General features: G+C 58.5%; 52 protein-coding genes and 4 pseudogenes (1 of these 56 cut by a window edge). 28 read left to right on the forward strand and 28 right to left on the reverse strand.

Annotated elements, in window-relative coordinates:
- The first annotated feature begins 344 nt into the window (after positions 1-344).
- The gene (locus AC5YUO_RS25375; protein ID WP_496156568.1) at positions 345-1292 is read left to right on the forward strand and encodes a hypothetical protein; all 948 of its coding nucleotides are present in this window, start codon (positions 345-347) and stop codon (positions 1290-1292) included.
- 150 nt (positions 1293-1442) lie between these two features.
- Here the strand turns inward: AC5YUO_RS25375 and AC5YUO_RS25380 are convergent.
- Positions 1443-1850: pseudogene (locus tag AC5YUO_RS25380) on the reverse strand (transposase); the annotation flags it as partial.
- Between the two features lie 421 nt (positions 1851-2271).
- Between AC5YUO_RS25380 and AC5YUO_RS25385 the strand changes: the two are divergent.
- Both AC5YUO_RS25385 and AC5YUO_RS25390 read left to right on the forward strand, forming a co-directional pair.
- Complete coding sequence (locus tag AC5YUO_RS25385; RefSeq protein ID WP_496156569.1) at positions 2272-3045, forward strand: cyclase family protein; 774 nt, start codon at positions 2272-2274, stop codon at positions 3043-3045.
- 198 nt (positions 3046-3243) lie between these two features.
- Entirely contained in the window at positions 3244-3750 is a 507-nt protein-coding gene (locus AC5YUO_RS25390; RefSeq protein ID WP_496156570.1) for a MarR family winged helix-turn-helix transcriptional regulator, read from the forward strand.
- 110 nt (positions 3751-3860) lie between these two features.
- Here the strand turns inward: AC5YUO_RS25390 and AC5YUO_RS25395 are convergent, their stop codons facing one another.
- Complete coding sequence (locus tag AC5YUO_RS25395; RefSeq protein WP_496156853.1) at positions 3861-4778, reverse strand: LysR substrate-binding domain-containing protein; 918 nt, start codon at positions 4776-4778, stop codon at positions 3861-3863.
- A 124-nt stretch (positions 4779-4902) separates the two neighbouring features.
- Here AC5YUO_RS25395 and AC5YUO_RS25400 point away from each other — a divergent pair, with 124 nt between their 5' ends.
- From AC5YUO_RS25400 to AC5YUO_RS25450, 11 genes are all read left to right on the forward strand, one after another.
- The gene (locus AC5YUO_RS25400) at positions 4903-5949 is read left to right on the forward strand and encodes an aromatic ring-hydroxylating dioxygenase subunit alpha (protein WP_496156571.1); all 1047 of its coding nucleotides are present in this window, start codon (positions 4903-4905) and stop codon (positions 5947-5949) included.
- An 11-nt stretch (positions 5950-5960) separates the two neighbouring features.
- Positions 5961-7061 carry a 2Fe-2S iron-sulfur cluster-binding protein gene (locus AC5YUO_RS25405; RefSeq protein ID WP_496156572.1) on the forward strand — a complete coding sequence of 367 codons (1101 nt, stop codon included), beginning with the start codon at positions 5961-5963 and terminating at the stop codon, positions 7059-7061.
- Between the two features lie 57 nt (positions 7062-7118).
- Entirely contained in the window at positions 7119-8228 is a 1110-nt protein-coding gene (locus AC5YUO_RS25410; RefSeq protein ID WP_496156573.1) for an aminotransferase class I/II-fold pyridoxal phosphate-dependent enzyme, read from the forward strand.
- Between the two features lie 109 nt (positions 8229-8337).
- Positions 8338-10302 (forward strand): DUF2817 domain-containing protein, encoded by a 1965-nt coding sequence (locus tag AC5YUO_RS25415; RefSeq protein WP_496156574.1) that lies wholly within the window; start codon positions 8338-8340, stop codon positions 10300-10302.
- Positions 10303-10352: 50 nt separating this feature from the next.
- On the forward strand, positions 10353-11153 hold the full coding sequence (locus tag AC5YUO_RS25420) for a transporter substrate-binding domain-containing protein (protein WP_496156575.1): 801 nt from the start codon (positions 10353-10355) through the stop codon (positions 11151-11153).
- 64 nt (positions 11154-11217) lie between these two features.
- On the forward strand, positions 11218-11922 hold the full coding sequence (locus AC5YUO_RS25425; RefSeq protein ID WP_496156854.1) for an ABC transporter permease: 705 nt from the start codon (positions 11218-11220) through the stop codon (positions 11920-11922).
- Between the two features lie 6 nt (positions 11923-11928).
- Positions 11929-12615 carry an ABC transporter permease gene (locus tag AC5YUO_RS25430; protein WP_496156576.1) on the forward strand — a complete coding sequence of 229 codons (687 nt, stop codon included), beginning with the start codon at positions 11929-11931 and terminating at the stop codon, positions 12613-12615.
- Positions 12616-12659: 44 nt separating this feature from the next.
- Positions 12660-13787 (forward strand): S-(hydroxymethyl)glutathione dehydrogenase/class III alcohol dehydrogenase, encoded by a 1128-nt coding sequence (locus tag AC5YUO_RS25435; protein WP_496156577.1) that lies wholly within the window; start codon positions 12660-12662, stop codon positions 13785-13787.
- 88 nt (positions 13788-13875) lie between these two features.
- Complete coding sequence (gfa, locus tag AC5YUO_RS25440; RefSeq protein ID WP_496156578.1) at positions 13876-14457, forward strand: S-(hydroxymethyl)glutathione synthase; 582 nt, start codon at positions 13876-13878, stop codon at positions 14455-14457.
- A gap of 51 nt (positions 14458-14508) precedes the next feature.
- Positions 14509-15144 (forward strand): FAD-binding oxidoreductase, encoded by a 636-nt coding sequence (locus tag AC5YUO_RS25445; RefSeq protein ID WP_496156579.1) that lies wholly within the window; start codon positions 14509-14511, stop codon positions 15142-15144.
- Positions 15145-15214: 70 nt separating this feature from the next.
- Complete coding sequence (locus tag AC5YUO_RS25450; protein ID WP_496156855.1) at positions 15215-15907, forward strand: FAD-binding oxidoreductase; 693 nt, start codon at positions 15215-15217, stop codon at positions 15905-15907.
- 642 nt (positions 15908-16549) lie between these two features.
- Here AC5YUO_RS25450 and AC5YUO_RS25455 read toward each other — a convergent pair.
- The 5 genes from AC5YUO_RS25455 to hutI are packed head-to-tail and all read right to left on the reverse strand — an operon-like array spanning position 16550 to position 22445.
- Positions 16550-17137: a HutD/Ves family protein gene (locus tag AC5YUO_RS25455; RefSeq protein WP_496156580.1), complete on the reverse strand. Its 588-nt coding sequence runs from the start codon at positions 17135-17137 to the stop codon at positions 16550-16552.
- Between the two features lie 3 nt (positions 17138-17140).
- Complete coding sequence (gene hutU / locus AC5YUO_RS25460; protein ID WP_496156581.1) at positions 17141-18826, reverse strand: urocanate hydratase; 1686 nt, start codon at positions 18824-18826, stop codon at positions 17141-17143.
- Between the two features lie 16 nt (positions 18827-18842).
- Positions 18843-19643 carry an N-formylglutamate deformylase gene (gene hutG, locus AC5YUO_RS25465; RefSeq protein ID WP_496156582.1) on the reverse strand — a complete coding sequence of 267 codons (801 nt, stop codon included), beginning with the start codon at positions 19641-19643 and terminating at the stop codon, positions 18843-18845.
- Position 19644: 1 nt separating this feature from the next.
- Positions 19645-21180, reverse strand: a complete 1536-nt coding sequence (gene hutH / locus AC5YUO_RS25470; RefSeq protein ID WP_496156583.1) for a histidine ammonia-lyase — start codon at positions 21178-21180, stop codon at positions 19645-19647.
- Complete coding sequence (gene hutI, locus AC5YUO_RS25475) at positions 21177-22445, reverse strand: imidazolonepropionase (protein WP_496156584.1); 1269 nt, start codon at positions 22443-22445, stop codon at positions 21177-21179. The genes hutH and hutI overlap by 4 nt, the downstream gene beginning before the upstream one ends.
- Before the next feature lie 106 nt (positions 22446-22551).
- Between hutI and AC5YUO_RS25480 the strand changes: the two genes are divergently transcribed.
- Positions 22552-23898, forward strand: a complete 1347-nt coding sequence (locus AC5YUO_RS25480) for a formimidoylglutamate deiminase (protein WP_496156585.1) — start codon at positions 22552-22554, stop codon at positions 23896-23898.
- Between the two features lie 31 nt (positions 23899-23929).
- Positions 23930-24723 (forward strand): annotated as a pseudogene (gene hutC, locus AC5YUO_RS25485) (histidine utilization transcriptional repressor HutC).
- Positions 24724-24936: 213 nt separating this feature from the next.
- On the opposite strand, the gene AC5YUO_RS25490 reads toward hutC, so the two are convergent.
- Positions 24937-27261 carry a methyl-accepting chemotaxis protein gene (locus AC5YUO_RS25490; protein ID WP_496156586.1) on the reverse strand — a complete coding sequence of 775 codons (2325 nt, stop codon included), beginning with the start codon at positions 27259-27261 and terminating at the stop codon, positions 24937-24939.
- Between the two features lie 887 nt (positions 27262-28148).
- On the opposite strand from AC5YUO_RS25490, the gene AC5YUO_RS25495 reads away from it, so the two are divergent.
- From AC5YUO_RS25495 to AC5YUO_RS25505, 3 genes are all read left to right on the forward strand, one after another.
- The gene (locus AC5YUO_RS25495) at positions 28149-28880 is read left to right on the forward strand and encodes a LuxR family transcriptional regulator (RefSeq protein WP_496156587.1); all 732 of its coding nucleotides are present in this window, start codon (positions 28149-28151) and stop codon (positions 28878-28880) included.
- A 74-nt stretch (positions 28881-28954) separates the two neighbouring features.
- Positions 28955-29620, forward strand: a complete 666-nt coding sequence (locus AC5YUO_RS25500; RefSeq protein WP_496156588.1) for an acyl-homoserine-lactone synthase — start codon at positions 28955-28957, stop codon at positions 29618-29620.
- Between the two features lie 78 nt (positions 29621-29698).
- The gene (locus AC5YUO_RS25505) at positions 29699-30355 is read left to right on the forward strand and encodes a hypothetical protein (RefSeq protein WP_496156589.1); all 657 of its coding nucleotides are present in this window, start codon (positions 29699-29701) and stop codon (positions 30353-30355) included.
- 11 nt (positions 30356-30366) lie between these two features.
- Here the strand turns inward: AC5YUO_RS25505 and AC5YUO_RS25510 are convergent, their stop codons facing one another.
- From AC5YUO_RS25510 to AC5YUO_RS25530, 5 genes are all read right to left on the reverse strand, one after another.
- Complete coding sequence (locus tag AC5YUO_RS25510; protein WP_496156590.1) at positions 30367-32388, reverse strand: relaxase/mobilization nuclease domain-containing protein; 2022 nt, start codon at positions 32386-32388, stop codon at positions 30367-30369.
- A complete protein-coding gene (locus AC5YUO_RS25515) occupies positions 32354-32746 on the reverse strand; it encodes a hypothetical protein (RefSeq protein ID WP_496156591.1) in 393 nt (130 codons plus the stop codon). Before AC5YUO_RS25515 ends, AC5YUO_RS25510 begins: the two co-directional genes overlap by 35 nt.
- Positions 32747-32751: 5 nt before the next feature.
- On the reverse strand, positions 32752-33057 hold the full coding sequence (locus AC5YUO_RS25520; RefSeq protein WP_496156592.1) for a hypothetical protein: 306 nt from the start codon (positions 33055-33057) through the stop codon (positions 32752-32754).
- 86 nt (positions 33058-33143) lie between these two features.
- On the reverse strand, positions 33144-33893 hold the full coding sequence (locus AC5YUO_RS25525; RefSeq protein ID WP_496156593.1) for a ParA family protein: 750 nt from the start codon (positions 33891-33893) through the stop codon (positions 33144-33146).
- A 143-nt stretch (positions 33894-34036) separates the two neighbouring features.
- Positions 34037-34438 carry a hypothetical protein gene (locus AC5YUO_RS25530; RefSeq protein ID WP_496156594.1) on the reverse strand — a complete coding sequence of 134 codons (402 nt, stop codon included), beginning with the start codon at positions 34436-34438 and terminating at the stop codon, positions 34037-34039.
- Positions 34439-34565: 127 nt separating this feature from the next.
- Here AC5YUO_RS25530 and AC5YUO_RS25535 point away from each other — a divergent pair, with 127 nt between their 5' ends.
- The 6 genes from AC5YUO_RS25535 to AC5YUO_RS25560 are packed head-to-tail and all read left to right on the forward strand — an operon-like array spanning position 34566 to position 37775.
- Positions 34566-35246: a thermonuclease family protein gene (locus AC5YUO_RS25535; RefSeq protein ID WP_496156595.1), complete on the forward strand. Its 681-nt coding sequence runs from the start codon at positions 34566-34568 to the stop codon at positions 35244-35246.
- Positions 35246-35899, forward strand: coding sequence for a thermonuclease family protein (locus AC5YUO_RS25540; protein ID WP_496156596.1), 654 nt, complete (start codon positions 35246-35248; stop codon positions 35897-35899). Before AC5YUO_RS25535 ends, AC5YUO_RS25540 begins: the two co-directional genes overlap by 1 nt.
- A complete protein-coding gene (locus AC5YUO_RS25545; RefSeq protein ID WP_142843474.1) occupies positions 35896-36519 on the forward strand; it encodes a thermonuclease family protein in 624 nt (207 codons plus the stop codon). Before AC5YUO_RS25540 ends, AC5YUO_RS25545 begins: the two co-directional genes overlap by 4 nt.
- A complete protein-coding gene (locus tag AC5YUO_RS25550; RefSeq protein WP_496156597.1) occupies positions 36520-36834 on the forward strand; it encodes a hypothetical protein in 315 nt (104 codons plus the stop codon).
- Positions 36835-36842: 8 nt separating this feature from the next.
- Complete coding sequence (locus AC5YUO_RS25555; RefSeq protein ID WP_496156598.1) at positions 36843-37214, forward strand: hypothetical protein; 372 nt, start codon at positions 36843-36845, stop codon at positions 37212-37214.
- A gap of 21 nt (positions 37215-37235) precedes the next feature.
- Positions 37236-37775 (forward strand): hypothetical protein, encoded by a 540-nt coding sequence (locus AC5YUO_RS25560; RefSeq protein WP_496156599.1) that lies wholly within the window; start codon positions 37236-37238, stop codon positions 37773-37775.
- Between the two features lie 34 nt (positions 37776-37809).
- Here AC5YUO_RS25560 and AC5YUO_RS25565 read toward each other — a convergent pair whose 3' ends face one another.
- A complete protein-coding gene (locus AC5YUO_RS25565; protein ID WP_052820928.1) occupies positions 37810-38151 on the reverse strand; it encodes a helix-turn-helix domain-containing protein in 342 nt (113 codons plus the stop codon).
- A gap of 303 nt (positions 38152-38454) precedes the next feature.
- Here AC5YUO_RS25565 and AC5YUO_RS25570 point away from each other — a divergent pair, with 303 nt between their 5' ends.
- The 3 genes and pseudogenes from AC5YUO_RS25570 to AC5YUO_RS25580 all read left to right on the forward strand — a co-directional run.
- The gene (locus AC5YUO_RS25570; protein WP_496156600.1) at positions 38455-39801 is read left to right on the forward strand and encodes a DUF8535 domain-containing protein; all 1347 of its coding nucleotides are present in this window, start codon (positions 38455-38457) and stop codon (positions 39799-39801) included.
- A gap of 182 nt (positions 39802-39983) precedes the next feature.
- Positions 39984-40431: pseudogene (locus AC5YUO_RS25575) on the forward strand (mobile mystery protein A).
- Positions 40428-40613 (forward strand): annotated as a pseudogene (locus tag AC5YUO_RS25580) (mobile mystery protein B); the annotation flags it as partial. The pseudogenes AC5YUO_RS25575 and AC5YUO_RS25580, both read left to right, overlap by 4 nt.
- On the opposite strand, the gene AC5YUO_RS25585 reads toward AC5YUO_RS25580, so the two are convergent.
- The 14 genes from AC5YUO_RS25585 to AC5YUO_RS25650 all read right to left on the reverse strand — a co-directional run.
- The gene (locus tag AC5YUO_RS25585) at positions 40606-40938 is read right to left on the reverse strand and encodes a hypothetical protein (RefSeq protein ID WP_496156601.1); all 333 of its coding nucleotides are present in this window, start codon (positions 40936-40938) and stop codon (positions 40606-40608) included. The pseudogene AC5YUO_RS25580 and the gene AC5YUO_RS25585 sit on opposite strands and share 8 nt — an antisense overlap.
- An 82-nt stretch (positions 40939-41020) precedes the next feature.
- Entirely contained in the window at positions 41021-43783 is a 2763-nt protein-coding gene (locus tag AC5YUO_RS25590) for a type IV secretory system conjugative DNA transfer family protein (RefSeq protein WP_496156602.1), read from the reverse strand.
- Positions 43752-44801, reverse strand: a complete 1050-nt coding sequence (gene virB11 / locus AC5YUO_RS25595; protein ID WP_496156603.1) for a P-type DNA transfer ATPase VirB11 — start codon at positions 44799-44801, stop codon at positions 43752-43754. The genes AC5YUO_RS25590 and virB11 overlap by 32 nt, the downstream gene beginning before the upstream one ends.
- Positions 44798-46132 carry a type IV secretion system protein VirB10 gene (gene virB10 / locus AC5YUO_RS25600; protein ID WP_496156604.1) on the reverse strand — a complete coding sequence of 445 codons (1335 nt, stop codon included), beginning with the start codon at positions 46130-46132 and terminating at the stop codon, positions 44798-44800. Before virB10 ends, virB11 begins: the two co-directional genes overlap by 4 nt.
- Before the next feature lie 9 nt (positions 46133-46141).
- Positions 46142-46975 carry a TrbG/VirB9 family P-type conjugative transfer protein gene (locus tag AC5YUO_RS25605; RefSeq protein WP_496156605.1) on the reverse strand — a complete coding sequence of 278 codons (834 nt, stop codon included), beginning with the start codon at positions 46973-46975 and terminating at the stop codon, positions 46142-46144.
- Positions 46972-47706 carry a VirB8 family type IV secretion system protein gene (locus tag AC5YUO_RS25610; protein ID WP_496156606.1) on the reverse strand — a complete coding sequence of 245 codons (735 nt, stop codon included), beginning with the start codon at positions 47704-47706 and terminating at the stop codon, positions 46972-46974. The genes AC5YUO_RS25605 and AC5YUO_RS25610 overlap by 4 nt, the downstream gene beginning before the upstream one ends.
- Before the next feature lie 105 nt (positions 47707-47811).
- Positions 47812-48885, reverse strand: a complete 1074-nt coding sequence (locus AC5YUO_RS25615) for a type IV secretion system protein (RefSeq protein WP_496156607.1) — start codon at positions 48883-48885, stop codon at positions 47812-47814.
- A 214-nt stretch (positions 48886-49099) separates the two neighbouring features.
- Positions 49100-49891 (reverse strand): conjugal transfer protein, encoded by a 792-nt coding sequence (locus AC5YUO_RS25620; RefSeq protein ID WP_496156608.1) that lies wholly within the window; start codon positions 49889-49891, stop codon positions 49100-49102.
- Between the two features lie 23 nt (positions 49892-49914).
- Positions 49915-51087 (reverse strand): lytic transglycosylase domain-containing protein, encoded by a 1173-nt coding sequence (locus AC5YUO_RS25625; protein ID WP_496156609.1) that lies wholly within the window; start codon positions 51085-51087, stop codon positions 49915-49917.
- Positions 51065-53584: a VirB4 family type IV secretion/conjugal transfer ATPase gene (locus tag AC5YUO_RS25630; RefSeq protein WP_496156610.1), complete on the reverse strand. Its 2520-nt coding sequence runs from the start codon at positions 53582-53584 to the stop codon at positions 51065-51067. The genes AC5YUO_RS25625 and AC5YUO_RS25630 overlap by 23 nt, the downstream gene beginning before the upstream one ends.
- Positions 53585-53587: 3 nt before the next feature.
- The gene (locus AC5YUO_RS25635; RefSeq protein ID WP_142843491.1) at positions 53588-53914 is read right to left on the reverse strand and encodes a VirB3 family type IV secretion system protein; all 327 of its coding nucleotides are present in this window, start codon (positions 53912-53914) and stop codon (positions 53588-53590) included.
- Positions 53915-53916: 2 nt separating this feature from the next.
- Positions 53917-54276 (reverse strand): TrbC/VirB2 family protein, encoded by a 360-nt coding sequence (locus AC5YUO_RS25640; RefSeq protein WP_496156611.1) that lies wholly within the window; start codon positions 54274-54276, stop codon positions 53917-53919.
- Positions 54273-55331, reverse strand: a complete 1059-nt coding sequence (locus AC5YUO_RS25645; RefSeq protein ID WP_496156612.1) for a lytic transglycosylase domain-containing protein — start codon at positions 55329-55331, stop codon at positions 54273-54275. Before AC5YUO_RS25645 ends, AC5YUO_RS25640 begins: the two co-directional genes overlap by 4 nt.
- 682 nt (positions 55332-56013) lie before the next feature.
- A protein-coding gene (locus tag AC5YUO_RS25650; RefSeq protein ID WP_496156613.1) for a hypothetical protein crosses the window boundary here: on the reverse strand, positions 56014-57118 show its 3' portion. It continues 95 nt past the right edge of the window; the window shows 1105 of its 1200 coding nt (coding positions 96-1200); the start codon falls outside the window, past its right edge — the gene reads right to left on this strand; the stop codon is at positions 56014-56016.

A 57118-nucleotide genomic window follows, 5' to 3' on the forward strand; every position in this document is an offset into this window, starting at 1 on the left:
CCTTTGAAGGGACCCGGTATTTTGGTCACTTCGGGATCACTGGTTCACAATGTAGCGGCGCGCTCAGGTGATTCTTCCGATGTTGATGTTCAACAGGAAGACGAAGACATGCCGAGAGCGATGGCATCGTGCCCGCAAGGTCAACCCTGCCACTGGTCTATTAATTGCGGGATGACCGCCGATTGCTTTTGTGTTCCCAGTGGTGGCCCATTTGGAAACGTTTGCTTGTTTTGAGTGCTGAATTGCAGGAGCGACCCGTGCAAGCTACCCGTCTTCTGCCGAAGGATCAGGCTCCTCCGCTAAGAGTAAGTGGCCCCGCAGCCACTCCAACAAGATTCGATCGATTGAGCTTCGTAGTTTTGTGGAATCTTGACTGCGGCGGATGCCTTCCTATCGTCCAGGAACTCGCTGAGATCGGTGCTGAACATAACGTGCCGTGTCACGGTGTCGCGGTAATGGTACGGGATACGAACGCTTGCGCTTTGGCTATCGAGCAAGGGCCGTCAAAAGCGATGCTTGCCTTGGAACAACCGGGCTCGCAGAGTTCGGCGTTATTCCGAGGGTTGATCACGAGGACGTGGCTGGAGGCGAGTGGACAAGCCGGCTTGCCTGCGGCTTTTGTGATCGACAACTCGAACTCAATTATCTGGATGGGAGACCCGAACGATCTAAAAGCGGATCTTCCATCCATCTTCGACGGAAGCTGGAATGTCGATGCCGCGCGGGAACGATGGGCGTCACGGGTCGCCATCAGCGATGTCCGCAAGCTCCAATTGGGCCGGGATGTGTTTGACAGACTTGCCTTCGGAGACTTTAACGAGGCGCTTGAAATCATCGGAATTATGGAACGTGAGTTGCCATCCGTCTCGGGTGAAACCGATTTTTGTATTTTCAAACTGACGGCATTGATCGGATTGGACCACGATACCGCAACAGAATTCTACGAGGATTGTTCGGCACAGCTTATCGGAAACGTCCAAGCTCAAGCCGGGTTGGCGAGTTGCATTTTCGCCCGGATGCCATCCAATAAAAAAGCCCTGTCCATTGCGATTTCGCGACTGAAGGCCACAGAGGCGACTTTGCAAAACAACACCGATGGCCGTCTCGAAACGGACTATCTTCGTATCACGCTCAGTTTGACGCTGGCAGACGCGCATAAACGGTATGATTCGAATGAAGCAGAGGATTACTTCGACCGGGCGTTGGTTATGTCGCAGACTGAAAAGGTCCCGGAGCGCGTTCGTTTGAGGATCGCCAATGAAATAGAGAGAATTCAGAATATCAATGTTTGACGTTCGGGCCATTATCCGCAAGAGCACAACGTTTTTGAGCGCGTAAATTGAACGCAAAAACTTATTATTCAAGCCGGTGGTTTTCCAATAGAGGTGGCTCGGTTTGTCTGGACAGTTTCGGGCGTTTCGCTAAGTGGATTTCGGCCTCGATTATGCCGCCACCATCATTGGTGTCAGCGCGTTGAAGTGGGCCTGAACCGGCGTCTGCCGGTCAAGCGATGAATGTGGGCGGCGGCTATTGTAAAAGGTCAGATAGCGGCCGATGCCAGCGGGAGCCTCGGATACTGTTTTATAGGCGTGGAGATAGACCTCTTCGTATTTGATCGACCGCCAAAGCCGCTCGACGAAGACGTTGTCGCGCCATGCGCCCTTGCCATCCATCGAGATGGCGATCTCCGCCTTCTTCAGCACGGCCGTGAAGTCGATGGAGGTGAACTGCGAGCCTTGGTCTGTGTTGAATATGTCAGGTTTGCCGTAACGGGCCAGCGCCTCCTCGACCGCTTCGATGCAGAAGGCTGCTTCCATCGTGATCGACAATCGCCAGGACAGAACCCTCCTCCACGACGGTTGGCGTGCACGTAAAACTGCTGGGACAATTCCACCAGCGTCTGTTCTCCCCGAATGGCGGCCAGTGCCACCTTCGCCTTGAAAGCCGGACTGTGGTTCCGGCGCGGTCGTCTCGTCATGGTATCTCCTGTTCCCGGCATCTAAGCCGAAGTCAGGCAGAACTTCCACTTATCCCCGTTGTGCAGATTTCCCGAGCCACCTCTGCTGTCCCTGGCGCACTTGGAGGCGGAATAGAAGGTGGAACTTACACCCATTTGCATACATCTTGCCGCACAAAAGAACTAGAAGTCGGAGCCAGCATCGAACGAATAGCCATTAAGATGCTTGCGTATGCATATTTCTCGGTTAGGCTGCAGATGTTTGCGGACCTTCGTTCGCTTTTGCCAACCTGAAATCTTCTGGGAGGAAGAATATGCAACTTGCCAATCTCGCAGCTGGCCTCATCAATGGAACCGTCAAAGTCATCGACCTGACCGCACCGCTAGGCCCTGACACCCCCGTTTTGTATCTGCCGCCCGAATTTGGAAAAAACACGCCGAAAGTGACGGTTCACCAGATTTCAGCTTATGACAATGACGGTCCTTTCTGGGCCTGGAACTGGCTGGAGCTTGGCGAGCATACTGGTACGCATTTCGACGCGCCTTGTCACTGGATCACGGGTCGAGACCATAGCTCCAATACGACCGACACGATCCAACCGCAGAATTTTGTTGCGCCGGTGAATGTTATTGACCGGTCCAAGGACGTGGTGGAGAACCCGGACTATCTTCTGACCATCGACAGCATCAAGGAATGGGAAGCGGAATATGGAGCGATCGAGGCGGGCAGTTGGGTCCTTTTGAGATCAGACTGGTATAAGAGGAACGGATCATCCGAGACTTTTCTGAACGCCGATGCAAAGGGGCCCCATTCGCCCGGCCCGACGGCGGAGGCCATCGAGTATCTACTTTCCAAGGGAATTATCGGATGGGGACAGGAAACGGTCGGAACGGACGCCGGGAGTGCCGGCACGATGAACCCGCCCTTTCCCGCACACAATCTCCTGCACAAAGCCAACAAATACGGCTTGGCAAGTCTCAGCCACCTGGATCAGCTTCCCGCGAAAGGGGCAATCCTCATTGCGGCACCGTTAAAAATCGTCGGAGGCACGGGATCACCCGTGCGTGCGCTCGCGTTGGTGGGCTAAGAGGAGAATCATTAGAGCGCGTCGTTGCGGAACTGACCGGAGCATGTGTGATGACGGACCGGCGCTTTCGACCCAGCGCCGGTTTTTGCTGGCTTCTAGCGTCTGCACAAGCTAAGCACCCTCAGTGTTCGGCATTGTAGAAAGACTTTCAAGAAGAAATTCGAGGCCGTGAACAAACGCCACTAGGATGAAGGTTACATGGAGCTAGGTTTTTCGGGTAGATTCTTAGTGAAGGCGGACGAGCAAGGCGCAAGCCTTCCAAGCCTCGGCGAAATTGGTTTGAGCAATTTCGCCCCATATATTCTTAATCGCGTCACGGCCCGGTGGAACGCAGATCTCGCCGACGAGCTCAAATTGCAGGATATGTCGACCGTGAAGATGAGAACGCTTGCCGTTCTTAACGTCTTTTCTTCTCTGACAATCAACGAGCTGTCGGTGTTTGCGGTCACGGAGCAATCGACCATGAGCCGGATATTGGACGCGCTCGAGGAGCAGGGTCTAATCCGGCGAAAGCCACGGCCCGATGATATGCGAGTACGCGATGTATCAATCACAGACGAGGGAAGGCTATGTTTTGAGGAGGTGTGGCCGACTCTCTACTCGAAATTTCAGCGAATGTTTCAGGGCGTCGAAGAAGAGGAATATCGAGCATTTATTGCAACCTTGCATAAGGTGTTGCGAAACGTACAAAAACACGACCTCTGATCGCCGTGATGCTTTGAGGCGAGCTATTTAATAATCTTGTTGATACCGACGGGGTTTATATCAGGAGTGGACCGGTCAACGTCCGTCTGGGGTGTTTGGTTTGAAATGGCTCACCGATGCGCAGACATGGTATCTTGTTGTTTCGCAACGCTGACGATCCATTTGTGAAACCTTTGCCCAAACGGCTTCTCCAATGCAGCCCGGTCCCACGCCAAGAAGTAGCTTTCCCCCAACTGCATACGGAGGTCAAAGGGGACGATCAAAGTACCGCTTGCCACCTCTTCCTGCACCATAGAAAGCTGCGCAAGGACAAAACCCCTGCCGTTCGCGGCGGCGTCGATTGCGCTGCTCGACAAGGTGAATGACAGACCTGAAAAGGTCTGCTGCCCGTCTGCCTTGATGAGACCTGCCCAGTCCTTCCATTGCGGCGAAGCCTTGTAGTCCGTCTCCCATTCCACATTGAGCAAAGGAAAGGTGAGAATATCCTGAGGACAGCCCAGGACCCGGTTCGCGATAAGGGCAGGCGCGCAAGCAGGTACGACCCAATCGGTAAAGAGATGCGCCACATGGTCATGCGCATGAGAACGTCTGCCGTAGGTAATGCGGAAATCGACTTCTCCCTCGCTGAGCTTTGGTTCTTGCTCTTGACCGACGATCCGCACATTCGAATCCGGACAGAGGGAATGCCAATCGAATATTTTTCGGCTGACCCATCTGCTCGCCACAGATGATAGGGCGCTGAGTACAATGCCGGTATCGTTCCTTGCTCGCGTAAGGACATTGGCAGCATGGGAAAGCTGCTGGAAACCCTTGCCGACCTCGCGGTAATACAACCGGCCCCAGGAGGACAGTTCCACACGTCTTCCACGACGCTCCAGAAGCGTCAAACCAAGACATTGCTCGAGATTGCGGACAAGTTGACTGACTGCGCCAGGCGACACGCCGAGATCTTCCGCGGCGGCGCTAACAGAGCCACACCGTCCGATAGCCTCGAAGGCCTGCAAACCACGTAATGATGGCTTAGACATGGCCACGCCCTCCTCCTCAGCGCTCCACTTTTTAGCTTTTCTAAAGTAGAACGCAGCAACAGGCAACTTGTTAGCGCGAGAAAAACCGCGAACATTCAATTAACAAACCGCAAGGGAGGTCGAGATGTTTCTCAAGAATGCCTGGTACGTCGCAGCGTGGGATCACGAGGTCGATCGCGAATTGAAGCCCGTCACGATTCTCGGCGAAAATATTGTTCTGTATCGGCGGCAGGACGGCAAGGCCGCGGCTCTGGAGGACGCCTGTCCCCACCGGAAGCTGCCGCTCTCCATGGGCCGCATCAAGGGCGACGACGTGGAATGCGGCTATCACGGCTTGACCTTTGACTGTTCCGGTACCTGCACCCGCGTGCCAGGCGCCGAGCGCATTCCCCATGTCGCCAAGGTACGCTCCTTTCCAGTCCACGAGCGCTACGGCCTCTTGTGGATTTGGATGGGCGCGGCCGAGAAGGCGGACCCGAAGGATATCTTCGAGGTCGAGCATTTCGAAGATCCCGCCTGGGGCATCAATCGCGGCGAGTCAATGACTCTCAACTGCAATTACCTCTACATGACGGATAACCTGCTTGATCCGTCGCATGTCGCTTGGGTCCACCAATCGTCCTTTGCAAGCTCCGCTTGCGAGGAAACACCGTTGGAGACGACCGTCAAGGAGGACGGCGTCACGGTCTGGCGTTGGATGATCGACTCCGAGCCGGCGCCCTTTTATGCACCTTTCCTTCAGTTCGAAGGCAATACCGATCGCAAGCAGCACTACGAGGTCCGTTATCCAAGCAACGCGATCATCAAGGCGATCTTCGCGCCGGCGCATACAGGCGGCGAAGGCGAGGCGTTGCCGGAAAACACTTTCCTGATGGACAGCTACAACTTCATGACCCCGGTCGATGAGAACCGCACAAAGTACTACTGGTTCCAGATGCGCAATTTCGCGCCCGACGATGCCGAGGTCTCGGCCCGTTTCGCCAAGTCCGTGCGCGGTGCCTTCGAGGAGGACCGGGTGGTGCTGGAGGCCGTCCATCACGGCATGGCCAACATGCAGACGCCGAACCTTGACCTCAAGATCGATGTTGGCCCGATGCGCTTCAGGCGAAAGCTAGCGCAGATGATCGCTGCCGAGGCGCAGGCAGAGCCCGTCAGCCAGGCTGCTGAATGAGGAACGATCGGATGCAAGATGTCGCGGCCTCGCGCTTCCGCCGCTTCGAGGTCACCTCGAAGGTTCGTGAAAGCGCCACCATAACATCTTTCCAACTTGCGCCGGTCAACCCAAAGGACTGGCGCCCGTTTGAAGCTGGCCAGTTCCTTACGATCCGGGTTCCTGACGGGAAAGGCGGACACGCCTTGCGCAATTACACAGTTTCCTCGTCGCCGCGCGAAGAGGGCACGTATCGGATTACTGTGAAGCGCGAGGCCGCACCGCAGGATGGTCTTCCCCCGGGATTGAGTTCTTGCTGGCTGCATGACGAAATTGAAACCGGCACTGTCGTCGAAATCGATCTGCCACGCGGCGCTTTCAAGCTGGACGCGACGAGCAGTCGGCCCGTCGTGCTGCTTTCTGGCGGCGTCGGGTTAACGCCGATGGTCTCGATGTTGAACGTGCTGGCAAGCGAAAGCGATCGCCCGGTCTGGTTCCTACACGCCTGCGACAGCGCGCTTGTTCACGCGTTGCGCGAGGAAGTCGACCATCTTGCAACGCTCCGACCGGGCATCGCAGTGCACTACTGCTATCGTTTTGCGGAAAACGATGAGCTTCATTCGACGCGATGTCATTCGACAGGCTTCATTAATCGCGAGACACTCCAGAGGCTTTTGCCGCTGGATGACTACGACGTCTACATGTGCGGCCCGCCGCCATTCATGCAGGCTCTCTTCGGCATCCTCACAGGGCTCGGGATACGCAAAGAGCGTATCGCGTATGAGTTCTTCGGGCCCGCCAGTCTATTGTCGGAGACGGGCCCGGCAACCCTGGAGCCAAGGATAACGACTGTCCCGGACCCTGCCTCTGACGCAGACGGCGTCCGCATCGTCCTTCAGAAATCGGGGCGTGATCTGGCTTGGGACGGTGAGAGCGACTCTCTTCTTTCGTTCCTGGAAGCGCATGGGATCGAACCCGAATTCTCTTGCCGTGCAGGAGTTTGTGGAACCTGCGAACAAGGACTGATTTCGGGAGAGGTCAGCTATTTTGAGGAACCACTCGACGAAATTGCAAGTGACCGGGTGTTACTCTGCTGTACCCGTCCGAAATCCTCGATCGTTCTTGATCTTTGACTACCCGGCGGGAAGCCTGCGTTGGACTACGACCTGTCATCACCGAAGGAAGAACCTATGACAGATGCGATTGATCACGAGATAACACTCAATCCCCATGTCGCGGCCCTCCCGCCCTATAATGCCGGTATGAACATCGAGGCCGCTCGAAAACATTGTGGCCGTCAGGACGTTGCTGCTTTAGCCAGTAACGAGAACCCCGATGGCTGTTCGCCGCTTGCGGCAACAGCGCTGGCGCGCCTTGATCCGTCGCGGTATTCCGACCCGGCCTGTACGGAATTACGCGCAGCCCTTAGCCAAAAACTCGGCGTTCCCTCCGACCGGATCGTGGTCGGCAATGGCTCAGAAGAAATGATCGCGGCCGTGTGCCGCGCCGTGGTCACGCCCGACGCTCTCGTGGTCACGCTCTGTCCCGGCTTCGGCCTGCATGAGATCGAAGCGCTCGCCACCGGCGCACGGGTGGAAAAGGTGGCGATGCGGCGGGATCTCGATTTCGATGTGCCGGCGATCATCGCTATGCTCGGGCAAGCGCCTGCGATCTTCTTTCTCTCCTCTCCCTCCAACCCTGTTGGACCGGCGCTCGACCGCGAAAGCCTGGGGCGGATCCTGGCTGCAGTCGCACCTCAGACCCTCCTGGTGCTCGACGAAGCGTATTTCGAGTTTACCGACGTGGACATGCCTGACGGGTTAGCAACCCTTCGAGCGACAAACCTCTCCTGGGTTTTGCTGCGCACGTTTTCCAAGGCGTACGGTCTTGCAGGGCTGCGGGTGGGCTATGCAGTCACCTCTGATACGCGCGTTGCACGCGCCCTAGGCGCTGCCAAGACCCCTTTCAACGTCAACGCCGCCGCGCAGGCCGCTGCACTGGCTGCCTTAGAGGATGAGGCGTGGATGCGCGCGTCGGTCACTGGATTGAAGCGCGAGCGGATTCGCGTAGCCGACGCTGTCACGGCGTTGGGGTTTACCGTTGCCAAGTCGCAGACCAATTTCCTTTTCATCGACATCGGCCGTGACAGCCAGCTCGCGCAGAATCACTTTTTATCGCAGGGCATCATCATCAAGCCTTGGAAGGAAAAGGGATTCGAGACCTTCATCCGCGTGACGATCGGCAATCCGTCCGAGAACGTCCGCTTCCTCGACGCGCTCCGTCTCTTGCTCTCTGGGTGACGGGGCGCTGCAACTCAACAAAACAAAAAAGGATCAAGAACGATCCGTGGGAACAAAAAAATGAGCGCGAAGCGCAATTTCTTACAAAACAAACCGGGAGGCCAACCAAATGACTTTTTCAGCGCCATCGGGCCTCTTCGCCGGGGACTATTCGGCCTTGCGGTCCCGGTTTTTGACCGTGGCAAGCTCCGCTGGGGCCAGCCTCGTCGAATATCTGCACCCGCTGCACGGCCCTAATGGCGAACGGCTTGCCACCGATGTCGCCTATCTCGGGCGCAACGGTGCCCGCAAGCTCATGGTGCTGATTTCCGGCACCCATGGGGTCGAAGGGCCATTCGGCTCGGCCTGCCAGACTGCCTGGCTATCTAAGAATACTCCCTGGCAGCTTCCCGACGATACCGCCGTCCTTGCGATCCACCTCATCAACCCCTGGGGCACAGCGTGGTCGCGCCGGGTGAATGAAGACAATGTCGATCTCAACCGAAACTTCATCAACTGGCAGGAGACGCCGCCGAAAAACGATCGGTATGGTACGCTGCACGGCGCATTCGTCTGTCCCGTGCTGGAGGGGCCGGCGCACGATGCGGCGATGCAGGCCTATGAGGAGGCGAAGCGGCGATCCGGCGGGTATGCCGGCGTCGCTCCGATCATCGAAGCCGGTCAGTACGAATTTTCGGATGGATTGTTCTTTGGCGGCGATGGGCCTGTCTGGTCCAACCGCACCCTTATCGACATCCTCACGACCTTCGCGCAGCAGGCATCCGAGGTCATCGTTTTCGACCTGCACACGGGTGCCGGTCCCTACGGCTATCCAGCGCTGCTGTCCGTCGCCGAAACCGCTCATGCCGGCTTGGATTGGGGGCGCAGCATCTTCGGTCCTGCTCTTTCCATCGTCGTAACCGGGGCGAACGCGGCCACCGATACCGGCATTGCCGCGACCGCAACCGGCTACGTTTCGGAGGCCGTACGAGCCGCGCTGCCGAAGGCCCGCGTCCTGCCGCTGGTGGTCGAATGCGGCACGCTGGACGGTGCCACCGTGTCAGAAGCGGTACAGGCAGATAACTGGCTTCACCTGTTCGGCAAGGTCGACACGCCTCTCGGCCGCAGGATCAAGGAAACCCTGCGCGCCGCCTTCATCCCCGAGGATGCAGACTGGCAGCGGATCTGCCTCAAGACATCGCTGCGCCATTTCGACCGCGCCTTTGTCGATCTCAAGGCAATCGGCGGCGCCCTGCCGGAAAAAACAGTTCCGCCCGCGGCAGCCGTGACCATCGTCGCCAATTCGGAGGTCAACGGCCCGAAGGCTGCCGAGAAGCTGGCAATTGAGGTGCACGGTATTCACAAGCGCTTCGGCATTCTGCCCGTGCTGAACGGTGTCAGCGTCTCAGCCCAGCCGGGCGAGGTCGTGTCGATGATAGGCTCTTCCGGCTCGGGGAAAAGCACCTTCTTGCGGTGCATCAACTTGCTCGAACAGCCAAACGACGGGCGCATCGTCATCGATGGCGAGCAAATCCACATGAAGAGGTCGCCGGACGGCAGTGCCGTTCCCGCCGACATGCGGCAGGTCGAGCGCATCCGCTCGCGGGTCGGCATGGTGTTTCAAAGCTTCAATCTGTGGCCGCACATGACGGTACTCGAAAATATCGTTGAGGCGCCGCTGCATGTGTTGAAGGAGGAACGGCGGGCAGCCGTTGACCACGCCCATGCGTTGCTGAAAAAGGTGGGTCTCTCCGATAAGCACGCCCAATATCCCGGCCAGCTATCCGGCGGCCAGCAGCAGCGCGCGGCGATCGCCCGCACGCTTGCGATGCGCCCGAAACTCATCCTGCTCGACGAACCGACTTCCGCGCTCGATCCCGAGCTGGTCGGCGAAGTGCTGCGGGTAATCCGGCAACTGGCCGAGGAAGGAAACACGATGATCCTCGTGACGCACGAAATGCAATTCGCGCGCGAGGTCTCGCACAAGATCCTCTTCCTCCACCAAGGAAAGGTGGAGGAAGAGGGTGCGCCGGCGGACGTCTTCACCAATCCACGCTCGGTGCGGATGCGCCAATTCCTGGCTCGTACGCTCTGACGCCCGTCCGCGCTGCACGTTACTGCCAACGTTCAACAGGGGAACCAAACATGAAGCTCAAAACGTTGCTGCTCACCGCCTTTTTTGTCGCCGATGTAACGGCAGCCCAGGCCGCTGAGGGTCAGCTATCTATTGGAACGGAGGGTGCTTACCCGCCGTGGAGCATGGCCGACGCAGCCGGCAAGGTCACCGGCTTCGACGCAGATGTCGGCAATCTGCTTTGCGCCAAGCTGCAGGTGAAGTGCCAGTTCGTAGTGCAGGCTTTTGACGGGCTTATTCCCGCGCTGAAAGCCAAACGTTTCGATGTCATCATCTCGGGTATGTCGATCACCGAAGACCGCAAGAAGGAGATCAACTTCTCGGTCGGGTATGCCGAGCTTGCCAATGTATTCGTGGCGCCTAAGAACTCCGATCTCGTGGGCATTAAGAACCTCGATAGTCTCGTCAAGGCGCTCGATGGCAAGAAGGTCGGCGTCCAGGCCGGCACCACCCATGCGCACTATCTTGAAAAGAAAGTGCCGGGCGTTGACCTGAAGACCTACGATACGCTCGACCAGATGCAGATTGACCTGGCCAGCGGTCGCATCGATGCAGCCTTTTCCGATCAGTCTGCACTACACGATTTTCTTGCCAAACCTGAAGCCAAAGATTTTCAGCTTCTCGACGTCAAGATCGCCAGTTCGTCTGACCCGACGCTGGGGGAAGGTATCGGCGTCGGCATTGCAAAGGACAATCCTGAGCTGAAGGCCCGCATCGATACGGCGCTCTGCGAACTCGTCGCCGATGGCTCCATTGGCAAGGCGAGCCAGACCTGGTTCAAGGCGGACATTTCCCGCCCCTGCCAGCATTGACCACAGGGTGTTCCCCGTCGTCGTTTCGGGGAACACCACATCCGAAAAACTGGTGGGCGAAAAGATGGAACTGGGCATTTGGCAGGTGTGGGAGGGTGGGTGGATCGCGGCGATCTTACGCGGAGCGTTCGTCACAGTCGCCCTTGGCATAACGAGCATGGTATTCGGGATCGTGATCGGCGTTGCCTGCGGCCTTATCAAATGGGCACGGCTTTTCCCGCTGACGCTGATCGTCGATTTCTACACTTCAATCGTTCGCGGCGTGCCGGAACTCCTGATCATCTACCTCCTGTTCTTTTCTTCCGTTCAATTTGTGGCGAACGTCGCAGCGGCTTTCGGCTATGCGGGGTTGGCTGGCAATGGCTATGCGTTCGTTGTCGCAGTAATTGCCATCGCCTCAATATCGGGTGCCTATTCGACCGAGGTCGTACGCGGCGCCCTCGCGGCCATCCCTCGTGGCCACATCGAAGCGGCACGTGCGCTGGCCATTCCTGAACGCCGCATCTTCCGTCGCATAATCGCGCCGCAGATGCTGCGGATCGCAGTGCCTGGCATGAACAATGTTTGGCAAACGACGATCAAGGACACCGCGCTCGTCTCGGTGGTGGGCCTACAGGAACTGATGCGCGCTGCCTTCGTCGGGGCCGGGTCTACCCGCCATCCCTTTATCTTCTACATCATCGCCGCTGCCGTATATCTGGCGATTACGCTGATCAGCCAAGGCGGTTTTGACCGAATTGAGCGCCTGTTGCGCCCCCGTGAGAGGTAATAGACCATGAATCTCGACCTGGTTTACCTCGCCGTGCCGACACTCGCGAAGGGATTCTGGCTCACAGCGGTCCTCACTATCGTCTCAGTTGCGATCGGCTTCAATCTTGGGCTCGCGCTAGCGGTGATGCGTCTTTCGAAGCGTCGGTTCGTCGCAGGGTTTGCCAAGGGCTACAGCACGGTTTTTCGAGGTACGCCCCTCCTGGTCCAACTTTTCCTCTTCTACTATGGCCTCGGGCAGCTTTCCTTCGTGCGCTCCAATCCATTGCTGTGGTGGGTGGTCGGCGATGGCGTGCATTGCGCGGTTTTCGCGCTTGCACTTAACACAGCGGCCTATACGTCCGAGATCTTGCGAGGCGGATTTATGTCAATTCCCGGCGGTCTCGTCGAAGCCGCTCAAGCGTGCGGCATGTCGCGGATGCTCTGTTTCCGCCGTATCATGTTTCCGCTTGCCATCAGACAGGCGCTCCCAGCTTACGGCAATGAACTCGTTCTCGTTGTCAAGGGAACGAGCCTCGCATCCACGATAACCGTTCTGGAGATCACCGGTCATGCAAAACGATTGATGAGCCAAACCTATGCAATTCTGGAAGTCTTCACCATCGCCGGCATGCTCTATCTGGCGATCAATCTGGTGCTGATTATGCTCATCCGGATGCTTGAGGCTCACCTTACCCGTTACCTGCCGCGATAGGCGGCATTTTAAAGCTGCGAGAGTTTATCAGAAGGAAGTAATCTATGGATGTACGTGCCGCTGTTGCCATTCAGGCAGGAAAACCGCTTGAGGTCATGACCGTCCAGCTGGAAGGTCCGCGCGCCGGCGAAGTGCTTGTTGAGGTCAAGGCGACCGGCATCTGCCACACCGACGATTTCACCCTGTCTGGCGCTGACCCGGAAGGCCTCTTCCCGGCAATCCTCGGCCATGAGGGCGCCGGTATCGTCGTTGATGTCGGCCCCGGCGTCACTTCGGTCAAGAAGGGTGACCATGTCATTCCGCTCTACACGCCGGAATGCCGCGAGTGTTATTCCTGCACCTCGCGCAAGACCAATCTGTGCACCTCCATCCGCGCCACCCAGGGTCAGGGCGTGATGCCTGACGGCACCTCGCGCTTCTCGATCGGCAAGGACAAGATCCACCACTACATGGGCTGCTCGACCTTCTCGAACTACACCGTCCTGCCGGAAATCGCGCTCGCCAAGATCAATCCCGACGCGCCCTTCGACAAGGTCTGCTACATCGGTTGCGGCGTCACCACCGGCATCGGCGCGGTCATCAACACCGCCAAGGTGGAGATCGGCGCGACCGCCATCGTCTTCGGTCTCGGCGGCATCGGTCTGAACGTGCTGCAGGGCCTGCGCCTTGCCGGTGCGGACATGATCATCGGCGTCGATATCAACAATGATCGCAAGGCCTGGGGCGAGAAGTTCGGCATGACCCACTTCGTCAACCCGAAGGATGTCGGCGACGACATCGTGCCCTATCTCGTCAACATGACGAAGCGCAATGGTGACCTGATCGGCGGTGCGGATTACACCTTCGACTGCACCGGCAACACGAAGGTCATGCGTCAGGCGCTGGAAGCCTCACATCGCGGCTGGGGCAAGTCGATCATCATCGGCGTTGCAGGCGCGGGCCAGGAAATCTCCACGCGTCCATTCCAGCTCGTCACCGGCCGCAACTGGATGGGCACCGCCTTCGGCGGCGCGCGCGGCCGCACCGATGTGCCGAAGATCGTCGACTGGTACATGGAAGGCAAGATCCAGATCGATCCGATGATCACTCACGTGATGCCGCTCGAAGACATCAACAAGGGCTTCGACCTTATGCACAAAGGCGAGAGTATTCGTGGCGTTGTTCTCTATTGAGACGGATTGAGATCCGACAAACGAGGTGTCACGGGGTGACTATGATCGCCGGCGCAATAACGCACCGGCAATGGAGGAGGAGAAAAGAATGTCGACTATACACATACATCCCCTTATCGATGCAGGATTTCACGCATCCGATGCTGCCTTTGCCGGCGGCACGCTTATTTGCAATTGCGAGAGCAATCCCGTGAAGGTGCGCGTCAAGGGCGACATCTCTCACAATCACGCCTGCGGCTGCACCAAGTGCTGGAAGCCGGAAGGCGCGGCCTTCTCCATCGTTGCGGTCGCAGCGACAGACAGCGTCGAGGTGCTGGAAAACGCCGACAAACTCGCCGTTATCGATCCGGCCGCACTTATCCAGCGGCATGCCTGCAAGGAATGCGGCGTCCATCTCTACGGTCCCGTCGAACGTGAACATCCGTTCAAAGGTTTGTCTTTCGTACATCCGGAACGTTTCCACGAAACGGGTTGGGCAAAGCCAGGCTTTGCGGCCTTCGTATCTTCGATCATCGAAGGTGGCTACGAACCCGCAAAGATGGACGGCGTGCGCGTTCGCCTGAGAGACCTCGATCTCGAACCCTATGACTGCCTGAGCCCGGGCCTCATGGATTACATCGCAACCTGGACGGCCAAAAAGAATGGCGCGTTTGCAGGAAGCGCCTCCTGAGAGCCAAGCCGCAGCAGTTAATCCTTCGCAGTCCACTTCTGGAAACGTCGAATGTCTAGCCTGCCCTCTGAATTCAATTCGCAACTCTTCGAGATCGTTGGCGAGGGAAATCTCATTGACGGCGATGCCGCCTCCACCATCGATTACGGAGTGACGCTTGAAAACCCTGGGGCAGGCGTTGTCGTGCTTCCTGGAACAACGGAGGAAGTCGCAGCCATCGTGCGGTGCTGCGCCGTTCATAAGGTGCCGCTTGTTACGCATGGTGGACGGACGGGGCTCGTGGGCGGAGCAATATCCCAACCAGGCGAACTTATCATATCGACCGCTCGACTCAATCGTATCCTGCTCGTTTCTCCGATCGAGCATGTTGCGGTCGTCGAAGCCGGCGTAACTTTGCAGGCGCTGCAAGCGGCCGCGAATGAATATCGCCTCGAGCCCGGAATCGACCTGCCGTCCCGCGGCTCTGCAACGATCGGTGGGCATGGCGTCAACGAATGCAGGTGGCATCACCGCTTTTCGGCACGGCGTAATGAGACACCGTATTCTCGGACTGGAAGCAGTCCTTCCCGACGGCTCAGTCTATTCCGACCTCTCAAGGGTACTGAAGAATGCGGCGGGTTACGATCTCAAACATCTTTTCATTGGCGGCGAAGGCACGCTCGGCATCATCACCCGGGTCGCGATTAGGCTTGAGCCTAAGCCGCAAGCCACCGCCACGATCCTCTTCGGCCTGCCATCAGTCAATTCCGCTCTGGAGATCGTGCAGCTCGGACGTACCGTCAGATATGGACAGCTTCGCGCGGCCGAGGCGGTCTGGAGCAGTTTTTTCACGCTGACATCCGAGCATCATCACTGGTCAACAACGGACTATCGATGCGACCATCCGATCCATCTCCTTCTCTCGCTTGGCGGAGCCGAATATGCGACCCTTCAGGCAGAACTCGAAGATATTTATGAAGAGACTATCACTACCTTTCCTAATGCCTCGGCTGTGCTCGCATCAACGGGAGCGCAGGAAAGGAATATATGGAGGTTGCGGGAAGACACCGATCTCATCTATCGCAAATATCCCGGCGCGCCATCCTTTGATATATCCGTTCCGTTATCGGAAGTCAGTACTTATCTCGATCGTTGTCTCGCAGAACTGAAAGACATCGATGCAACGCTCGATCCCTATGTCTTTGGGCACCTGGCGGACGGAAATCTCCACATCGTACTCAATGCTGCCGCTAGAAACATTGCGGCCGCGAAGATGCCTGTAATCGAGGATGTCGTGTATCGGAACCTTCGTTCTCTGGGGGGCTCATTTTCCGCTGAGCACGGCATCGGAACAAAAAGGGTAGGACCTCTGCTCGGTTTGACAGATCCCGCGAAGCACGCTCTGATGCAAAAAGTTAAAGACGTGCTCGATCCGACTGCACTATTCAATCCTGGGAAGATTCTTGCCTAGAGGAGCCGTGCGAGCTAAGTTCGCGCTGATGTAGGAAGTATTTTGGAGCCGGAGCCTCTACGTTTCCTCCATTGCCGGTGGGAACTAACACACTCAAACACGCCTCTTTCTTAGGACGCCGCGTTGCACTTCGAAGTCGAGATAGAGAAAATGATCGAACTCGTTTGTACATTTCTCGACTAGGCTTCATCTTTCCTGAGACCAAATTTCGGATACAGCGCAAGTGCCGCTTGGAACGCATTTACACCGCCGGTTTCCAGACCAAGGAGACGCATTCCTCACCCTCGTGCTGAAGCGACGACCGTTTTCAAAATAACTTTGCCGGTGCCCCGACCTGCAAAATCGGCTTTGTTCGCATTCATTTATCTCGCCAGTGTCATCTGGGAGAACTTTTAATGCTCCAACGCCGGCGATATTAGAGTCTTCCGATCCACTCCAGATCGTTGGCTTTGGATGGTGTGGATCTGAAAAATCGAGAAATGTAGCGTGGAGCGCGCGCTTTCATTCATACCTGGGAGATGACAAGCGATTACTTGGTGTGAATGCTCGTTCGACTTGTCGTCACCCATAATTTCAAACCTAGTCACTCGACGGGACGGGACACGATTTCGTATTTTCGAGCGGACATGACATATACCCTGTCTACAGGCGATCTGGATTTGCCACAATCTCAATGAGGTAGAAGGAAAGGGTCTCTTCCTTTGGCATAAGCTCAGCTTTTTCGGAACCGTCAAGCACAAGACAGTCGAGGAACTGAAGGCTGACAAGGCCCGCTTCCGTGGAGACCCGGAAATTATCAAGCGCCAGCAGCAGTCGCTTGTCTGATGACGCGGGAAGCGCGGTCAAGCCTACCACGACATGATGCGTGAGCGTGTGGCTGAATGCCCGACGGCGCGTCATGACATTGAGATCTATAATCGGACCACCGGTCAGGCGCGCCATGGTAGGTGCATCCGCCGGGAAGCGCAGCGGCGGGGTTTGCGGCGTCAGCAGGTTCTCGCCGAGCCCTTCGATGGAAAGCGACATGCCGTCGCCTGAAAGGACCGACAGCGTCCGGTCGATCCCGTCGAAGATCGAGAACGGTCCGTCAGTGGCGACGGTCGCCATGCTGACCCGCCAATCGAAATCGCCGAGAGCCGAATTTTCAGGAAAGACGGTAATCTCGACAGTCTCCCCGCCGCCATTCTTCCAGGGCATACGTTTGTGAGCGGCGGCGCGGAGGAGTTGCATTGATCAGTTCCCCAAAATACCGGGCAACCGCAGGCCCTTTTCCTTGGCGCAATCGATGGCGATGTCGTAGCCCGCATCGGCATGGCGCATGACGCCGGTGGCCGGGTCGTTCCAGAGGACGTTGCCGAGGCGGCGGGCGGCGTCATCGGTGCCGTCGGCGCAGATGACCATGCCGGAATGCTGCGAGAAGCCCATGCCGACGCCGCCGCCATGGTGGAGCGACACCCAGGTCGCGCCGGATGCGGTGTTCAACAGCGCGTTGAGCAGCGGCCAGTCGGACACGGCGTCGGAGCCGTCCTTCATCGCTTCCGTTTCGCGGTTCGGTGAGGCAACGGAACCGGAGTCCAGATGGTCGCGGCCGATGACGACCGGCGCCTTGAGTTCGCCGTTCTTCACCATCTCGTTGAAGGCGAGGCCGAGCTTGTGGCGGTCGCCGAGGCCGACCCAGCAGATACGCGCCGGCAGACCCTGGAAGGCGATGCGCTCGCGCGCCATGTCCAGCCAGTTGTGCAGGTGCTTGTTGTCAGGCAGGAGCTCCTTCACCTTGGCGTCGGTCTTGTAGATATCCTCCGGATCGCCCGAAAGCGCTGCCCAGCGGAACGGGCCGATGCCGCGGCAGAAGAGCGGGCGGATATAGGCTGGCACGAAGCCCGGGAAGGCGAAGGCGTTTTCGAAACCTTCGTCCTTGGCCACTTGGCGGATATTATTGCCATAATCGAGTGTCGGCACGCCGGCATCCCAGAAGGCGACCATGGCTTCTACATGCAGCCGCATGGACGCGCGCGCGGCGGTTTCAACGGATTTCGGATCGCTTTCACGCTTGGCCTTGTGTTCGGCAACCGTCCAGCCGATCGGCAGATAGCCGTTCAGCGGGTCATGGGCCGAGGTCTGGTCGGTAACGATGTCGGGGCGGGGACCGCCGGCCTTCATGCGCTTGACGAGTTCAGGGAAGATCTCTGCGGCATTGCCGAGCAGGCCGACCGACTTCGCCTCGCCCTTTGCCGTCCATTCGGCTATCATGGCCAGCGCCTCGTCCAGCGTCTTGGCTTTCGCATCGACATAGCGGGTGCGCAGGCGGAAATCGATGCGGGTTTCGTCGCTCTCGACGGCGAGGCAGCAGGCGCCTGCCATGACGGCAGCCAAAGGCTGTGCGCCGCCCATGCCGCCGAGGCCGCCGGTCAGGATCCACTTACCCTTGAGATTGCCGTCATAGTGTTGGCGGCCGGCTTCCACGAAGGTTTCGTAGGTGCCCTGCACGATGCCCTGCGTGCCGATATAGATCCAGGAGCCGGCCGTCATCTGGCCGTACATAGCAAGGCCCTTCTTGTCGAGCTCGTTGAAGTGATCCCAGGTCGCCCAATGGGGCACGAGGTTGGAATTGGCGATTAGGACGCGCGGTGCATCCTTATGGGTGCGGAACACGCCGACCGGCTTGCCGGACTGAACGAGCAGCGTCTCTTCTTCCGTCAGCGTCTTCAGCGTCGCGGCGATACGGTCGAAATCCTCCCAGGTGCGGGCGGCGCGGCCGATGCCGCCGTAAACGACCAGCTCGTTCGGGTTCTCGGCGACATCAGGATCGAGATTGTTCATCAGCATGCGCAGCGGCGCTTCGGTCATCCAGCTCTTGGCATTGAGCTGATCGCCGCGCGGCGCACGGATCTCGCGAATATTGTGGCGTGGGTTGGTCATTTCGAATGTCCCCGTTTTAACGTTTCAAACCAAGCGCGATCGTTTCGATCCGCTGCAGGATGTCTTTCAAATGCGTGCGCAGCCTTTCGGCTTTCGCGGTATCGTAGGCGAAGGGTACGGCCTCGGTCGCCAGATGGGTGGATTGCGCCAGTTCCATCTGGATCGCATGCACGCCGGTTTGAGCCTGGCCGTAGTGGCGCGTCGTCCACCCACCCTTGAAGCGGCCGTTGAGAATGGTGTCGTAGCCTTCCACTGCGGAAGCGACGGCAAGCGTTGCCTGCTCGATGGCGGCGTCGCAGCTCTTGCCCATGTCGGTGCCGATGTTGAAATCCGGCAGCTTGCCTTCGAAGAGGAAGGGAATGTGCGAGCGGATCGAGTGGCAGTCGTAGAGAACGGCCACCCCGTGAATGGATTTCACCCGCTCGATTTCTGCGGCCAGCGCCCGATGGTAAGGCGCATGAAATTTGGCGAGACGATTGGCAATGTCGGCCTCATTGGGCTGCATGCCGTCCTTCCAGATCGCCATGCCATCGAAATCGGTCTCCGGTACCAAGCCGGTGGTGTTCTGGCCGGGATAAAGACTGACGCCGGCCGGATCCCTGTTGGCGTCGATGACATAGCGATGGAACGTCGCCCGCACCGTCGTGACGTTGTCGAGGAGGCCGTCATAGAGCGTGTGGATGTGCCAGTCGGTATCGGCAAGGATTTTGCCGTTATCGTTCAGGCGCTCCCAGACGGCAAGCGGCACGTCGGTTCCGGTATGCGGAAAGCCGAGGATGATGGGCGAGGTGCCCTGGGTGGTTTCGAAGACACTCATCTCAAGCCACCAGCACCGGCAGGATGCCTGACGAAACCGAGGCGTTCAGCGTGCCGTTCGCGACGAGTTCGCTGGCAGCGGCAAGGTCGCCGGCCATGTAACGGTCCAACTCCAGCGTCGGGATGGTCTTGCGGATCGCCGCGATCGCCTTCTGCAGCTCGGGGCTGGTCGTCAGCGGCGCGCGGAATTCGACGCCTTGCGCAGCGGAAAGCGCCTCGATGCCGATGATGCCGAAGAGGTTCTCGGTCATCTGCAAGAGACGGCGGGCGCCGTGGCAGGCCATGGAGACGTGGTCTTCCTGATTGGCCGAAGTCGGCGTGGAATCGACGGATGCCGGATGCGACATCTGCTTGTTCTCGGACATCAGCGCCGCCGAGGTCACTTCGGCGATCATCAGGCCGGAGTTGAGGCCGGGCTTCCTCGCAAGAAAAGCCGGCAGGCCGTAGGAGAGGGCGGGATCGACCAGCAGCGCGATGCGGCGCTGGGCGATGGCGCCGATTTCGCAGATGGCAAGCGCGATCTGATCGGCGGCGAAGGCAACCGGCTCGGCATGAAAATTGCCGCCGGAAACGACGGAATTGTCCGAAAGCACGAGCGGATTGTCGGTGACGGCGTTGGCTTCGATTTCGAGCGTGCGGCCGACGGAGCGCAGAAGGTCGAGGCAGGCGCCATCCACCTGCGGCTGGCAGCGGATGCAATAAGGGTCCTGCACGCGCTCGTCGCCCTCGATATGGCTTTCGCGGATCACTGAGCCGGCCAGAAGGCCGCGAAGGGCAGCGGCGGTATCGATCTGGCCCTTATGGCCACGCAGCGTGTGGATATCCGGATGGAACGGGGCGGAAGAGCCCATGGCCGCATCCGTCGACATCGCGCCGGTGATGAGAGCGGCCTGCGCGGCGCGATGGGCACGGAAGAGGCCGGCAAGCGCAAGACCGGTCGACACCTGCGTGCCGTTGATCAGCGCCAGACCTTCCTTGGCGGCCAGCACGACCGGGGTCAGACCGGCTTTTTGAAGTGCCGCGCCGCCATCCAGCCGTTCGCCGCCAAAGAAGGCTTCGCCTTCGCCCATCATGACGACGGCAAGATGCGCAAGCGGTGCGAGATCGCCCGAGGCGCCGACGGAACCCTTTTCCGGAATGACCGGGATGACGCCCTTTGCCAGCATGCCTTCGATGAGCCGCACCAGCTCCAGCCGCACGCCGGATGCGCCGCGGCCGAGCGAGATCAGTTTCAGCGCCATGATCAGCCGCACAACATTGTCCGGCAGCGGATGGCCGATGCCGCAGCAATGGGAAAGAATGAGGTTGCGCTGCAGAGTCGCCACATCGGCGCTGTCGATCTTGATTGATGCCAGTTTGCCGAAGCCCGTGTTGATGCCGTAGACCGGGGCATTGTCGGCAGCAATTTCCGCAACGCGCGCGGCAGCCTTGGCAATGCTTGTATCAAACGATGCGTCGAGCCGGGCTTCTTCGCCGGTCCAGTAGATGCGCTCGAGATCGCTGAGGGAAACGGAGCCCGGATGAAGCGTGATGGTCATGATTCACTCCTGCGGCAGCTTGCTGCTACCAATTGATAGAATTGCAGTCCTCGGCGGACACGAGAATGCATCGGATTGAAGCCCATGCGGTAGACCAGCTCCGCCGGTCGACCGATGCTCCAGACGACGAAATCGGCCCATTTGCCGGCCTCCAGCGTTCCCACCACGTCGACGAGGCCGAGCGCACGGGCGGCCTCACGCGTTATGCCGGCGATGCATTCCTCGACCGTCATGCCGAAGAGCGTCGCGGCCATATTCATGGTGAGGAGGAGGGAGGTGAGCGGCGAGGTGCCCGGATTGGCGTCGGTGGCGACCGCCATCTTCACGCCGTGTTTGCGGAAGAGCTCGATTGGCGGCTTCTTCGTCTCGCGGATGAAATAGAAGGCGCCCGGCAGGATGACGGCGATGGTGCCGGCCTTGGCCATGGCGGCCGCGCCCGCATCGTCTGTATATTCGAGGTGATCGGCCGAAAGCGCGCCGTAGCGGGCGGCAAGCGCCGCGCCATGCAGGTTGGAGAGCTGATCGGCATGGAGCTTGACCGGCAGGCCGTGGCTCTCCGCGGCGTCGAAGACCTTCGCCATCTCGTCCGTCGAGAAGGCGATGCCCTCGCAGAAGCCGTCGACGGCGTCCGCCAGCCCTTCGGCGGCGATGGCCGGCAGCATCTCGCGGGCGACTTTGTCGATATAGGCCGCCTTGTCGCCGTTCATTTCCGCCGGAAGCGCATGGGCGCCGAGGAAGGTGGTGCGCACGGTGACGTCGCGTTCCTCGGCGATGCGGCGGGCCGCGCGCAACGACTTCAGCTCGTTCTCGGTATCGAGCCCGTAGCCGGACTTGATCTCCATCGTCGTCACGCCCTCGGCGATCAGCGCATCCACACGGGGGAGGGTCTGGCGCACCAGCTCGTCCTCGCTTGCCGCGCGCAGCGCCTTGACGGAGGAGACGATGCCGCCGCCCGCCCGCGCGATCTCCTCATAGGAGGCCCCGGCAAGGCGAAGCTCGAATTCATGGGCGCGGTCGCCGGCATGGACGAGATGGGTATGGCAGTCGATGAGCCCCGGTGTGATCCAGCGCCCCCCGCAGTCGATGCTCTCGGCGCTGGCAAAGGTGGCGGGAAGCTCGGCTTCGAGACCGGCGAAGGCGATGCGCCCGTCCTCGACGGCGATGGCCCCGGCCTCGACGATGCCGAGCCCCGGAAGGCTTTCGTTGAGCGTCGCCAGGCGCGCATTGAGCCAGACGCGGGGCGCGTCCCTTTCCGGTATCGTCATCGCGATTGCCTCTTCCCTGTAATAGATGTAATGTATATACATAAGGGCGCGACACGCAAGGCCCAATTTGAGGCCGCGTTCACGTTGCACCGGCAAGGAGGGGACGATGGCCGTCATTCATGCAAGGCAGGCGCTGCTTACGGGTGGCTGGGCGAACAATGTGCGGCTGCACGTCGAGGCGGGCCGCATCAGCGCGCTGGAAACGGACGTTGCGCCTGAAGCCGCCGACGAGCGCCATGACACCGTCGTCGCCGGCATGCCGAACCTTCACAGCCATGCCTTCCAGCGCGGCATGGCCGGCCTTGCAGAGACGCGCGGGCCGAGCAGCGATTCTTTCTGGAGCTGGCGCAACATCATGTACCGTTTCGCGCTCTCCATGACGCCGGACGATGTCGAAGCCGTCGCCGCCCAGCTCTATGTCGAGATGCTAGAAGCCGGCTTCACCCGCGTCGGCGAGTTCCATTATCTGCACCATGACAAGGACGGCGCACATTATAGTGATATCGCCGAGATGGCCGCGCGCATCGCGTCGGCCGCATCCGCGACGGGCATCGCCCTGACCTTGTTGCCGGTCTTCTACGCCCATGCCGGCTTCGGCGGCATGGTGCCGGGCGAGGGGCAGCGCCGCTTCATCAACGATGCCGATTCCTATTCGCGCCTCCTGGAACGCTGCCGCGCGCTCACCGACACGCTGCAGGAGGGCGTCACCGGCGTCGCCCCGCATAGCCTGCGCGCCGTTACATCCGAAGAGCTTTCCGCCGTCATCGCCATGGCCGGCGACAGGCCGGTGCATATCCACATCGCCGAGCAGGTGAAGGAGGTGGAGGACAGCGTCGCCTGGTCCGGCCGCCGTCCTGTGGAATGGTTGCTCGACAACCAGAATGTCGACTCTCGTTGGTGCTTCATCCACGCCACGCACATGACCGGGGCCGAGACGACCGCCATGGCGAAGGCCGGCGCGATTGCCGGCCTCTGCCCGGTGACAGAGGCCAATCTCGGCGACGGCATCTTCGCCGGCCAGGATTTCCTAGCTGCGGGCGGCCGATTTGGGGTCGGCTCGGATTCCAACGTGCTGATCGGCCTGCCGGACGAACTGCGTCAGTACGAATATTCGCAGCGTCTCGCCCAACGCGCACGCAACGTGCTGGCCGCCCCCGGCGGCTCGACGGGACGCGCATTGTTCGACGGCGCGCTTGCCGGCGGGGCCGCCGCGCTCGGCGCGCCGGCGTGCCTTGTCGCCGGCAATGCCGCCGATTTCGTCAGCCTAGCGCCGCGCCACGGCCTCGTGCTTGCCGGCGACGGCCTGCTCGATAGCTGGATCTTCGCAAACGGCGCGACGGTCGACTGTGTCTGGGTGAACGGGCGACGGCAGGTGGAGGGCGGTCGCCACGTCGCGCGCGAGGCGGTCGGCCGGCGATTTGCCGAGACGATGCGGGCGCTCGCCGACGCCTGACTTTTCATTGAAAGGCGCTTGGGCCTTTCCTATGATAAAGGCCGGGCGATTCCCGCCCGGCACACGCACGGAGCCGGCTATCTCCATTTCCCCAGATTACCAGCCCCAAGCCGACGCCAAGGCGCCGTCGCTGCACCGCCGCATCCTAGAGGACGTGGAGGGCAGAATCCTCTCGGGCGAATGGCCACCAGGCTATCGCATCCCCTTCGAGCATGAACTGAGCGAGCAATACCAGTGCTCACGTATGACAGCGAACAAGGCGATCACCGAGCTCGTCAAGCGCGGCCTTATCAAGCGCCGCCGCAAGTCTGGCAGCCACGCCACTCATCCGCACGCACAATCTGCCGTGCTGGAAATCCATGATATCCGCCTCGAAGTCGAATCGCTCGGCCTGTCATACAGCTACGAAAAGCTTTTGAGTACGCAACGAAAAGCAAAGGACGCCGAGCCGCCGCATGGACCTTTCCGAATCGGCACAGGTCATTGAAGTTTTGGCGGTACATTATGCTGGCGAGCAACCCTTTTGTCTGGAAGATCGCCTCATTAACCTGGAGGCTGTTCCGGAAGCCATCGGGGATCACTTCGATGAAGTGGCACTGGCCCCTGGCTGACAAGCAAGATTCCCTGGAGCATGGCCCAGCACCGGATCCGCGCCGTCGTGCCGACGCTCGTGTCGCCGGGCTACTTGCGGTCTCACCGGGCACACCATGCCTTGTCATGGAGCGGCGCACGCGGAGCGGGAGTTATAATGTCACCCATGTCTGTTTGACCTACCCGGGAGACAAGCACGAACTGGTCGCTGACTTCGCTTCAGCAACGAGCTGACGCTGAAAAGCGGAGAACCGTTTCCAGTTAGAACTGGCGTAAACATAAAGCTCCTCGCCCCTGGTTTGCATCCAAACTTGGGAACACTGGAAATAATGCGCCTCGCTCTTTCGAAACAAACCCTTGGGATCGTTGCGATGGTCGGTCGGCGGAAGAGGGCTTGTCGTCAAGTACGCGGTCTATGTTAAACCCTCTCCCACGATGCTCAGGTCGTCAAAACTCTTCCCACTGGTGGTCTCGTTCAAGTGCAGTATTGCCCGAGAAAGCGCGCGCGATTTTGTTTCCCAGCACCCGCGCAGGCGAAGTCGGCGGGACGTTCGTGTCCTTGGCATAGTAACCATGTCTCGGAGAGATCGTTGAAGGCAAGTCAGGGATAGGTCGCATGATGTCGGGCTGAACATTCGACGACATTTGGAAGAGCGTCAGAAGTTCGTTCAGCGACGTCACTTCTTGCGACAGGCTATGTGTCGCCGCGTTCGTCTCTTCTACCATAGCGGCATTCTTCTGAGTATCCTGATCCATTTGATTCACGGCGGTATTGATCTGTTGGAGCCCTGACGCCTGCTCCTGTGCTGCCTCCACGATCGCACTCACGTGCCGGTTGATCTCCTGGACCTCCACGACGATCGTCGCCAGCGCGCGTCCCGTTTCGCCAACAAGCTGAACGCCGTCCTGAACCTGTGCGTTCGACGTCGTGATCAGCGTCTTGATTTGCTTGGCCGCGTTCGCCGACCGCTGTGCAAGCTCCCGGACCTCCTGGGCGACCACCGCAAAGCCCTTCCCCGCATCACCAGCACGTGCAGCTTCGACACCGGCGTTCAAGGCAAGCAGGTTCGTCTGGAAGGCAATTTCGTCAATCACCCCAATGATGCTGTTGATTTCGCCCGACGATTTTTCAATATGCTGCATTGAAGCGACGGCCCGTCGAACCACCTCGCCCGACTGTTCAGCGCCTCTGCGCGTGCGGGCAACAAGTTCGCCTGCCTCTTGGGCGCGCTTCGTCGCGTCCTTTACCGTTGTGGTAATCTGCTCAAGGGCCGCCGCAGTCTCTTCCACAGCAGCCGCCTGCTGTGACGTGCGCATGGCGAGGTCATCCGCGGCGGTGCGGATTTCGTTCGAGCCTGCCTCTATACCGCGGGCGTTCTCAGATACACGCCTAAGGGCCGATTCGAGCTTCTCTGCTGCGGCGTTGAAATCCTGCCGCACAGTGTCTAGATGGGTTGCAAAGGGCGCTTCAATCCGGAAGGCGATATTCCCCTCCGAAAGTTGCGCCAACCCCTTGGCAATGTGTTCAGAGGCAAACCGCAGTTCGGCATCACTTTTTGCCTTTTCGGCCTCGCGTGCGTCCCGCTCACGCTCCGTCATGCTTCGGTTGGCGTTGGCTTCGCTTTCAAGGCGGGCTTTGTCCCTGTTATGCCCCAGCAAGACTTCGAGGGACCGTGCCAGATCACCAATTTCATCCTTGGCATCTTTGTCCCTCAGGACGAGCTCCAGATTTCCGTCCGCAATATCTGCAGTTTCTTCAATCACGTTGGAAATCCGGCCAATGAAGCGGCGCGCGACGATCCAGCCCGCAAGCGCCAACAACAGCGCGGCCACGCTGACGGTGATTGCTGCATCTCGCATCAGGACATTAAGTTGCGCAAACACAGTGCTCTTTGGAACAGAGACAATTGCGTACCACTTTGTGCCATCGGGCATCGCAACAACAGCGGCGACAGCCAAGTATGCCATGCCGTCCACCGAACTGATCTCATGTGCGACTCCGGGTGTTGCAATTATTTCGCTCCAACCAGATGTCTGCACGCTGGCTTCGGACAGGGTTTTCCCAATCAGCGAACCGTCTGGATGAGCGACGATCTTGCCAGTGCTTGATACTAAGCTGACGAAGCCCGTCCCCATGGGGTGGGCTGAGGTAAGCGCGAGGCTGGTTTCATGGAGGGATAAGTCGACGCCGACGGATCCGATCGGCTTTCCATTTTCCATGACCGTCTCCGCAACCGAAGTCATCAGCACATCCTTGCCGTCAATCGAATACGAATAAGGTTCGGCGACGACCGTGCGGCTCTCCGGAGGGGTCGCATAGCCCTCCAAAGGTGCATTAGAGATCTGATCGCCGCTCCGAACCCAGTAAGTTATGTAGCGGCCGGTCGCATCATATCCTTCTTTACCTTTGAACTCGTTATCCTTTCCGTCGAAGGCTTGCGGCTCCCAGCCGGACCAAATTCCAAGCAGATTGGGATTGTCCTTCAGTATATTGCGAAACAGATGATTGGCTTCATTGCGATCGGTGGATCCGGTCTCTTTCATAGTAAGCAAAGTCGTTTTTAGCGCATCAACAATATGAATAGTTCCGGCGACCCCTTTGTCGAAAACGAGTGCTTCGGTTTGTGCGATCTGCAGCATGCGCTCGATACTCGTAGCGCGCACATCCTCATAAGACCTATAAAAAAGTACCGCAGAGGTGGCGATTGTGGCAAAAACGCCGAACGCGGCCACCGAGAAGATATTCCGGCCGGTTGTCGATCTGAAGAGCAATGTAACCTCCCAAGTTTAGCTGTCGGCGTAGTTTCGTTGGCAGCTTCGACACCAACTACTTAAAGAAATATGACGAAGAATCATGGCACGGCTAAACGGGAGCGAGGGACGCGGTCCGAGAATAGCGATCAAGGTATTGATTAATTGCGCATATTTGACGAGTGCGTGGATCGGAGCAACGGCGGCTGTTGCGAAAAACGCAACTAAATCGTGCAGCATTGCTGTTGCATAAGAGCCCGTATCGTAATCTTCTTGTCGCAGATTTGAGGGCTTTGGGATTTACGGGTGGCATCATACAGCGGTCGCAAAGCGACGCTGTCGCAAGTACCAGCAGTGGCAGGCTTGATCAACTTGGCGCAGCCTTCAACTGCTCGTTCTCCCTTTATCCCCAACCTGTCACGCTCCTAAATCCTGCCGGCTGTGTTCCGCATCTTATCGAACTTAGTCGAGTGAGGGCGGGTGCAGACCGACTTTCCCGTGAGGAGTTTTGGAATGGTTTCGTATAGGTGTTAGCTGTGCTGGGAAAAGGCCCTCCTCGACATCGAGGACGTGAAGATGCGGATGCGCCGGCGCTCAACGATGCGGCTCCTTTAACCTGACCATCTGCACTAATGGCCCCTTACGTTTGTCCGAGAAGCAGTATGTGCGCCGACAAAGGACCATCGCGACGAACTAGCGACTAAAAGTGTACCCCACCTTCTTGCCTCTACGGCAACCAAATTTCAGCGATCCACCTTACGCTCGGAAGGCGGCACCTAGGCGGTGCGTATGCAGGCATTGGCTGACAGTGACACGATCCGGAAATAAGTTCCATAATCTATCTTATGCAATTTTAGCTTGAATTCATTCGTACTGCTATTCTAGATTGCCCTGAAGGAGACGACGGAATGCAGCGGTTGGATCGGTTCGAAAAGCTACTTGAGGATATCGGGGCGGTACCAACAGTTGAAGATGCCTTACAAGTATTTCAACGGGCATACGATATCGATTTCGTGACCTATCATCTGGCGCTGACGGTTGCTGATGTTGTCGATACCCCTTACGTGCGCACCACTTACAACGCTAAATGGGTATCTCGCTACCTGCTGCGCGATTACGTCAAAATCGATCCAATACTTCGTGAAGGCCTCGTGCGGCAGATGCCCTTCGACTGGCGCGAAGTCGAAGTACCGACCTCAGCCCATGGCTTTCTTCTGGACGCGCGCAATCACGGGATTGGCTCTAATGGTTTCTCCATTCCTATCATCGACAAGGCGCGTCTGGCTCTCTTTTCTGTCAATTCGCACAAAGCGGCGGACGAATGGGATGCAAGCATTAGACAATTCCGGAATGAATGGCGAGATCTGGCGGTTCTTATCCATCACAAGGCCATCTTCGAACTTCACGGCGAGCACGACCCGGTCCCACAGCTATCCAGTCGCGAAATCGAGTGCCTGCATTGGACTGCCCTGGGCAAAGACAGTATCGACATTGCGGTGATGCTGAAGCTCTCTGAGCACACGACAAGAGCCTACATCAAGTCGGCTCGCCACAAACTGGGGGGCGGTTCAATCACCTTTACGATCGCGCGAGCGATGCAGCTGCGACTGATCAATCCATTTGGCAATACCCCCAACTAAGGGTACCATTCTGGGGAATTTATCGGCTCTCGTGAAATCCTCATGGTGCTTTTCATCAAATGATGGAGGCAAACATGTATCTTCTTGTTCAGGCTCACGAATTTCACAGGTATACTGACCTTCTCGATCAATCGTTCCGGCTGAGAAAGCGGGTTTTTGCTGATCTCCTTCGCTGGAATGTAACAGTGTCCGGCCCTCATGAACGCGATCGCTACGACGAACTCCATCCTGCCTATCTCATATGGTGCAGCGATGACCGGCAAGTACTCTACGGTTCCGTCCGGCTCATGCCAACCACAGGCCCTACTCTTCTCTACGACGTCTTTCGCGAGACATTTCCGAACGCTTGCGATCTCGTTGCGCCCGGCATTTGGGAAGGAACCCGCATGTGTATCGATGAAGAAACTGTTGCTCGCAACTTTCCCGACATGCGTCCAGATCGTGCTTTTTGCCTGCTTCTCCTTGCGCTATGCGAAGTCGCCCTCGACCATGGCATCGATACACTGATCTCGAATTACGAACCGCACATGCGCAGGTTCTATAAACGCGCCGGTGCAGAGTTTGATGAGCTTGGTCGTGCCGATGGCTATGGAAGGTTTGCGGTATGCTGCGGAGCATTCGAGGTTTCGCAACGCGTCTGCAGCCAAATGCGGTTGAGATTGCAGATTACTCAGCCCTTGTACGCAGGCAGTTCATTCGCGGCGCGGGAGCCTGAAACGCGGGTGCTGTTGACCGCTTGAACTACGGCAATCGCGAGGGTCGGGAAGGGCGTCGCCGCCCTTGTAAATGCAAGGTACTTCACGTTTTGGTTACCAGACATGAATAGCAATGGCAGAGCATTCCGGAGAATTGGGTCTATCGGCCTTGTCATCTTCGAGCGAGACGGCACCCTTTTGAGACGGAACAATCCGCCTCGGGATTTCATGCTGGGAGATATCAGCAACGACTTCGTCCAAATGCTACAGCACCTGCGACGGATCGGCGTAAGGTTCGGATTCATCTCGGATGCAAGGGGGATGGACGTCGGCTCTCACGGCCCGGCAGAATTCGCGGCCCTCACCGGAAGACTCGACAAATTGCTGCAGATCCGGAACGCAATGCCCGATTTCTGGATGACATGGGGTATTTCTCAGCAAGGAAGACGAGAGATACCCCAAGCGGACGAGACGCAACGAGGGACGGATGGATTGATTTCCGCGATGATCTTACACGCCGTTGAGTGGTATGGTGTAGACAAGAAGGACGCCATATTTGTCACCAGCACTGCTGTTGGGCTGCTTGCGGCAACCAGCGCCAACATATCGTCTATCCAGTATTCTGGATTGCCGGAGGATCGAACGATCCCGGTTTGGAGAGAAATGGAACGACAATATTTTAATCGGTCGGCGACCGTGAACGCGCCACAGCTTAACACTGAGATTCAACGGATTTTGGGACTGAGCCGCCAGTCAGCCAAATGCAGTGAACAAGGATGAGTATCATTCACTCAGCGGCTCCGATCGCGATCCTTTTCCTGAGGCGGACGAAGTTTTATCGACTTCTGTGACTCGTGAGACTGTCGCTGAGCCTTTTCACGCTTTGGATCTGGCCGATCCGCTTCCGGCCTGTCATATTCGGCGTTGGAGCGCGCGATGCGTGATTGATCGAGCGATCGGTTGTTCGAACTCGTGTTGACGACACCCTGCTCCGCAACATGATCGCGGCCGGCTGCCGATTTCGTCGCCAAACTGTTCACGCTGCTTTTCTGTTGACCCGCGGCATCACGATCGCGGTTTTTGACCACCCGTGAGTCAAGCTGCAGCCCAACCACCTTCCCAATAATCTTCGTCGCCTGTTCGAAGATCAGTCGATCGGCGGGGTTGGCGATCTTGGTGGCCAGGCTCACTGCGGTGTTCGCCAGTGTCTCCTTCGCAGCCTTCGCCTGGGCAGCGCTGATAGGTGTCGATCTCAGCATGTGCTCTTCTCCTTTCTCGTTTGCTGGGTCACGACCGGCACGGACTGCTGTCTCAAGCCGCCGGTATTCATGTTGGAGGCCTATCGACAGGTCCTGGCTAAGTTCGCGCGCCGTGCTGGGCGCAGACCGATTCTTCCCTATCTCGTCCAACATTTTCAGAATGAGCCCAACTGCGCGCCGGCTCTGATCAAGCCGCTTTTGTGCATCCTGCAATCTGGGGGCTGTCGGCGTATCGCGGACCTTCGCCAGAACTTTGTCGACGACGTTGCTTGGGGCCGTGGCTCCCATCCGGCGGAACATTTCCCATTCCCAGCGCTTGACGGGCGGAGGGCCTGCTCGCTCAAGCCGCTTCTGACGGTCGATCGGGATGCCCCGTTCGCGTGCCTTGTCGGCGAAACGCAGCCGCCATTCCGTAAAGTCGCGGATGTTCGGATTGAGCATCTTGCCACTGGAATTTCGTAGCGCAACGATCACATGCATGTGTGGATGCTTGTCGAGAGCATTGCGATTATGGACGGCATAGGCAAAACGGTGCCCGGCGAATTGTTCTCTTAGAAAATCGCGCCCGGCAGAAACAAAGTGATCGCGATCGACACTTGCCGGTCCTGACAGCAACAAGTGCATGAAATCTCGCGGCTGACGGGTTTGCATGAGGGCACCGACGACTTTCCCTTCTGCCGTCAGTTGTTTGTGATCGGCAGTGGTGATTTCGCGCCGCTCAGCGCCATGGAGGTAACGTCCGCTCCTGCCTGGACGCTCCTCGATATGCGTCGTCGTCGAAAGCGTTACCTCCGCGCCCCTGCGCTGCATGGCGTGCAGCGTTGCCGTTAACCCCTTTGGACCTGAAGAAAACTCAGCGGGGTATCGAGAAATCGGCATAACTCCCTCTTTCCGGAGAGCTCGATCCAGACGTGCGTCGATCGCATGCGCCACGTCGAGTTCTCCTGGAATGCGATTGCTGCCGCTTCGATCCGACCTGTCCTTCTTCTCGTGAGCAATTACCAGGGCGAAATGCAATCTTGTTTGCTCGCTTACGCCATCGCTCACACTGAAGGCGTAAGTTCGTGAAGGGTCGCCGGCTTTATGGAAACCGTCGGCGGCGAGTGAAGCAAGTGCGCGGGCTACGCCTTCCCGGCGGGTGTTTTCAAGCTCGTAAGTCAGACGCAGCACGTCGCTGCTCCCCTTGCGATTGCCGAAGTCCCTCTCCCACGAACGCACCGCTTGGTTTAGATCCGATACTTCGCGACCATCCTGATCGAGCGCCTTTTCTTCCTTGCTCTGGTAGACAAGCACGTTATGGGCCGAACCCGCGCCGGCGCCATAGGAAAGGACCTTGACCACCACTGCATTGTTGCCTGTAGCACGACTGATCGCCGAGGCAGCACCAGCATGTCTCGTCGACGGTCGTTTGCTCTGGCCGACCGCCGGTCGTTTTCCCCCTCCTCCGCCGCCGCCTCCACGTCGGCGCAGATCGTCTTCGATCAAATCAAGATAGCTCGGTAGTCGCCGACCTTCGGGTCTAGACTTCGAGCGATTTCTGGAGACCTCGTTCATCGTGTTTCCTGATCAGCTCGACAATGTAAGATGACGGCCGAACAAAGGCGGCATCGCGGACAGCGTCGATGGCCCCCATCACCTCGTCCAGCTTCTGTGAAATCAGCCTTGTCCCCTCAGCTAATCCGACGTCTTGCGCGAACAACTCCTCATTGCGCCAGGCAAGTTCGCGAAGAAACTGGTGCATGTTTGCCATTTGCAGATCATGTTCTTCGAGCATGGCGGGAACATGCATGATCTCCCTGGTGACGATCAGCTTGGCGATTATATTGACGGAGACGTCGAGCCGTCCGGCAAGTGCGTCGACATTGCTTAAGATGTGATCCGGCAGACGAAAAATGATGGGCGGGTGTCGCATGCGGTCTAGAGTCCCCTCGCCTTCAGCGCCTCGAGGATGAGCCTGTGCGTCGCCGATGACAGTTGCTCATGGCTCTCCAACGACACTCGGAAAATCTTGGTCAACACGTCGTCGTCGATGTAGAGTGATATCCGTTTTCGTTTGCCGGACACGCCAGCCGCTTTTGCGGGCGCGGTCGCCACAGGTCGCTCCTTGCGTTCTTGCCTGGCTGGGGTGTGGGTCTTAGGTAAATTGGCCGCAGAAGGCGCGGTTTCCTCTCCTTGGGCATCACCATCGGGCATGAGTGTGTCGAGGTCGATGGTCGTCGGCATATACGATGTCGCGGCCTCCTGAACTGTTCGCGGGATCGGGCAAGGGCGAGAATGTTTCCGGCAGGCGTTCTGTCCCTCGACATCGTTTAGGCGGCCTCCGCCTGCAGAAGCCCGATGAACTCGTTGTTGATCCTCTTCACAAGATCGATTGCGTCAAGCACGCTTTCCGATGCCCTGCGCTTGGCCGACGGCGTCAACGACGGATTGTCTGCGATGCCCGCAAGCTTGGAGTAGAGGGAACCATAACCGGCCCCGACATCGCTGAAATGATTGCTCTTGCGCACGACCGTCTCGACCATGGGTATCCGGCCGCTCGTCAGGATGGCGTGAACCTCGGGAAGGGATCGATTGTGTTTGAGGGCGATCATGTCGATGTAGTTCCAGATCGCCGCGTAGGGGATCGGTCCCCTGTCCCGCTTCCGGCCGATCTCGGTCAGGATCGTGGCCACCTTGATGGCTGAGGTCGCGGCTGTTGGTTCGGGAATGACCGGAATGAGGATTGCATCGCACTCGTGGTAAACCTCGACCGCACGCTGATGCACATAGCCGCCGACATCGTAGATGCGGATGTCCGCTTCTGGGGCCCTGTCGAGCCGCTCACGAAACCTGTCTCCGGGCGCTACGCGCAAATGTAACAACGTTCCGTCGGTCGGCAAAAGCCCGCGCTTCATGGAGACATTATACCAGCGCGTCGATGATTCCTGCTCGTCGCAATCGATCAGAAGCGTCCTGTGACCTTGCTGCGCGAACTCCGCAGCAAGATTGACGTTCAGGGTGGACTTTCCAGCACCGCCCTTGAAGGTCGATATGGCGAGCGAGAGAGGTTTGACTGTCATGAAATCCGCACCCTTTGAGCCGAAGCCGATGTTACGATCAACCAATCCCGCTCACGCTCACACGATCGAAAGCGGAAGATCGAAATCTGTTCAATTCGGCAAGTTGCCTTCGTTCTCCACGTGACAAGAGGGAAACGCGTTTTTTACCGGCCGCGAAGCTTTGCTGGTGCTTCATCCTGACGTCGGGCTGCGATTACCCCCTCATTGATCCGCATAATGTCGCGCTCACGTAACGCCTCGCTAAGTGGGTCTCTCACCGGCCAGAAACGGAGAATTGGCAGGATAAGCAGCAAGAATGCGGTGATTGTCGCAGCCTTGAACCCTGCCGATCGCTCATAGAGATGCGAAGCCCACTGCCAAATGTTCTCGGTCGTTTCAAGCGGCAGAAAGACATAAGAAAACGTCAAGACTACCCAGTAGCCGACGAAGGCCGCCACCAGGATGCATGCCGCTGCCACCAGTAAAAAACACGCAATCCGAATCAACAACCAAACAGCACGGAATGGAAGAGTGAAGACTGTGAATGCCTTCCGATACATCGCCATCCTCTGATCCCCACATACAAATCGAACGTTTGAACGACCTTATCTCAGTTTTCAAAACTTTTCCATACTTGCACTACAGTACAATTTCGTGCATGTTCAAAAAAGTCAACAGGTGACGGATGCGAACATGAAGAATGACGCATGGCGATCTTCTCGCCGCCTCATTTACAGCCTTTTGGGTGCTCTGGTCTCGCTGCCCGAGACGGCCAGGGCGGACACGGCTGAAGAGTTCGTCAGCCACTACCAGCAGGCTTATGTACAGGGGCGAGACCTGATCCCCGCGTCGCCAACACCATTCGACACGTCCTCGATCATAACGCGACTTGATCTTGAAAGTGTCACCCCAAAAGCGGCGTTGAGCGGCAGCGCATTTTTCGCAGCGGATGGAACGATCATCAAACTTGCAGGGGTTCAAGGCTGCCTGTCGACCGAGCCGCTCGAATATGCGGGTGTCATTGCCACGTGTACCATTATCTCACTTGCAGCGATGACGGCGACCATCGGCGAGGTGCAGGCTATCGCTGGCACCGCATTCCCCTGCCATGAACTTGGACGGAACTCCGGCCAGCCGACGGTACGATATGCGGAATGCTTTTTCATGGACGGAGACACGGTGCGGTCGCTCTCTGAGGTACTCATCAGCAAAGGCGTAGCGTTTGCTTTCCGTGATCGTACTGGCCAGCCGATCTTCCCGGAATATGCTCGGGCGGAACAAGTCGCGCGAGGAGCGAAAGCCGGTATCTGGGCCAGCGACCATTTCTTCCATCCCTACGGTGAGCGTTACCGCGCCAATCCGACAATGCACTGATGCAGATCGGAACCTTGATGCTTATTTCCACGATCGCAGTCTCCGGCTTCTACGCAGGCTTCGTCATAATGCCGATGCTGGCCGGCAGTGAAGCTCCACATACGCAACCGCCTTGGCTGCCCGTCGTCCCCGTTCAGACCTCGCAAGCTGACGCTTCTGCCACGGAAGACGTGGCGCTTCCGCCATCTTCCGCGTTCGCACCATTCCCGACGCGTGCACAGTTCGAGACCGGCGATAGCTGGGTCTCAAACGGGCAACGATATCGGCTCTATGGGCTCCAGTCATGCCTTCGCGGGACCGCCGTTACCGTATCCCAGGGAAGCTCGCGCGACTGCGGTGAATTCAACGTGATCATGATGCAGGCGTTGGTCAGGGACACAAAGCCCGTCTGCGCAACCATTCAGATGGTCGACCAGAACAATGCCGTGGTTGCATGTCAGACGACTGCCGGGGAGCACCGATATGATCTTGCGACCTACGTTATCGCGCAAGGATGGGGATTTGCGGCAGTCGACAGCACCGGCCAGGTTATTGTTCCCGGATATAGGGTCGCTGAGGAAAGCGCCCGCAACGCCCGCGCGGGTCTTTGGGACTATCCAGATATGCCGCACCCTGTCTCTGTTCTGATGCAACAAGCGGGAGTGTCGCGATGAAGCTTGCCACCATCTCGACGATTGTCCTCGCTCTCATCCCGACAGGGACGCTGGCGCAAGCCCGCCCATCCGACGTTCCCCGTCAGATATACGGCAAGGTTCAGGTCATTGATGGAACCACATTCGAGTTCGTCAAAACGCGTCAGCTTATCCGTCTGGCTGGATATGAAGCCCCCAGACTGGCGCAGAACGCTACGACCGAAGGCGTGACATGGCCTGTCGGTCAGGTCTCGCGTGCCTGGATGATCCTTCGGACGCTTGGCCAGGACGTCAACTGCGCGCCTATCGGTCGAGACAGCAACAAGAACCTGATCGCGCATTGTTTTGTTGGTGAGACAAATCTGGCAGCGACGGCAATCGCGGAAGGCATCGGCTACGCCTTCAACTATCGTAATGAACCTCAAGTCCCTGCCTATTTCGATATTGAAAGAAGGGCGAGAGGGCTCGGTTTCGGCATCTGGTCGTCGCCTGACCTGTCTCCTCCCTGGCTCTACAATGCATCGCCAGAGCCTGGTGATCTGTCCGATGGCCCCGCATCAGCCACAGAAGAGGGGCTTCCCCTCCCCCTACCCGTCACTCCCGACAAAGCACTGTCCTTCACGCAGGTGCACGGAGGTTAAATGAAACGCCCTTTCGAAACTTCGACCATTATTGCCATTCTACTGGCTGTTTCTCCGTTTGCCGCCGGCGCCCAGGACGGCGCCACCCAAACCCAGATCGAGCAACGCGATCCGGACTTTTGCGGCGCGGGTGGTGCTGGTTGCGATCCGGCAGACGTGCAGCAATGGAAGGCGGTTGGCAACAGGCTTGCAGACCTGTCTTCGGCCGACCTCAGCCAATACGCCTACGCCTGCGCCCAGCATCGCGAATGGAAATCGGAGTGCGAAACCAATCCGATCGCGATCCTGAAACGCCTCGGGATCGAAGGATATTGAGGTTGCCGATGAAGAAGCTCGACTACGGATCGCTTATCGCCGCTGGCATTGCTTTCGTCGTGGGATCTGCTGGCGGGTACACGATCAACGAGTCTGTACGGGCCGACACGATAGTGGAACTTGAACAGGAGGTCGCGCGGCTCGAGAGTGAGCTTCAACGGCAGCCAGCATTTGACTTTCCCGACGACAGGCAAGCGAGTGCTGCGATCGCCAAATCGGGCCGCACGATCCGTATCTCGGAGTGCAAACCTCGTCAGGCGGTACCTGGTGTCACCTGTACCGGCATCATCACAACAACAAGCGGTTCCTTCGCGGGTACGACGCAGCCCGGCACCCTGTCGTTCGCGAAAATCGACAACACCTGGGTCCAAATCCAGTAAGCCACTCAAAGGAGACGCACTGTGAAGGCGATCGTGTTATTGTCCGCTGGCTTGATAGGCGCGCTTTCGGCGGTGCCAGCAAAGGCCGAAGACGCCGAATGGGGATGCCAGGTTCTGCTGTGCGCCGCATCGAAAAACCCATCCTGGCACGGTATCTCCTACTGCGTGCCGCCGATGCGCAAACTCATCACCGCCATGTCCAGACCCGGCTTCTCCTGGCCCATCTGCCATGAGGCGAAGGCGGGAAAGCCTGGTCGTGAAACCTACGAGGATTGCCCTGCTGGCACCACGGTGGGCTACTCCTCGCGAGGTGGCGACAACAATTGGCGGGGAGAACCTGATCAATGCATCGAAACGGTCAATGTCTGCCGGGCATCGGGCCATCACGATGGCAATACCAGCTCAGCAGGGTTGACGATAAATCGGCGCTTCGGCCGGGATGGCGAAAGCTGCATCCAGCAGACTGCCACTCCGCGCCCTCGCCGCGCGGATCCCTACTATTTCGATATTCCGAACGACAACGGGGTGAAAGAAAGGTTCTGGTTTAACCTGAACCACTAGGGCTTCTCCTGCCACAGCTGGGGCGACCACCGCATCACGAGTCGGTCGCGGCGCCTCTCTGTTTCTTTCGGCGGGCTTTCCAAACCGCTATCCGATGGAGGTCAGCTTCAGTGATCCTGAGCAAATCCTCGATGACGACATTCCACTCGCGCTGCATCTTGTCGAGTGTCGATAGCTTGACGTCTCGCATGGCACGCGTCACCTGCGATATGTATGCTTCGTGTACGCCGAGCTGCTCAGCAAGCTCCCGATTCGTCAATTTGCGCTCGGCCTTCAATCGTTCGAGACCGATAGCAAGCCTCTCCTGGAACGACAACGTGTCGATCGTCGAAATGTCCACGGCCTCCACCGGGGGCTGGCGTTTCAGACGGGGCATTGGTCGCCACCCCCAGCCCCGATCGGACTTACGCGGCGACAGACAAACATGCCGCCAAGGTAATGGCAGGGCGCACTCCGATGGCGCATTGGAACTCTCCTTGAAACTCTTGTGCTCATCCGTCACCCGATATCGACCAAAAACTACACCGTCCAAGCGTAAACCAATTGTTGTCCATAGTTCAAATTGGGCATTTCACAACCCCGTTACGCTTCGTACACCGGCACGATCCGCCCATGCAAGCGGAGCTGCTCGGACCGCAGGGCCGGAGGAAGGTCTGCATCCTCCTGGTTCGCAAAATTCATGCGCATAGTTGTCAGGAACGGCCCCGCTCACAGCCTGGCAGAGCTTACCGAGGAAGAGGCCGCAGCGCTTCGGGCGTGGTATGGTAATGCTGCTTCCAATGCTGAGAAGTCAATCGCCCTCGCTGTGATCCGGCAAGCCAAGGTGATGAACGGCTGGATCGAGTGCGATTGCCTCACCGGTCGGCTCCAGCCCCTCCTCGCCCCGATCCGGCAACAGCACACCTATACGCTGCGGCGATTGACGTCGAAAGACGAAGACCCTGTTCGCCATAAGGAGCGGCCAAACCACACAATCAGTTGCCCTTTTCACGTGGATAAGGACGCGACGCCAGCGCTCATCGATCGTAGCTACCACATTCGGCCTCTCCGAAAGTCCGATCGGAGTTTCATCGACGCATTGCCGGCCATTCCCGACCGTCTTGCTGACCTCGCCGAGCACGACATCAATCGCTCGACGGAGCGAAACGACAGGCCGTCGAGGCTCGGTGGCATCCTGTGGCGGTTGCTCGACGACGCTGGTGTGAACATCGTTTCTCCCCTGCAGGATGAGTACGATCTGACACTACGAAATCAGTTGTCAAAGCTGCGCGCCGCCGCCAAAGAACTTCGAGTCTTGAGAACATGGTCATTTAATGCCCTGCTGTCGACGTGGGCAGCAGATTATTGGGCAACTGACAGCCGCTGGCAACGCCTGCTCGAAACCTCGCGTCCAGACTGGCCCGGAACGCTTCGTCGCACGGGCTTCATGCTGCTGTATGCGAAATCCATATCCGTTCAGACAATCTTGCCGGCATCGTCCTCGCGACCAATCGACGTGATCGGGAAAGTGCGACAGCCATTGCGCGGCGACCCGGCTCGTCGCGGCCCATTCCTTACTTTGATGAACGTGGACTTCGGCGACGATGACGAGGGACCAGCCAGGGCTGTCCAGGCCTATGCCCAGCCGGTCCACAATGGCGACACGTTGTTTCCGGTGGAGTCCGGTTTTGAAAGAGATGTGTGCCATCTCCTGTTCTGGCTTCAGGGGTCCCTGTTGGAAGGCGTTCCTGATCTCCGTATCAAGATCACCAAGCCGCTTTTTGCGACCGAAACACCGCTTGGGCCCTGCCGGCCGGATTTCATAGTTGAGGCAACCTACAAGGAACATACGCCCGCAACTTTGATCGTCGAGGCCTTCGGCATGGAAACTGATGAGTATCGCGAGGCCAAGGAAAAAACCGTTCCGCGCATGAAGCAGCTCGGACCGATGTTCAGTATCTTTCCCGAGGATCTAACGGAGGCAAATGCGCAAGCGACAGCGAAGCGCCTGCAAGGTTGGGTCATCGACAATGTCCGGCACGTGTGAAGGGTAATTGCAAGGATTTCAGGGATGCGCAACAAACCGTCAGGCAGGCTATGGACTGATTTTCAGCGTAATAATATCAGGCTATAGCTGTGTTTTGATACTTTCCATTTCACGTTATAAGCTGATCCCAGGTTTGTGGAAATCAGGCTATGGCCTGATGTGGCACTGGCAGGCAGGGCAACGTGAAAAGCGATGCCCGCGGGAGAGCCCGACTACGGCTCGACGGGCTTAGGCCGACCGACCGCTCAAAGGCGCCGCCGAAGGGCGGGGTGCGCGCGTTGCGCGATGCGATCGGCATGACCGGGGCGCAACTCGGCGCGCGAATGGGCATCCGGCCGCAAACCGTCGAGACGACCGAAAAATCCGAGGCGGCAGGTACGATCCAGCTGAACACGCTGCAGCGCGCGGCCGGCGCTCGACTGCACTCTCGTCTATGCACTCGTCCCGAACACAGCGCTCGAAGCGATGGTCAATGCGCGCACACGCAAGATCGCGGTGCGTGAACTGCAGCGCGTCGCGCATACGATGCGGCTGGAAGCGCAGGGCACGGACGGTGCCGATCTTGAAGCAGGTATCCAGACCTATATCCGCGACCGGCTTTCCGACCGTGATCTCTGGAACGAGCCATGACCGATCTCTTCCAAAAGCCGGAGGATGCGAGGCCGCTCGATCCGCAGGAACGCGAGGGCCTGCTGCAGAGCTGGATCACGCACAGGAAGGACCTCAACGAAGCCGAGCAGGAGAACATCGTCGAAGCCGCCGCTATCAATGGCTGTAGGTCAGCCCGCAACGAACTGGTCGGCTCTATGGATACTCATCCAGCTCGCGCTTTGCCGCAGCAAGCAGGGCATCCTGAACCGGCACCAGCATGTCTTGAGGGCAACTCCCAAACATGCGCGTTACAAGTTCGTCCGCGAGATCAGACAGTGTTGGCTTAAGCCTCTTTGGAAACAGATGGTCGATTTTGCTCTCGTCAGCACCGAGGCGCCTGAGCTCGGCGCGCATCGCTCTCAGTTCCATTTCGCGCTCCTTCACCATCAGCCAGAAGCCCGGCTCGGCACGGGCCGCGGAAACGATTCGTTCGAGATGCCGTTCATCGGCGATATGAAGCGTCGAGAGGCGCTCGATTTTGGCCATGGATGGTGTTCTCCTGCTGCTCGGGCACCGCGACCTGACTTGGTCTGGCCCTGTGAACTACGATTGATCTGAGGCCAGCCAGCTACTCGTTCCCCGGCATGCTATCGGGCGCCGCCCCATCTTCGCGCAAAGGATCGCGCGCAGTGTCTGCGAACTCGCGTAGCCATGCCTTCGAACTGTCCTCCGTCAGCTTGCCTGAGAGAGTGTCTATGAGGAGCTCAACGTCCGCGTTCAGCGTTTGTGGCTCAACCACATTTTCCGCAGCCTGCAGGAAGATGATGTCATTCAAAGCCTGAAGTTCGCCTCCGAATGCTTCTCTTACTTCCTGGCGTCGGAGAATAGGAGAACCGGATGCGCCATCCGGATAATTCTGCCGCCTTGTCGGAGATCCCGGGTAGAAAGATTGGTCAAGCTTTTCTTCATCAACATCGAGATCAATGTTATCGGCGTTCTTGACGAGGGCTTCCTTCGGCTCACCACGTTTCTCTCTCCGGCCAGCCGCGCTATGCGAGGGTTTACGTCCCGGCTGCGGCTCATCGCCAAATTCTTCTTCTACCAGGCCTGCGGCGCGGGTCTCATCGAGGTCCAGACGGCGACGCAGCTCGTCAAGAGAGGAAATATAAACGTGACGAACGCCGTCCTTCACGATGTAGCGAAGATCTTGCGGCTTCCGGACCCGCTCGATGGCAGCCAGATCGATGTCAGCTCCGAATTTCAAGCCGGCCTGATCGCTGGGCGCGGCTATATCCGGTGCGGCTGGCGTGACGGACCCGAGGCGGTCACTGTCGGCTATCGTCCACTCAACAGGCTTCAGACAGGGTTTCGATACCATCTTGAACTTGCGGACTTTCGCGAACATACGCTCGCCCCCGGCGTCCAGTTTCATGATCCGCATCAGCGGCATGCCGGTGACCTGCAGGATCGCCTCTTCCGGTTTCATCATCATCAACGTGTTCAACGGAAGGAGATCGACTGACATCGGCACCTTCGAGATTGATCGCTGACGACGGCCATGGCGATGGGAATAGGACGATTGTTCGACCCATTCCGTCGTCTTTCCGGCCGCGAGCGAGACCGCCATTGCATCGTCCTGGTTCTGGAAGTTCATGAAGACCTTGATCGTCGATGCTCCCATCAGAATCTTCTGTCCGGACCGCTGGTACAATCGCTCCAGCTGGGCACCGTCCTGAAGGATAAAGACGAACCGCACCCCGTTCTTGCGGATCAAGGGGGCGAGCGTCAGCACCGTGTCAATGCGGCCACCATTGCCAAACTCGTCAAGCATCATCATCACTTCGTGCTCGCCATCGGGCAAAGGACCCATTTGAACCAGCTTGTCGGCCATTTGCTGGATGAACATCGAGATCAGCCGCTCATAGATCTGGATGGCATTCCAGTCGGCCTGGATATAGATCACCAGCTTGCGCTTCCGTATGGTATCGACCGGAATGGTGGTGATCGACGTCAGCGCCTCCACGAGCGGGTTCTGCAGGAAGTTGAGCTTGGCGACGATTTCGGCCGCAATCCCCTCACCCAGCTTTTCGTGCCGGCCGGCAAATTTGGTGAGCTGCATACGGGTCTGGTCGGAAAGGACCGTTTCGTAGTTCTCCAGCAGCTGAACAATCGCCGTACGCTCGTCGGACATCGAGTTAAGGATACGGTACAGCTCGCTTAGCGACTTGCGGGTGTCGGGGCATTCGAGCACGAAGCCAAGCATGGCGGTGAGCAGAATCCGGGCGCTCTCCTCCCAGAAATCGGAAGAATCGGAGCGAAGCCGCTCCGGCAGCAGCATCTGCGTCAATTTCTGGAGGTCGGTGATGCGCTGGTGTGGGTCCGTACTGATCAGGTCAAGCGGGTTGTAACCGTCGGTAAATTTCGATCCTGGCGCCAGCAGAAAAGTCTCAAATCCCTTGTCCTTCAGAAAACCGGAGGTCTCCTCGAACAGCTCACCGCTCATGTCGAGCACCACCTGCGAGCCCTCGAAACTCATCATTGAGGGGATAACAAAGCCACGCGACTTTCCCTGTCCGGGGGAGCCGATCAGCATTACATGCTGGTCACCATCGTTGCGAAGAAGAAGTCCTTGCTTGAGACCAAGCACGATCCCGTGTTTTTCGCGCAGGCGAAAGTCTGCCGCATCCTTGAGGGTGGCGAGACGGGCCCTGCCCATGATCATCCGCTGGCGTTTCTGGATTGCTGCACCAATCGGAAACCCCACCAGCGCGCCGGCGGCGGCGAGCCCCACGAGTGTAGCCTGGACCGTCTGCCGGGAAGGCCGCTGATAGACCCCGGCTGTATCCGTCGTTCCGAACGGCGCCTGATACATTGCGGCAAGATGGCTGCCGTAGTAGCTGGCGATTTCGGCATGTTCGCCAGCCTTCGTGGCGACGAGATAAAAGGCAAAGCCGTAGATAAATGCGCCAGCCCAGGAGGCGGCAAAGATCAGCGCGGTCAGCGCAATCAGGCTGAACATCGAACGGACATGCAGGAGATAAAGGATCTTGCGCGACAGCGCCCTGCCGCCCTTGAGCATCCAGATGCATATCAGGAAGAACAGGAAGGGTGATGCAAGCATGAATGCCAGAAGCGACAAACCAACCGTGTTGCGCGTATGGATGATCGACCAGGTGTAGCGAGCGGCATCAGCGAACCGCACGTGGCCCACATAGTCGAAATACGACAGTGAACCGAAGGAAACGACATAGGCGTCGTAGATCAAGGTGAAGAAGGTCAGCCATATGCAGACCACACCAACCAGCGCGACAGGCAGTGTGAGAAAAGACAGTTTCTGGAGACCCGTCCATTTCGGGCGATCAATCTCTCCGTCCGTGAATACGCTGGCCATGTTCATCAACCTCGTCGGCAAAATAGATCTCGCTGACACCGCGCCCGCCGGCGGCATCGCTCTTCTTCAAATGGACTACGATCGGGATGATCGAGCGGATGTAGCGGATGATATCGTCGCGTTCCATGCGGACATTGCTGTTGAGCACCAGCGTCGACAGCCGGTTGAACGCATGATGCGGCGAGTTAGCGTGGATCGTTGACATCGAGCCGGGGTGACCGGTGTTGATGGCATTTAGAAAATCAAACGCCTCGTCTCCCCGCAGCTCGCCCATGAAGATACGGTCGGGCCGAAGGCGAAGCGCCGTGGCGAGAAGGTCGCCCATTGTCACCCTCGCCTCCCCTTGTCCGCCCTTCGATACCAGCAAAGAAACGACATTTTCCTGGCGTGGCTCCAGTTCGGCGGTGTCCTGCATGAGAATGAACCGCTCATGGTCGGGGATTGCGGTCAGCATGGTATTAAGGAAGGTTGTCTTACCGGTGGAAGTCCCGCCCGAAATCAGCATGCTTCGATGATTGGTGGCCGCCAGTTCCAGAAAATCGCGCGTCTTTCCGATCCGCAACAGTCGCGAGAGCTCGATATCGACATCATCGAGATAGTCGTCGCCGGTTACCTTTGTGAAGCGGAAGGCGCCCGCTTCCTCATAGTCGTTGAGGTCGAACCGGCGGATAAACTGCTTGCGGATCGAGAAGGCGTGACCGGTTGCCGAGGTCGGGCTCAAGACAAACTGGACGCGTTCGCCTCCCGTCAGTGTCGCCGAAAGAAGTGGATTTTCGGCATTGATCGTCTGCTTTGTGAAGGAGGCAGCGCGGGAAGCCATGTGCCGAATGACATCCTGATCCAGTCCGTCGATCTCATGGCGCACCATCCGGAGCTGCCCGATCTTCTCCAGCCAGACCTCGTTGCTGCGCTGGCAAGAAATTTCGACGACAGCGGGATCATCGAGGAATGACCGGATCGGTTCCAGCGCCTCGGTCAGAAAGTGCTGTTCGGCGGAAATCTGGGGGCGCGCATTCATTTGCCGTATCTCACCTTGCGCAACCGCTCGAACTCTTCGCGGACCGGGTCAGGATAAAGGCCGGCAAAATCGAGGTCGCGCGTCACGAAGACATTGATATCCGAGCCCTGCGGAATGTGGATGGTCGGACGGATGTTGCGGGAATCCTCGAACGCTGTAGATGCAATTTGCTGGATACCCGATGCGATGGTTTCCGCCGCAATCGCACGGGCACGGTCCTGTGAGGTCTCACCGTTGTCCTGTGGAATGCGCGTGACACTGCCATTGTCGTTGACGATGGTGATGTAGCGATCTTGCCTCTGGCCAAGCTGAGCGATGTATTGTGTCGCGCCACCGATCAGCGTCATAAGGGCCGGCGGTCCGAAGCGTTCCCAATTCTTTCTGTCGACCATGCCGGTCATGCCCGAACGGCCAAGACGGTCAGTCCCATAGGAACCGAGCTGCACCGAGACGCCATCGCGGCGGATCATCCGCGTCCAGACAATCAGTATCCGCTCCTGCCCCCTCTGGACGCCGGACTTATAATCACCGATCAGCGAGGATCCAGCGGGGATAAGAATACGACGGCCATCGAACGAATAGACATCCTCACGCACAATCCCCTTCACCATGCCGGCGAGATCGGAGTTGATGGCTGTTTCGAGCGTGCCGCGGATCATCGTGCCCTGCGGTATCCAGGCATCGGTCCGGCGATTTTCTGTGGCGACCGACACCTCCACCCCCTGTCCGCCCATCGCCTTCAGGAAGGCGCGATCGCCATCGACAGCCCCGCCGCCATCTCCAGTAACGGTATTTGATGCGCTCGCCGTGCTATTTGCCCCAAACGGACCTGAGCTAGAAGCGTCGGACGACGTCACCGAAGCGCTTCTCGTCTGGTCAGATTGATCGAAGACCATGGCGGAGGAGCGGACGCGCTCCAGCAACTTCGCCTTCCGCTCCAGCTCGATGCATTTCGGGTCGTCGGGATTTTTGCCACGGGAGCAATCGATGTCCGCGGGCGGTGCGACGGGGGCTGCGGCCGGCACTCGCGGCGCCGGTGGTGGCGGAGGCGGAGGTGGTGCTGCCGGGACTTCGACCGTGGGGAGCGGTGGCGGTGACGGAGTCCGGAACCCTTCATTTCTCGGCGTCTGGACCGGGCGGAATTCTTCACGAGGCGTCGTGTCGATTGGCGGCTCTGCCTCCCCGCCCGCCAGGAGAAAGTAGAGGACCACACCAACGCCGGCTATACCGGCGACGACTGCGAACGGGCGCATGAGGCCTATACCACCGCGCCTGACCTGTCCGCCAATGGACGTATCAGTGTCGATGGAATGGTAGTTGGGATCCGACATGAGCGCCTCCTATCTTGATTGCGATTGTTGGTTGGATGTCCCGCTGCCAATTCGCTTCGGCGATACCGCGCCCTCGATCGGCGCCGGTATGTCGGCAGGCGTAGTCCTCAGATTGAAAAGGCAGGTCTCGGCTTCGGTCCCAAAGCGCAGCGTCCATTGCCGCGAGACCTTGTCGATAACGATGTAGTCGGCCTCGCGGCGATAATTCACCAGGCTCTCGCGCCGTCTGCCATCGACGATGAAGATTGCCGGGATGTCGCCGGTGAATTTCATGAAGGTCTTCAATCCATCGTCGAAGACCCAGAGCGGTTTGGCTCCGTCACTGCCCTTGAACCCGTAGTCGTAATTGACCTTGTCGCGGCGGATGTTCTTGATGTTCGGATTGCGCTGGGCTGCCTCAGCCTGTTTCCAGAGCTCCGCCGTGCCTTTGAGGCCCGCGTCCTCCGGATAGGTGAACCGCAGCTTGAAAGTCTGGTTCTGCATCGCCTTGCTGTCGTTGACACGCAGGTCAAAGGAGTAGGTCCGCTTCGTCGTGACCACTGACAGGTTGGTGGCCGCATCCTTCTCCATCGGTTTCAGGGTGAGCGAGCGCCGGTCGGCCGAGGTGAGGATCTGCCAGGAGACGGTATCGCCGGCGACGACCTGTGTTATGTCCTCATCCGCGCCGAAGAGGATCGTCGTCACCAGCCCGTAGGTGCCCGTCACGAGGAAGACTTGCTCGGCCGAATAGGGAAGTGAGCGGATTCTCGGGTCGAAGCGACCCGGCCTGGCAACCAGCTCAGCATGCGCAACCAGTGGACCCAGCAGCATGAACAAGGACATTGCAACCATCCGCCGCATCATGGCGCGATCCCTGACGGCATGGTCTCGGGCACTCTCGCATACTCGGTCACGACAAAGCCAAGAGGATTAAAGAGACGGACCCGGTTACTGGCGGAAAGGTTGATCTGCCGGTAGCGTATCGTCGCCGACCAGCGCGTGATGACATCGCCACCACGGCGACGTTCCCTTGTTTCGAAGCGAACAGCCATGGTCGATGGATTAAGCGGATTGACCGAGAGGATTTCCGGGCGGATTTCTCCGGTTGCGCCGAGCATCTTGACCGGTCCCCTCGGATTGGAGGGGTTCATCCAGTCCTCGTAGTCCTTGAAGGCCTGCGAACCGGGTTCCGACCACAGCGCAATCATGTCGAAATTATCTGACAGGTAGCGGGGATCGTAGGTTTCGCGGCGGATCACGTAGTTGCCAGCGAAAGCCGCGCGCACGGCCTGATTTTCCGAGACCGTCGCACGGTCTTTATCGAGCGTGGTCACCGTCTCCATGTAACCGGTATTCCGGTCGACGATCAGCGGCACGACCTCGGTGCGAACGAGCGGAAAGAGTTGCGCCACCGAAAACGACAGCACGCCTGCAACGGCCCAGCCGGCCACGGCAAACCCCAGCAGGATGATGCCGATCAATGTGCGAAGCGAACGGTTCTTCTCACCCCAGGAAAAGTGCTGGTCGTAGATGTCCTGCGGCCCGGCAACCTGGTCGGTTGGTACGGCTCGCAACTGCCTTCTGAACAATGCCACGTTCTATCCCCAAAATCATGATCGTCGTTAGGTTTGCGAGCTACGTCGTCGGTGAGACCCGGCTTCCATATGGATAAGCTGGATTCGACCCGCGCATTTCTCGCCTCATTCACCGCTGCGCCGGCGCATGGTCAGCATCCGGCCGAGCGCTCCGGCACCCGCCATCGTGCCGCGGCCGGCAAGTGCCGCCGCCGTCAACGCGCCTCTTGGCCCTGCCATCATGCCAAGGGCCACTGCGGCGGCCTGCCCGCTTCTGGAAGTGCTGGAACCGAGTCTCGCGCGAGCCGCGCCATATATCGTGCTGGCGCCGCCTCCGCCGGGAGTACCTGACGTCATTGTGCCGTAGGCAAATGTTCTCGCGAAATCAGGAACCTGGAAAATGAAATAGGAGATCAGCGCCAAGTAGAGCACCATCGCCAGCACGATCGCGAGCGCATTTTCCTTGGTCGCCATGTCGCCACTGATCGTGTCCATCATGCCGATCAAAAAGCCGAAGGACAGCCCAGCCATGACATAGGTGAAAAGCAGCATGAACATGCCGTAGGCGATGCCCCTCACCCACGCATCGAAGACGAAACGCGTGATACCGAAGAAATAGGAAAGGATGGCGATTGGGCCGATAGCCAGCATGACTGCGGTGATCATCTTGGCGAACAGCGTCACGCCGGTCAGGATGAGCAGCATCGGCAGCAGGCCAAAGACCAGTACGATGAAGACCACCACTGCACCGGTAACGTTCGGCAGCCATCCGGATTCATAGGAATTGAACAGCTGCATGGCGAAGTCGTAGACCTTGCGCGACATGCTGGCGACTTGGCTGGCAAGATCGGAGCCGGCGGATTGCCCTCCCATCGCCGAAGAAATTTCAGCACCAAGATCCTGCGGTGACGTCAGCACGAACTGGCCGATATTGTCGTAGAAAGTCGCCCAGGACATGACCAGCGCATAGGCAAGCGCGAGTTTCGAGGCCGTGATCGCCATATCCTGAAGAGATACGCTCGAGAGGCCGAGCGCGCCCCAAAGAAAGTAGAGAATGAGAAACAGCGCCAGGATAGACGAGACCAGATTGCCGTTCTCGGCGAACAATCCCCAGGCCTTCTCAAGGGATGCCTCGTTGATCTTGTCGAAGTATGAGAGTGCGTCGCCATAAAAATTGACCGCATAGCTGACCGGATCCATCATCCCCCCTGAAAGGAGTTGACGGGTCGCATCGGACCGCAGTCGTTGTTGACGATGTCCGCGAGCGCTTGCTCGGGCGCCGTCGGCTTCTGCCCTGTCTCGTAGGCGAGAGCCGGTATGGGGTTCTCATCGGCTGAGCATTTCGCCAGCTGTTCGAACTTGCCCGCGCATCCGGACAAGATGATAAGGGCGAGGATCGGCGCCGGGAGAAACCTCACTGGTTCTGCTCCTCGAATGCCTGTAGCTGGTCGCGAATCGAAGCTTCGCCCGCGCCACCGCTGCCATCGCGCATCACGCTGTCGGGAAGCGTTGCGAACGTCTTGAGGTTCTGGGATGAGGTTGCAAGGGCCGCCTTATACTGCTGGTTCAGCAGCATCACCTGGTTGTTGAGCGAGCCGACGGCCTCGTTGGCGGTCTGGTTGCCCTGCAGCACCATCTGCGTGTTCTGTTCGAGCGCGCCCTTCAGATCCTGTGCCGTGCCGATCTGCTCCGTCGCCTGCATGAAGGCGTTCTGCCGGTCCTTGGTGGCGCTGTTCATCGCGTCGGTAAGGGCAGTCAGCGTCGTCAGCGCATTGATGCCTTGCGAATAGGCTTGATTGGCGCCTGAAAGCTCGCCTCCCTTGACGGTGTCGACAACCATTTTCACCAGATTGAGCCCATTGATCAGCTTGGCGGCGGTGTTCTGGAATTCACCGCTGATGCCGCCGAACAACGCTTCGTTTCCCGACAGGATGCTGTTGAAATCAGGCGCCTGGCCCATACTGAATCCATTGCCGGTGGCGAGCCTGGCAAACTGGCTTGCATCCTGTGACCGGTCGCCAGTGATCGCCTGAAGCGTCTTGATCGTATTGTCCTTGACGATCGACGTGTCGCCCTGGATCTGCTTCGATAGCTTTTCGATCTCCTGGCTTATTGCGATATTGGCCGCGTCTTTGACGGGAACCTGCGCAAAGCCGTGCGACACAGTGGTGATGCTGAGCGCTGCGGCAACAACGATTTTCTTCATCTGCCTGTCCTCTCTCTTCCTGTTCAATTTGCCGTTGGCCTGGCGTCGACGACTGTCACGAGCCCGAGCGCCGGGTCCTCCAACACCGAGAAGGTCGCGACATCGCCACTGGCGCGTGCCTGCTCCTGAAGGTCCTCGAGCCAACGCTGAATCTGATCTGTGGTGGCGGTCGTTGGCACCGCAAAGCATCGGGTGCTGCCGGTATCAATGACTGTCGAGGGGCACTGGACTTCAGCCATGACGAGGGAACCATCGTGGTCTTTGGCGTTGCCGCCTCCCGAGCCGCGAAAGGCCGCAGAAGAAGACTGGAGGCCAGCCTGCAGACGCTGCAAATATTGCTGGTTTGCCGCCAGCGATTTTCCCAGAAGCTCGTTCCAGACTGAACCGCGTTCGACTTGCGCCTGAGTATTGCGGTCGACCGCCTTTTTCAGCTGCTCCCCGCATCCGCGCGCATCACTGACCGTTTCCGTCTCGGCATCATCGCCCGACGGGGTCCGGTCGCCGTTCTCAGCCTTGTTCCGGCTGTAGTAGGCCGAGACTTTTTTGACGTAGTCTTGTGTCTCGGGAATATTGGGTATCCGTCCGTTCTGGAGGGACTGACGATAAGGCCCGGCATTGTATCCAGCGGCGATCAGGTCGTAGCGATTGCCGAACATGCCCTGCAGTTGCTTGATGTATTTGACGCCGCCGCGGATATTGTCGCGCAGGTCGTAAGGGTTGACGCCGAGACCCGCCGCAGTCCCAGGCATCAGTTGCATGACGCCGGTCGCGCCAACCGGCGATCGCGCCGATTGGCGGAAGCGTGATTCCTGCTCGGCGATCGCCAGCGCAAAATTGGGATCGACCCCCTGGCGGATGGCCTCGTCCGCCACCATCCGGGCGACTTCCTGCTGGCTATGGGTGCGCTTCGACGGGCTGGCAGGCGCGGTGTCACCGGCCATGCCGTCGGCCGAGCAATCCGCCGGCGCACCGGATCCCTGCCCGGGCGCAACGCTGTCGGTCGTTCCGCCCGACGCGCCCTTCAAGGCTCGTGTATCTGCCTGATAGGCCTTGTACCAGTTCTCCGTCGCCTGCTGGATATTGCGGCGGGCATTGTCGATTACCGGGACCTGCGCGACCGCAGCGACCGGTGTAAACATGCTGGCCAGCACCACCGCACCGACGGTCGCCAACTCAGGAAGTCTTGCGTTGGTCATCGGACACATCCCCCTCCCAGTCGCAGAACTTCGAAAGCCAGGTCTTCGGATCGTTGCCATATTCGTCGAGCAGCATCTCGACCTCGCGGACGGTCTCCTCGCGACCGGACAGGACCTTGATGAACTCCGGCATGTGGGACATGTCGACACGGGCGATGACGCTGCTCTTTGCCTGCTTGATCAGCATGAAGCGTGAGGCTGGATCGCCGTTTTTCACCCAATCGAATTCGGCCCTGGAAAGACCGAAATGCTCCATGTAGGAGTTTTCGTCCGCCTTCGGATTGGCGAAAAAGATGTTCGTCGACGTCTGTTCAATGATCGTCCGGCTGACGCTCGACTGCACCACGTCGTCGGCCGACTGCGTGCCGAAAATGACGAGACCGTTCCGTTTCCGGATGGTCTTGAAATAGTCCTTCATGGTGCGTTTGAATTCGTCGTCGTCGAGCAGCTTCCACGCCTCGTCCATCAGGTTGATGATCGGCGCCTTGCCGTCATAAACCTCGTCGAGCCGATGGAACATGTAGAGGAGTGCTGCCGTGCGCACCGAGGGATCGTCGAGGATAGACGTCATATCGAAGCCGATCATCGGCCGGGAGACATCGAGATTGTCGTCGGCATTGTCAAAGAGCCAGGCATAGGGTCCGTGATCGACCCACTTGTCGAGCCGCGCAATCAGGCTTCCCTCCGTCCGCTCGCTGCCCGCCAGAAGGGCGCGAAGTGACGACAGTCGGCGATAGGACCGGTCCTTCGTCTTCAGGACCGACTTGATCGCGGTGCGGATAATGGTCTCTTCCTGTGGTGTCAGGCTTTCGCCTTCCTTTGCCGGCTTCAGCATGAAGCTCAGGAGACGATAGAGGAAGACTCGGTTCTCCTCGGTATCGTCGAGGAGAAGCGGGTTCCATCCCGACGGTTCGCCGGGTTCGAGCGTCATGTAGGTTCCGCCCGCCGCCCGTACCATGATGTCGAGGCCGCGGTCCTTGTCGAAGACGATGGTCTTCAGACGCGGGCTGACGCGGTAGGCCTGAAGGATCAGGAAGGCCATGATGACGGTTTTGCCGGAGCCGGTCGGCCCAAACACCGTCGTATGCCCGACATCGCCCTGGTGGAAGTTGAAGAAGAACGGCGTGCCTGACGTCGTCTCGAATATGGTGATCGCCGGGCCCCAATGGTTGCCGTCCGGCTTGCCATAGGGATAAGCGTGGAAGCTGCTCAGGCCCGCACAATTGAGCGTCGAGATAACGGCACGACGGGCTATATAGGCCTGGTTGCCGGGAAGTTGCGCCCAATAGGCCGGCTCAGCGTTCAGATCCTCGCGGATATAGGAGGCACCCAACGCACCAAGTTCGTTGCCAATCAGGGCGACGCCGTCGTCAAGCTGGATGGCGGATCTCGCCACCGGCATGACCGTGAGATGATGCTCAGCGAAGGCAACCCGTTTCCTCGCCAGTTCATCGCGCGCAATATCGAGACTGGCCTGGACGCTGGAACCGCCCTCATCAGCTTTAGACAGCTGCCGATCCAGGCGTTCGATACGACTTCTCGCCGCAATGTCGTCGATAAAGGACATCGACTGCGTCAGCACCATCTCGAATGGAAGCTTAAGGATATAGTCGAGCATGCCGGCGCCGGTCTCGGGCGGATATTCCTTCAAGGAAACCATTGCGGCATAGCGGTCATCACCGGGCGTATCGCCCTGAAGATGGATGGTCCGGTTGCCGATCGATGTGCGACGCGCCGGCAGCATCGCATCGATGGGAAGGTTGCCGAGCCGGATCGGCCGGACACGGCCGCCGTTCAGCAGCGTGTAGAAGAATTCGCATTGTTCCGAAAACCAGATTTTGGAGGTTCCCTCCTCAACCTCCATGCTTTCAGAAAAGTCGCGATAGATGGTCTGGCCGTTGCCCAGGTCCACTTGCACGCGTTGCACGTCGCGCAGGACTTTGGGTCCATAGGCGGCGAGCGACTTTTCGAGCGCTTTCGTCGCCTCGACCAATTTATCCCGCATCGAGCGAAACTGCTCCTTGCGAACGACATCGCCGCCGATGCCCATAATGCGGGACAGCGCGGACCCTTGTTTGAACAACGGGCGCACGACGAGCGAGATATAGGTGTCGTTGACGAACATCTCGTTGCGAGAGATGCTCGCCTGATACACATCGTCCAGACGCTGGATGAAGGGGTCGGTGAATGTTGCCGGCAAGGACGGTGCGACCTTGCGCCTGACGACATGGGTGTAGAGCGCGAAATTGCCAATCGAGGAAATGGCGCGAAAAGCCGAGTTGCGCTGCCGATGCAGCATGTTGATCGTTTCGATGTCGGCCGTTTCGAACGAGAATCCTGTGAGACGCAAGGTCGATACCAGGCAATCGTTCTTCAACCGGATAATGCCGTTTTCGATCGGAACGTAGAAGGGAACGTGGGTCGAGATACTGCGATCGGCGAAGATCTCCCAGCCCTTCGATAAACTTCCCTTCAGCGATCTTGCCATCGTGCTCATCGGTCAGGCTCCGTAGGTCCGGATGCCCCCGCCGAGTTTGCGGCCGAGGGGATTGACGCCGCACATGCTGAGGCGGCCGAGGATGTCGAAGAACCAGAGATCGAGTTTGACCGTCAGCACATAAAGAATGCCGTGCAGGATGACGAAGGAGACGGGAAACCACAGGATGGAACCCAGCACCATGAAAACCATCAGCGAGACGAAGCATTCCGCCAGGAAGTAGGTGTACGGGATCCCCATTACCGTCGGCGGCCGCGTGAGGGCCAGGATGACGGGATAAGATTCGATATAGTCGTCCCCGCCAGACGTCTTGTTGCCGGAGTTCGCCATGTTCACGATCCGGCGCCAGCTAAGAAGTCGACAAGCTCCGCGGCAGCGAACATGCCGGCGAGGCTTCCACCGACCCGCAGAAGCGCGCCCCAGGACCAGAAACCAAAGGCGGCAGCCAGGAACATGCCGATGAAAGCGATCGCTCCGACGGAGCGGCCGAATGCGCCAGTGAAGAACTGTACCAATCTGTCGGCAGCATTCTCCAGGGCATCGAGGCTCTGCGCTGCCGCCGGCTCGTATTGACTGACGAACAGCACCGAGGCGGCAAGCAGCACCATCACCGCATGGCCGGCCCACTTGCGTTTGACCAGGGAGCGGCAGGCGACGCTGCCAACAAGAATTGCCATGACCACTATGTTCATTGAAGTACCTCTTCCTTGACGATTTTGACCGGGCCGCCGAGTTGCGCCGCGTTCAGCGGCTGTGGGAGGCGGCTGTCCGACGCGAGCGGGCTTGCAACTGAGAAGACGAGCATCGGCGACCTTGCCCGGTCGGCCGGGCCCGAGCGGCGGTGCTGATTGGATTGAGAGACAGGCGCCGGAGCAGGTGTCGCTGCCTGGAAACTTGCCGGCTTGCCGCTGTAATAGCCGACAACACGCGTCGCATAGTCAGCGGTCTCGCGGATGAGAGGCAGGGACTGATGCGCATCGATGCGGGGTTCGCCGGCATTGTACGCGGCGGCGATCAGCACTGGGTTGCTATACTTGTCGATGAGGACCCGCAGGAAACGTGTGCCTGCGCGAATGTTCGGTCCCGGATCGGTGAGGTCATGGACACCAAAGGCCTCGCCGATATCAGGCATGACCTGCATCAGACCGACGGCGCCGGCGGGACTGACAAGGCCGGGGTCGAAACGAGCGTTTTCTGCACGCATGATCGACAGAACCCAGTTCGGATCGACCTCCTCCTCAGCAGCGATTTCCACTGCGAGTGCCGCGTAGTCTTCGGGCACGCCGGAAAGCAGGTCGGGACGGGCTGGCGTCCTTGTGTGATCGGAGGCCGTTCGGGGTTCGATGGCCGGATTGGCAGACCGATGGACGGTGTCTGGGTCAGACGAGAAGACGCTGATGGGCGAGAACACGGCGCGGTCGCGCCGTGTTCTCATGCTGCCGGCCGCTTCTCCCGGTAGCTCTGTGTTACTGTCATCGGGCTCAATCGCTGCTTCTGCAACGAATGACAGAATTGCGGGAACTCCATTGGTATTGGCCTGTCCCCAAAAACGCTCATTGAAACGGGTGAGATCGATGCTCGGCGGTGGCTGTGGGTCAGCGTCGACAGCAAATGTTGGCAATGCGCCAGGCTCACTTGAGGCTTCAGCCGCGAACCGGAACGACCAATCGGTATGGTCATTGTTCTCGTCGATCTTGAGTGGGTCGCTCTCGGCGGAGGTTGCGGCAAGACATGTGGCCAGAAACACAGACGTCACCGCAGGCCAGACTGCCCTTCGTAACACTCTGGGTCGCGGTCTCATCGCAGAAGAAAGCGGGCTGTCATCCATTCCGAACCAGTCCATAACTTGCACTTCAATACAAGTTATGGACTGCAATCTGCGCCGGAAATCAACTGAAAAATATATCTGGAGTACAAGTTTTGCCCCGAAGGTCAATATCGCCTTGAGGAATATTCAACGAAATCAGCCCCGTAGACGGGACCACCGATCCGGCTTCCATCGATACTCAATCTGGTCTCGATCGCCTAAAATGCGTGCCAAACGAACGGCGGTTCCACCTTTGACCAGAACCGAACCCGCATCCGCTCCTGACCGCCCGTGGTAGATTCGGCATGTGAAATTGGGCAGTTCGCTCTGAAGTCTGGGTGCCGGCCAGCAGGTGGAAACCTGGTAGCGCTCGCTGCCAGAACCTGCCGGCAGATCGCGAGAGGACTGCTGCACCGGGCCGAGACGATGACGCCCGAACGCCGTACCATACTCCAGCTGGCACTCGGTGATATTTCGGGGATAGTTCCTGCAGGCTGTGAGGCTGAGATAGGCGTATGGCGCGGGTGGCAACGGACGAGGCGCCTCTCTCATCTGTCCACACGCGGACAGGGAAACTGCGATCGCAAATGGCCACAATAATGGTGTCGAGATCCGCACGGTTTCACCTCCTGTTTTCCTGCTGATATCCGGCCTGTTCGAGGGCTTCGAGAAACAGATCGCGCGCAAGCCGGCAATAGGGCGAAGAGGCCTGCGCCACATGAAGCTGCGTCAGCAACAGCCCAAGACTGGAAATGGCCTCGACCACCTCCACGAGATCGTCGTTAAGGCCAGCACGGAACATCTCGCGACCTTCATGACCTTTGACGACAATCGCATAGTCGTTGCGCGCCACGCTGTGCCAGAGTTCGAGCATGCCGGTCTCGCCGGTATGGCCTTCCGTGTCGCAGGCGAGCATCAAGGCGTAGTCCGGATATGGCATGTCGGATTGAACGATCGAGGTGCCGCCGTGAAACTCCGTCAGAACCGCAGCCGACGCAAATAGAAGCAAGCGCTCGTTGACCAGCAATCGCCGTTGTCCAAGGTGGACGAACGCATTCATAACGGGTGACCTTAACAGATTTGGCGCCAGACTTTCCTCGCAGTGTTCGCAGATCGACACCAACTGATCGTTTTTCAAAACGAACCTGTTGTGAAAGCGGTCGGCGAGGAAGCGTCCTATGTTCTGTGTGCGACCACCGAGGGTTTCGACGAATGCGAATGCGCCGAATTGAGCCCACGGTTTTATCAGGGCTTCGCTTTCAACCGACGGCGCGGCAGTGTTCACCAGGCTCGATGGTCCGACGACAATGCCGGCTGAGCGGCTTTGCGCGCCACAATCCGGGCAATCAATGCAGACCGAAACCTTGTACCATTCAGTTGTTAGTAGAGATCGATGGTTTGTCAGAAGAAAATCCGTCTTGCAATGCGGCCTTGTTTGGGCGTCCCATATACTGGTGCAAAACGACCCCTTCGCTTTGCGGCTTGCTCGAAATATCGCCTGAATAGTATCGACTTGCTGAGACCTAACTTGTACTTCAGTGCAACTTCTAACAGGCAAAAGGGAAAGACTCAAGATAAGAAAGTCGGATCTGGTGATGACGCTGAACCAGAACGATTCCGTCATGAATTCCGTGATCGTAGCCGCGCGCCAGATGGCATCAGCGACATCCGAAGAACGGGTTTGGGGAGCGTCCGACGTTCTCATCGCCGCAATAACGGCATTGGCA

It is taken from the genome of Agrobacterium sp. LEGMi-208b (assembly GCF_059511785.1).

Bases quoted from the DNA above. Each gene is read 5' to 3' on its own strand.
- AC5YUO_RS25515 (WP_496156591.1), bottom strand. From the start codon at position 32,746: ATGCGACACCCGCCCATCATTTTTCGTCTGCCGGATCACATCTTAAGC.
- hutH (WP_496156583.1), bottom strand. From the start codon at position 21,180: ATGACCATCACGCTTCATCCGGGCTCCGTTTCCCTCAGCGATCTCGAG.
- AC5YUO_RS25565 (WP_052820928.1), bottom strand. From the start codon at position 38,151: ATGCCCCGTCTGAAACGCCAGCCCCCGGTGGAGGCCGTGGACATTTCG.
- AC5YUO_RS25530 (WP_496156594.1), bottom strand. From the start codon at position 34,438: ATGGCGATGTATCGGAAGGCATTCACAGTCTTCACTCTTCCATTCCGT.
- AC5YUO_RS25410 (WP_496156573.1), top strand. From the start codon at position 7,119: ATGACAGATGCGATTGATCACGAGATAACACTCAATCCCCATGTCGCG.
- AC5YUO_RS25525 (WP_496156593.1), bottom strand. From the start codon at position 33,893: ATGACAGTCAAACCTCTCTCGCTCGCCATATCGACCTTCAAGGGCGGT.
- AC5YUO_RS25480 (WP_496156585.1), top strand. From the start codon at position 22,552: ATGGCCGTCATTCATGCAAGGCAGGCGCTGCTTACGGGTGGCTGGGCG.
- AC5YUO_RS25570 (WP_496156600.1), top strand. From the start codon at position 38,455: ATGCGCATAGTTGTCAGGAACGGCCCCGCTCACAGCCTGGCAGAGCTT.
- AC5YUO_RS25625 (WP_496156609.1), bottom strand. From the start codon at position 51,087: ATGACCAACGCAAGACTTCCTGAGTTGGCGACCGTCGGTGCGGTGGTG.
- AC5YUO_RS25520 (WP_496156592.1), bottom strand. From the start codon at position 33,057: ATGCCGACGACCATCGACCTCGACACACTCATGCCCGATGGTGATGCC.
- AC5YUO_RS25640 (WP_496156611.1), bottom strand. From the start codon at position 54,276: ATGAACATAGTGGTCATGGCAATTCTTGTTGGCAGCGTCGCCTGCCGC.
- AC5YUO_RS25535 (WP_496156595.1), top strand. From the start codon at position 34,566: ATGAAGAATGACGCATGGCGATCTTCTCGCCGCCTCATTTACAGCCTT.
- AC5YUO_RS25505 (WP_496156589.1), top strand. From the start codon at position 29,699: ATGAATAGCAATGGCAGAGCATTCCGGAGAATTGGGTCTATCGGCCTT.
- AC5YUO_RS25415 (WP_496156574.1), top strand. From the start codon at position 8,338: ATGACTTTTTCAGCGCCATCGGGCCTCTTCGCCGGGGACTATTCGGCC.
- AC5YUO_RS25445 (WP_496156579.1), top strand. From the start codon at position 14,509: ATGTCTAGCCTGCCCTCTGAATTCAATTCGCAACTCTTCGAGATCGTT.
- AC5YUO_RS25545 (WP_142843474.1), top strand. From the start codon at position 35,896: ATGAAGCTTGCCACCATCTCGACGATTGTCCTCGCTCTCATCCCGACA.
- AC5YUO_RS25585 (WP_496156601.1), bottom strand. From the start codon at position 40,938: ATGGCCAAAATCGAGCGCCTCTCGACGCTTCATATCGCCGATGAACGG.
- AC5YUO_RS25605 (WP_496156605.1), bottom strand. From the start codon at position 46,975: ATGATGCGGCGGATGGTTGCAATGTCCTTGTTCATGCTGCTGGGTCCA.
- AC5YUO_RS25420 (WP_496156575.1), top strand. From the start codon at position 10,353: ATGAAGCTCAAAACGTTGCTGCTCACCGCCTTTTTTGTCGCCGATGTA.
- AC5YUO_RS25590 (WP_496156602.1), bottom strand. From the start codon at position 43,783: ATGGCCAGCGTATTCACGGACGGAGAGATTGATCGCCCGAAATGGACG.
- AC5YUO_RS25635 (WP_142843491.1), bottom strand. From the start codon at position 53,914: ATGGCGAACTCCGGCAACAAGACGTCTGGCGGGGACGACTATATCGAA.
- AC5YUO_RS25395 (WP_496156853.1), bottom strand. From the start codon at position 4,778: ATGTCTAAGCCATCATTACGTGGTTTGCAGGCCTTCGAGGCTATCGGA.
- virB10 (WP_496156604.1), bottom strand. From the start codon at position 46,132: ATGTCGGATCCCAACTACCATTCCATCGACACTGATACGTCCATTGGC.
- AC5YUO_RS25540 (WP_496156596.1), top strand. From the start codon at position 35,246: ATGCAGATCGGAACCTTGATGCTTATTTCCACGATCGCAGTCTCCGGC.
- AC5YUO_RS25385 (WP_496156569.1), top strand. From the start codon at position 2,272: ATGCAACTTGCCAATCTCGCAGCTGGCCTCATCAATGGAACCGTCAAA.
- gfa (WP_496156578.1), top strand. From the start codon at position 13,876: ATGTCGACTATACACATACATCCCCTTATCGATGCAGGATTTCACGCA.
- AC5YUO_RS25435 (WP_496156577.1), top strand. From the start codon at position 12,660: ATGGATGTACGTGCCGCTGTTGCCATTCAGGCAGGAAAACCGCTTGAG.
- AC5YUO_RS25500 (WP_496156588.1), top strand. From the start codon at position 28,955: ATGTATCTTCTTGTTCAGGCTCACGAATTTCACAGGTATACTGACCTT.
- hutU (WP_496156581.1), bottom strand. From the start codon at position 18,826: ATGACCAACCCACGCCACAATATTCGCGAGATCCGTGCGCCGCGCGGC.
- AC5YUO_RS25510 (WP_496156590.1), bottom strand. From the start codon at position 32,388: ATGAACGAGGTCTCCAGAAATCGCTCGAAGTCTAGACCCGAAGGTCGG.
- AC5YUO_RS25430 (WP_496156576.1), top strand. From the start codon at position 11,929: ATGAATCTCGACCTGGTTTACCTCGCCGTGCCGACACTCGCGAAGGGA.
- AC5YUO_RS25630 (WP_496156610.1), bottom strand. From the start codon at position 53,584: ATGAGCACGATGGCAAGATCGCTGAAGGGAAGTTTATCGAAGGGCTGG.
- hutG (WP_496156582.1), bottom strand. From the start codon at position 19,643: ATGAGTGTCTTCGAAACCACCCAGGGCACCTCGCCCATCATCCTCGGC.
- AC5YUO_RS25455 (WP_496156580.1), bottom strand. From the start codon at position 17,137: ATGCAACTCCTCCGCGCCGCCGCTCACAAACGTATGCCCTGGAAGAAT.
- AC5YUO_RS25555 (WP_496156598.1), top strand. From the start codon at position 36,843: ATGAAGAAGCTCGACTACGGATCGCTTATCGCCGCTGGCATTGCTTTC.
- virB11 (WP_496156603.1), bottom strand. From the start codon at position 44,801: ATGAATGCGCGCCCCCAGATTTCCGCCGAACAGCACTTTCTGACCGAG.
- AC5YUO_RS25495 (WP_496156587.1), top strand. From the start codon at position 28,149: ATGCAGCGGTTGGATCGGTTCGAAAAGCTACTTGAGGATATCGGGGCG.
- AC5YUO_RS25620 (WP_496156608.1), bottom strand. From the start codon at position 49,891: ATGAAGAAAATCGTTGTTGCCGCAGCGCTCAGCATCACCACTGTGTCG.
- AC5YUO_RS25615 (WP_496156607.1), bottom strand. From the start codon at position 48,885: ATGGATCCGGTCAGCTATGCGGTCAATTTTTATGGCGACGCACTCTCA.
- AC5YUO_RS25550 (WP_496156597.1), top strand. From the start codon at position 36,520: ATGAAACGCCCTTTCGAAACTTCGACCATTATTGCCATTCTACTGGCT.
- AC5YUO_RS25425 (WP_496156854.1), top strand. From the start codon at position 11,218: ATGGAACTGGGCATTTGGCAGGTGTGGGAGGGTGGGTGGATCGCGGCG.
- AC5YUO_RS25405 (WP_496156572.1), top strand. From the start codon at position 5,961: ATGCAAGATGTCGCGGCCTCGCGCTTCCGCCGCTTCGAGGTCACCTCG.
- AC5YUO_RS25390 (WP_496156570.1), top strand. From the start codon at position 3,244: ATGGAGCTAGGTTTTTCGGGTAGATTCTTAGTGAAGGCGGACGAGCAA.
- hutI (WP_496156584.1), bottom strand. From the start codon at position 22,445: ATGACGATACCGGAAAGGGACGCGCCCCGCGTCTGGCTCAATGCGCGC.
- AC5YUO_RS25400 (WP_496156571.1), top strand. From the start codon at position 4,903: ATGTTTCTCAAGAATGCCTGGTACGTCGCAGCGTGGGATCACGAGGTC.